Origin of the sequence: Hyphomonas sp. (genome assembly GCF_041689225.1) — a bacterium.
GTDB lineage: Bacteria > Pseudomonadota > Alphaproteobacteria > Caulobacterales > Hyphomonadaceae > Hyphomonas.
Map to the genome: position 1 here is coordinate 1 of NZ_JBDNGN010000028.1, position 42730 is coordinate 42730.

The following is a 42730-nucleotide window of genomic DNA, read 5'->3' on the forward strand; positions in this document are numbered from 1 at the left end:
AAAACTGAAACGCTCTAGCGCGGCGGGCCGAAAAGTGACCCGAGGTTTTCGGGGACACGCCGCGACCCATAAATATCTGCGACCTCAGTCGCCAAGCACGCGATCGACGTCATAGGCCGCAATCGTCGCGAGGTTGACGATGTCGCCAACCGTGGCACCGAGCGATGCGATCTGGACCGGTTTCTCGAGACCCAGCAGCATCGGCCCGATCACGGTTGCCCGGCTCATCGATTCCAGCAGCTTGGTCGAGATCGACGCCGCGTGGATGGCGGGCATGACCAGCACGTTGGCCGGGCCCTTGAGGCGCGAGAACGGATAGAGCAGGGAATGGTTCGGGTTGAGCGCGATGTCTGCATTCATGTCGCCTTCGTACTCGAAGTCGACACCCGGCATCTGGTCAAGAATCGTGACCGCCTCGCGCACTTTCTCGCCGCGTTCGCCCATCGGATTGCCGAAGGTCGAATAAGAGAGGAATGCGACGCGAGGAACAAAGCCCATGGTGCGTACGGCTCCGGCGGCCTCGAGGGCGATGTTCGCCAGGTCTTCGCCTTGCGGCAATTCGGTCACGCTTGTGTCGGCGATGAACACGGTCCTACCGCGGTTGATCACCATGGACATGCCCATCAGGGCCTTGCCCGGCAGGGCGTCCAGCACGAGTAGTGCGTCGTTCAGCGCCACGTCATAATTGCGGGTCACGCCCGTTACCATGCCGTCCGCGTCACCATTCTTTAGCATGCAACAGCCAAAGATGTTGCGGTCCTGGTTCACCAGACGCTGGACATCTCGCTTCAGGTAGCCATCGCGCTGCAGGCGGGAATACAGGAGATCGGTATAGATCGGATTGTTGTCAGACAGGCGTGCATTGATGATTTCCAGCGTACCGGCCGGCACACCCATTTGCTCCATCATCCGTTCAACCTGGGCTTCGCGGCCGATCAGGATCGGATGGCCGAGTCCCTGGTTCTTGAAGCTGAAGGCGGCGCGCACGACGGCGGGTTCTTCGCCCTCGGCGAATACGATGCGACGCTGGACATCCTTGGCGCGGGCCTGAACGCCCTGAAGGAAAGCCGCAGCCGGATCGGCCCGTCGCACCAGTGAGGCGCGATAGGCATCCATGTCAGCGATTGGAATGCGCGCGACGCCCGTATCCATCGCGGCCTGTGCCACGAAAGGCGGAATGAAGCTGATGAGGCGCGGGTCAAATGGGCTGGGAATGATATAGTCGCGGCCGAAGCTGGGGCGCGCGCCGTGATAGGCAGCGGCCACTTCGTCCGGCACGTCCTCGCGGGCAAGTTCCGCCAGCGCCTGGGCCGCAGCCACCTTCATTTCCTCATTGATGCCCCGTGCGCGCACGTCCAGCGCACCGCGGAAGATATAGGGGAAGCCCAACACATTATTGACCTGGTTGGGATAGTCCGAACGGCCCGTCGCGATGATCGCATCGTCACGCACAGACTTGATGTCTTCCGGCGTGATTTCCGGGTCCGGGTTTGCCATGGCGAAGATGATCGGGTTCTTGGCCATGGATTTGACCATGGCTTTCGAAATGGCGCCCTTGGCCGAGAGACCGAGGACACAGTCGACGCCCTCCATGGCTTCGCTCAGTGTACGCTTAGACGTCTTGACGGCGAAGGCGGACTTGAACTGGTCCATACGCTCGGTGCGGCCTTCATAGACAACGCCGATAGAGTCACACATCAGGATGTTCTCTGCCTTGACGCCGAGATGGCAGATCAGGCCCGCCACGGACAGGCCCGCCGCGCCGGCGCCCGAGACGGCCACGGTTAGGTCTTTCAGCTCGCGCCCGGTGATGTGGCAGGCATTGATAATGCCTGCGGCAGCGATGATTGCGGTGCCGTGCTGGTCATCATGGAACACCGGAATGTCGAGTTCTTCGCGCAGGCGGCTTTCGATAATGAAGCAGTCTGGCGAACCAATATCCTCGAGGTTGATGCCACCCCAGGTGTCGCCGATATTGCGGACAGTGCGGATGAAATCCTCCACGTCTGTCGTATTCACTTCGATATCGACACTGTCGATGTCGGCAAAACGCTTGAACAGGACGCACTTGCCTTCCATCACCGGCTTGGACGCCATCGGGCCGAGATTTCCGAGCCCGAGAATCGCCGTACCGTTCGTAATCACTGCAACCATGTTGCCCTTCGACGTGTAATCATACGCCTTGTCCGCATCCTCGGCGATGGCCAGGACAGGAATTGCGACGCCCGGGCTGTAGGCCAGTGACAGATCACGCTGCGTGCCCATGGGCTTTGTCGGCGCCATGGAAATCTTGCCCGGAGTCGGCTTTGAATGGAAATCGAGCGCTTCCTGGTCAGTGAAGCTTGGGCGCTTGGTTGTCATGGGAAAGGGTGGTCCGATGCTAACGAGTGAAAGGGTGGCTAGCGGTTGACCCTATGCCTCGCCGCCGAGCGTGCCAACCGCAAATATGGTCCATGTCGTCGCTGTTTCTGGCTATTTTATGGCGAGCGACAGCGTGAACGCTTTGCGAATCTGCAGCCGAGGCGCTAGCGTCCGCCTCCATGGCCGATACTGCGATTCCCTCGAAAAAGGTTGCCGTGAAAGGCAACGAGCCGACGCCGTTCATGGTGCAATATCTCGGCATCAAGGCGCGCCACCCCGACGCGCTGCTTTTCTTCAGGATGGGAGACTTTTACGAGCTCTTCTTCGACGATGCCGTCGAAGCGTCCCGAATCCTCGACATTACGCTGACGTCGCGCGGCGAGCATGATGGCAAGCCCATCCCGATGGCCGGTGTTCCCTATCACGCGGCTGAAGGCTACCTCGCCCGCCTTATCAAATCCGGTGCGCGCGTAGCGGTATGCGAGCAGACGGAGAGCCCGGCCGAAGCGAAGAAGCGCGGGTCGAAATCCATCGTCAATCGCGACATCGTCCGGATCGTCACGCCGGGCACATTGACCGAGGATTCCCTGTTGCCAGCGCGGCAGGGCCAGGCCCTCGCTGCGGTCGCGCTGGCCAATGGCGGCGCCGATGCAGCGATTGCGGTGTGCGACGTGTCGACGGGGCGCTTCGATGTCGCGCCGGTCGCCCCGGGCGCATTGGCTGATGCCTTGCTTGGCTGGCCGCTTCGCGAACTGCTTGTCAGCGCGACAGATATGGACCGTCCGGCAATCGCTGCGGTCGTATCCGCCGCGAGTGCGCCAGTGACCGAACGGCCGGCCCGGGCCGCGACACCGAAAACAGGCGAAGCCCTGCTCAAGCAGACATTCGAGGTCGCGGCGCTCGAGGCCTTCGGGGATTTCTCCAAGGCTGAGCTCTCGGCCATCGGCCTGCTGCTCGACTATGTGCTGCTCACACAGGCCGGCGCCGATATCCGCCTCGACCCACCCCAGCGCCCGCCCGCCAGCGGGCATCTCGCGATTGACCCGGCGACCCGCGCCAGCCTCGAAATCGACCGCGCGATGAACGGCGCGCGCGACGGTTCGCTCCTTGCCACCATCGACCGCACCGTTACCGCCCCCGGGGCCCGCCTGTTGGCCACCCACCTGTCACGCCCGTCGCTCGACCGCAGCGAAATCGAGTCCCGACTCGAAGCTGTGGCCTGGCTCGTTGAGGATAAGGATGTTCTGGACGCGCTTCGCCGTCGTCTGAAGGCGGCACCTGACCTCGAACGCGCCCGCACGCGGCTTCGGCTCGGACGGGGCGGGCCGCGTGACCTGCAGGCCATCGGGCGCGCCTTGTCGGCGGGCGATGCCGCCGCACGCGAACTTGCCACTGTTGAGGGCGGCGTCCCGGCGCGCCTGGAGGCGGCCATAAGGGTGCTTTTGCTGGCGAATACGCCTGACCTCAAGGCATTCGCCTCGGACCTGGCGCAGGCCCTGAATGACAGCCTTCCCATGCTGGCCCGCGACGGCGGGTTCATCGCGCCCGGATGGGACAGTGCGCTCGATGATGCGCGCGGCTTGCGGGATGACAGTCGCCGCATAATCGCCGAATTGCAGGCGCGCTACGCGAGTGAGACCGGCATCTCCGCGTTGAAGATCAAGTTCAACAATGTGCTCGGCTATTTCATCGACGTCCCGGCCCGGCATGGCGATGCCCTGATGGCGCCGCCGCTGTCGGAGACGTTCATCCACCGTCAGACCCTGGCCGGGAATGTCCGCTTTTCGACGCGTGAACTGTCCGACCTTGCGGGCCGCATTTCGCGTGCCGAACAAGAAGCAAAGGCGCGTGAAGGTGAATTGTTCAACGGGTTCTGCGCTGGCGTTGACGCGCTCAATGAAACACTCGCGACATCTGCCCACGCGATTGCCGACCTTGATGTCGCCGGGGCCAATGCTGCCTGGGCGATCGAAATTGACGCTGTCAGGCCCGAGCTTGCCGACACGCCTGTATTCGAGGCCAGAGGCCTTTGCCATCCGGTCGTCGAAGCGGCGCTGAAACGCGATGGCAAAGGCTTCACCGCGAACGACTTGAACCTTGATGCGGGTGGGGAAGGGCGCGCGCGGCTCCTGCTCGTTACCGGTCCGAACATGGCGGGCAAATCGACCTATTTGCGGCAGGCCGCCCTGGCAGTCATCATGGCACAGGCGGGCTGCTTCGTGCCGGCCAAGTCGATCCGGCTCGGCCTGGCTGACCGGGTATTTTCACGCGTCGGCGCCTCGGACGATCTTGCCCGGGGGCGGTCGACCTTCATGGTCGAGATGGTCGAGACGGCCGCGATCCTGACGCAGGCGACGCCCGCGAGTTTCGTCATCCTTGATGAAGTGGGACGTGGAACGTCTACGTACGATGGCCTTGCGATCGCTTGGGCCGCCGTTGAACACCTGCACGGCGTCAATGCCTGCCGCGCCCTGTTTGCCACCCATTATCATGAGCTCACGCAGCTGGCAGAAGACTTGCCGGGCGCAGCCAATGCGTCCCTGCGTGCCCGTGAATGGAAGAACGATCTCGTTTTCCTGCACGAGATGCAGCTCGGCCCGGCCGACCGGTCTTACGGCGTTCAGGTCGCGCGTCTTGCCGGCTTGCCGAAGCGTGCTGTGGCGCGCGCAGCGCAGATTCTCAAGCGGCTCGAGGCCGATCCGAAAACGGCCGACAACCTTCCTCTGTTCGCGGCAGTGTTGGGGTCGGCACAGGAATCTGGCACCGACGACGCGCCCTCAGTTTCCTCCCGGCTTGATCAAATACTCGACGATGTCGACCCCGACGCCCTGACGCCGCGCGAAGCACTGGATATTGTTTATCGCCTGAAAGCGGAATCAAAAAAATCCTGATTCATTCGCAAATTTGTTGGACGCCTATGATGATGAGATTAGTGTCATCGTCAGGTCGCTGGCTCCAGGCCGTCGGCTGACAATCCGGGATGAAGCGCATCCAAGAAAAGCGCTCACCCCTCGTGGACGTCAAAAACCGGAGGCACAACCATGATTGGCAAGGCAGGAAATATCACCGAAGTCACGCTTTCCCGCGCACAGATCCGCCTTGAATTGGAGAGCGCTCGAAAGACCGTCGATCGCCTCGCCCGCACAATTCAGCTGGTCGGTGATGCAGGCGTGGCTGATTCGGAAACGTCCAACGAGTTGGACGTCCATCTTGGCGCCGCCTATGCCGCTGCCCATCGGTGGCTGCTGGAATCGCGTCTGCAGGCGGCCGGGACCGGCATCGGCGTCGTGCCCTGAGCGCCCTTCAGGACGACTGGTTCAATTCGAGCGCTTGCAGCACGCGGACAGCGGTCTGCAGGTCGTCGGCGTCGCCGAGCTGGTCGATGAGCTTTTTCGCATCGCGCCTAAGGTCTTTGATCCGGAGACGCGTCTCGGCCACAGGCGATTTCTTGCCGAACGGCTCGAACGGTTCGTAGAAAAAGTTGATTGGTTTTTTCAGCGCGATGGCCACTTCGCGAAGCCGTCCGGCCGACATGCGGCTGTGACCGGCTTCGTATTTCTGGATTTGCTGGAATGTTACGCCGAGGAGTTGGGCGAGCCCATCCTGCGTGAGCCCCATTTCGCGACGCCCTTGGCGAAGCTGCTGACCAACGAAACGATCTGCATCGGTTGGCTTTCTGGCATCGTGGCCAGCATGTTTGGCTGCTTTCAACATAATAAATCCAACTACTCTGTATATGCTATCCAAAACAAGCAGATTGCGCAGGTGTTTGGACGGATTCAGTATGTATCACTGCAAAAAGATCGAAAACTCCCTCCTGACAAGGAGGGTTCCGCTAGGGAAGAGCAGCTATTCTGCTGCGTCGATTGCCCCGCCAAGGGCGAGATAGAGCGCGATTCGCGATTCGGTTTCGGCGCGCCGTAGTGCGAGAAGTGTGCGGTCCGCCTGAAAACTACGTTGCCGGAATGTCAGCACATCGAGCAGATCGATAGCGCCTTCCTTGTATTGGATTTCAGCGAGTTGCAGCGTTTCGCGCGCATTTCTGGCGGCCGTCTCCACAAAGCCCGCACGGTTTCGCAAGGTTGCGACATCGTCCAGGCGGCCTTCGACATCTGCATAAGCGTCCAGGACGCTTGCGCCATAATTGGCCAGCGCGATTTTGCCGCCGGCCTCTGCGGCGTCGATCCGCGCGTCCGTCAGGCCGCCGTCAAACAGCGTGTCGGCCAGCCGGATTCCAAGCGAGAGGGCAAGCGCCGCCGGGTCCAGCGCATCGCCCAGAGTGTCTGTTGCACTCGAGACGCCGCCTGATAGCGACAGGCTGGGCCAGCGCCCGCCGCGGACGGCGTCTGTACTGGCAAAGGCAGACCGTACGCCGGCTTCAGCGGACAGCACATCCGGGCGTCGGCGAAGCAGGTCGGCAGGGCGTCCCGCAAGAATGATATCCTCGATTTCGGGCAGTGTATCCGGCACGGTCATCGTGCCTGATGGATAGCGACCGAGCAGGACTTCCAACCCGCGGATCGCACTGCGCTGTAAAGCAAGCGCCAGTTCCAGTGAATCGCGTGCACTGGCCACGTCTGACTCGGCGAGCACCTGCTCGCGGCGGTCGGCCGCGCCGAGATCGTAGCGCACATTCACGATCCGCACGGTCTCCACCTGAGCGGCAAGCGTGGCGCGCGACAGTTCAACCTGATGGCCCGCATCGATCGCAACCGCATAGGCGCGCGCGACACTGGCAGCGATGGACTCTCGGCTGGCACGATAAACGGCCCGGGCGCTTTGGAGGTCGAATTCCGACGCCAGGATATCCGACCGGATCGCGCCCCACAGGTCGGCTTCCCAACTCGCATCGAGACTCGCGCTATAGCGCTCTGCGAGGTCGAAATCCTCGAAGTCGGACGATCCGCTGGCGCCTGCGCCCGCACTGATGCTTGGCAACAGGCCTGACCGGGACTGGCGCAGGAAGGCTTCGGAGCGCCGCACGCTTTCCGCGCTCGCTCGCAGGCTCGGATTGGCGGCGAGCGCTTCACTCATCAACGCGAGCAATGTTTCGTCATGAATGATACCGGCCCAATTTGCGGCGATTTCGCTGTCCGTTTCAGGACCGAATGCCCAGGCATCCGGCGCACTCAGTGCACCCTGCTCCTGCGTGATCAAAGCCTGTGGCGACTGCCGGGCAATCGTTGACGCGCAGGCCGGTACAATCGTCGCCAACAGGACCAGTGCGAGGGCAGGGGTTGTCTTATTCATGTCTGAGAGCCTCGATGGGGTTGAGTCGCGCCGCCTGCCGGGCGGGAAAGAATCCGAAGAACAGGCCGATCAGTGCCGACGCGCCAATGGCTATGATTGCAATGCGCGGGGAAATCTCAACAGGAAACTCCCCGAGTTTGGCTGCAAGGTTCGCGGCGCCCACGCCGAGGGCAGACCCGATCAGCCCGCCAAGCAGGCACAGGGCGAGCGCTTCGGCGAGAAATTGCCCGAGAATGTCGATTCCGCGTGCACCGACGGCCATCCGCAATCCGATCTCCCGTGTGCGCTCTGTCACCGATACGAGCATGATATTCATCACGCCCACGCCGCCTACGATCAGCGAGACCGCCGCAGTGAAAGCGAGCAGCACGCCGAACGTTGCCTGCGTGCTCGAGCGGGCGCGAATGAAGTCGGCAATATTGAACACGCGGAAATCGTCGGCGCCACCGGGCGGAATGCGCCGGATTTCGCGGAGGCGATCTTCCAGCTGTTCCTGCGCGCGCGTCATGTCATAGCCGTCTGCGATGCCGACTTCCATGCCGGTCACGTATTTGGCCACGGTCGGGTTGCCCCCGGTGATCCGGTTGCGGGCGGTGTTGATGGGAACGATGATCACGTCGTCCCGGTCGCCGCCGGGGCCGGCGGATGCGCCGCGGGACTCCAACACGCCGATGATTTCCAGCGGCACATTGTTCGCCCGGATCGTCTGGCCGACGGGATTGGTGCCTTCAAACAGGTTGTCGGCCACCGTCTTTCCGATAATCGCGACCGCTGCGCCGGAACTCACTTCGCGGTCATCGAAAAACCGCCCTTCAGCTGCGCTCAGCGACTGGGTGATGAAATAGTCCGTATTGGTCCCGTACAGACTGGTCGACCAGTTGTCCTGGCCGGAGATGACGGTGACAGAGCCTGAATTGCGGGCCGCGACGGCCGTGACGAACGGTTCCTGCCGGATCAGTTCGATGTCGGCATCCGTGAAGGGCTGGTCCGACGACGCGCCGCCCGAGCGTGGCCCGCGCCGGGATGCTCCGGGATAGATGGTCAGGTTGCTCGCGCCCAGGCTGGCGATCTGTTCGTCCACCTGCTTGGCCGCCCCTTCGCTGATCGCCATCATGGCCATCACCGAAGCAACGCCGATCATGATGCCCAGCATCGTGAGGAAACTGCGCAAGGGATTGGAAATCAGGGCCTCGATTGCCGATTGCAGGGCGACACGGATTTTCATGCGCTTTTCCTTTCATCGCGTTCGACTTCACCGTCGCGGAAACGGATCTGGCGCGACGCATAGGCAGCGACTTCCGGTTCATGCGTCACCAGGATCACCGTGATGCCCTCTGACGAGAGCCCTGTTAGCAGGTCCATGATTCCTTCTGATGTCTTTGTATCCAGCGCACCGGTCGGCTCGTCCGCCAGCAGGATTGACGGTCGCCCCGCCAGGGCCCGGGCAATCGCCACGCGCTGTTGCTGGCCGCCCGACAATTGCATCGGCCGGTGATCCATCCGGTCTCCCAATCCCACCATTTCCAGGCATTCACGGGCCCGCGCGGCCGGGTCTTCGATCGGTTTCCGGGAATAGAGCAGGGGCAGTTTTACATTGGCGAGCGCGGTAGCCCTGTGCAGCAGGTTGAACTGCTGGAAGACAAAACCGATTGTCTCATTCCTGAGGTCGGCCAGTTCGTCACGGTTCAATTGCGATAGAGGCCTGCCCTTGATCGTCAGTTCGCCACTGGTTGGCACGTCCAGTGCGCCGATCAGGTTCATCAAGGTCGATTTGCCCGAACCGGACGGCCCCATGATGGCGGTCATTTCGCCGTCGAGGAAATCGAGGTTCACGCCGCGCAAGGCAAAAACATCCTGCGTGCCCATCCGGTACACCTTGGTCAGTTCCCGGCAGGTTATGATGGGTGTTGCCGCGCTCGGCATGTCTATTTGTCCGTCGCGGCGAGTGTCAGTCGCGTGACAAATACGTCGCCTTCGTCGGCGCCGTGCAGGATTTCGATGTTTTGTCCATCAGTCAGTCCAACCGATATCGAGACCGTTTTCAGTGTGCCGTCGCCAACAGGTTGGTATAGCTCGATCCGGCGTTGGGATTCGCGTTCATTGATCGTCTTCTGTACAACGGCGAGTTCCTCCCGGGTGAGATTGTCGCGCAGCACCTTGTCCATGCGGGACTGGATTCGTGCGCGCATGACAGACCGTTCGAACGTCGCGCCAGCCTCTCCCATGCTCTCGCGGACCTTTTCCATTTCAGCTGTCATTTCAGCCAGGATCTTCTCCTTGCGGGCCGCGTCCATATCGAGCCCGACGAGCAGGGCTTCACCAGGATTGCCCCCCGCACCCGCTGGTCGCGCGTTGCGCCGCTCCTGTGTGTTGTCGCCCGCTTCGCCCGACACAACGGTAATGCCCTCGCTCGGCGGCCGGAACCGCACCGCCGATTCCACCAGGCGCAGCACGCCCTCGCGCTTCTCGGCGGTTATTTCTACATTGGCCGTCATACCCGGAAGCAGGCGGCCCGACCGGTTTTCCGCCGCGATCACGACCGTGTAGGTCACGACATTCGACAGGGTTTCGGATGCCAATCGCACCTGTTCCACGGTGCCCTGGAAGGTCTCATTCGGATAGGCGTCCACCTTGAACGTGGCCGGGTCGCCGGCATCGATCCTGCCAATGTCGGATTCAACCACGGCGGCATCGATGCGGATGTCCTCGAGGTTTTGCGCGATCTGGAACAGGATCGGCGCGGAGAAGGACGCGGCAACCGTCTGGCCGACATCGACCGAGCGTTCGATCACGACGCCGTCGATGGGAGAGCGAATGATGGTACGATCAAGATCAAGTTGCGCCGTTTGCAGCGAGGCCTGACGCTGATTCAATGTCGCCTGCGACGAGCGAAGCTGGGCGCGCGAAACATCCAGAGTCGCCTTGGCCACGGCAAGGGCCCGCTCGGCATCTTCCAGCGAAAACTGCGCGATGGCGTCCTGTTCATACAGCGCCTTCACACGGTTGAAGTCCTTCTCGGTCTGGGCGAAGCTCGCCTCGGCCGATGCGATATTGGCCCGCTGGACGTCCAGGCTCGCCCGCGCGCTGGCAATATCCGCCTGCGCTGAAGCCACCCGACTCTCGAACGTTTGCGGGTCGATCCGCGCGATGATATCGCCTTCCTTCACCTCGGAATTATAGTCGGCGTTCAGTTCCACGATCTGGCCGGAAACCTGCGAGCCGACTTCGACCGTCGTCAGCGCCCGAACAGCGCCTGAGGCCGTGACCAGCCGGGCCACATCACCGCGTTCAACCGCCGCTGTCTCCAGCGTGAAATCCCCCGGCCTCGTATCGCCGGAACCGCGCAGGAACAGGGCCCAGAAGACAATCAGCACCACCAGGCCACCAAGGCCGTAGATGAGTCGTCGGTCAATTTTGCGGATCAAGGTAAAGCACTCGCTCTTGCGTTTGGGTCGAAGCCTCACCCGACCGGCGCGCATATCAGCGGCAGGACGAGTACGAAATCAATGTGGAGCGTTGCAACGCGCCTGCCAGATCAAACGTCCGTGGCGTGCAATTCCGTCATCTCCAGCTGCAAATACAGGCACAGGGCACGGAAAATCAGTTTGAAAGAGCCTGTTGGCCTATTTTTTGGGGTCGAGGCGGATGATGTCGTCATCCGCTGCGCCAGCCTCGGCGGCGGGAAGTCCATCAAGCACTGCGGTGTCTTCCGCAAGATCGAGATTGAACGCCGGATCTCCGCCGAAATCGCCGCCACCAAGCGCGCCGGACCCTATCAGCCGCGACTCGCCCGTATCGCCGCCCAGGTTCAGGTTGAAGCTGCCGGTCGACGCCCCCGTGTCAGCCGTCGGGCTCGGTAGCGAGAGGTTGAGCGTGCCCACTGTCGTATTGTCGGCTGAAACCGTCTGGATATCCGCCGCGTCGGTATCCGCAGCCTGTGAACAGGCGACGCCGGCAAAGGCAAGCGAGGCGAGGGCGAAAGCAGTGATCGATTTCATGTTCATGCACCTGATCTTGCAGCGGCCATCAGCGGTCCGCAAGCTTCTGTTGCACAACGTCCCAGAAAATGGCGGCGGTATCAATGCCGGACAGGGCCTTGATGGCCTGGACGCCGGTTGGAGACGTGACGTTGACCTCGGTCAGGCGCCCGCCGATCACGTCGATTCCGGTCAGGACCAGCCCGCGGCGCTTCAGTTCCGGGCCGATAATATCGCAGATCCTGCGGTCAGCATCGCTGAGGGCCGACTTTTCCGCCGTTCCGCCGACCACGAGGTTTGACCGCACCTGGCCAGCCTGGGGCCGCCGGTTGATGGCGCCAACAGGCTCACCATCGACCAGCATGATTCGCTTGTCGCCTTCGCTGACCGCCGGAAGGAAGGCCTGAACCATGACGGGTTCGCGCGACCGAGTGAAGAAGACTTCCAGCAGCGAGTCCATATTGGAATCGTCTGGCTTCAGCCGGAACACGCCGGCGCCGCCATGACCGTACAGCGGCTTGATAATGATATCCTTGTGCGTCGCGCGGAACGCCAGGATGTCCCGCACGTCACGCGACACGAGCGTTGGCGGCATGATCTCGGGATAGAGCAGGGGGAAGATCTTTTCCGGGCTGGACCGGACGCCTTCCGGATCGTTGACCACAAGGGTCTCGCCGGAAATCAGTTCCAGCAGGTGGCAAGCAGTGATGTAGCTCATGTCGAAGGGCGGATCCTGCCGCATCAGGATCACATCGAGGTCCTTGGCCAGGTCGAGTTTCACCGTCTCACCGAACAGGCCGGGCGTTCCCTGAACCCGCTGGACCTTTGCCGGTCGGGCCCAGGCCGTCACCCGGCCTTGTTCATAGGACATGTGATCGGGACCATAGACAAACAGTTCGGCGCCGCGTGCCTGCGCCACTTCAGCCAGCGCAAAGGTCGTATCGCCGTTAATCTTGACGTCTTCCAGCGGATCCATCTGGATCCCAACTCGCAATGTCATGAAATGCCCCCTCCCGTTTGATGCGGGCTGGGCAGTTACAGCTGCGCCGGACCGGTCAGTAGTTTACACCGAGCAGTTCCGCATCGGTCTCGGTTCCATATGTAGGGTTGGGCGTGGGATTGTAAGAGGGGGCGGCCTGCGTTGTCGGCTCGGCTGGCCGTTCGATGGGCTCCCGGATGCGGACATAGGATACGACCTGCTTCACACCACCGACAACGCTCGCTTCATGCGCGGCGCGTTTCAGTTCATCAGCGGTGCGCGCGGTCCCCATCAGGTAAACGACGCGGTCATAGGTCTCGATATTGTAGTTCAGGCTCTTCACCGTGCTCGAACCGATCAGGCGTGCGCGCACGCGACCTGAAATGACTTCGTCCGACACATTTGCGATGAAGCCACCGGCCGGTTCGATCTTGATCTCGTTGGCGACATCATGCGCGCGCGTTGACGTCCAGGCGATTCCCTCCGCCTCGACCCGGTCTGTGGGGTCATCGACGCGTCCGGACAACAGGACGAGCCCGCCATTCACTTCGACATCCACTTGGCCAAAACGGTTGATGCTCTCAGACAGCAGCTTCGCCTTGATTTCGCCCGACGTTGTCGTGTCATCGACCGCTTCGCCCAGTGTCTTGTCTTGCGCGGCGGCCAGGCCCACGGCTCCCAACGCGCCGACAGCTGCGACGGCGCATCCCCCCAGTGGCATTGCAAGCAGGAGGGCGGCGGCGGCGAGTCGCAGGGTCATAATGTACACTCCAATGGCAGGCGGACCGGTAATCCGTAGGATCAGACTGTTCCAGACTTAAGGCGAAATTCTGGCAGGGGGCAAGAAAAACACCGCCAGGACTGCAATTGTAACGACGTGTGCGCTCATGCGGGTTTGGGCTGGTTGTGCCACCCCATGCATGATAATGAGTAGCAGCCAATAATAGAAGGAACTGAGACCCTGACTTCCAGCGCCCCGCGGACACTGCCCGCAAAGAGTGCCACACTTGAAGACATCCGTACCGTCGCCGAGGCTCTTGCCAAGGCGCTTGAGGATGACAAGGCTGAAGACCTCCTGTTCATTGACCTGGACGGAAAATCTTCCCTCGCCGATTTCATGATCATTGCGTCAGGCCGTTCCGGCCGGCATGTCGCAGCGCTTGCAGACCATCTTTCCCACCAGGTGAAGAAGCTCACTGGCCGCCCGGCCAATGTGGAAGGCATGCCGAATGCCGACTGGGTCCTCATCGATACGGGCGACGTCATTGTCCACCTGTTCCGTCCGGAAGTGCGCGAATTCTACAATCTTGAAAAGATATGGGCTTCGGACACGAGTGCCCACCTCGCCACCCAGCACTAAGTACCGATGCGGCTGACAATTCTGTCTGTCGGTCGCCTGAAGTCGGGCGCCGAGCGCGAGCTCTTTGACGAATATGTCAAACGGGCCCTGCCGGTTGCACGCAGTCTTGGTTTTCGGGGCATCGAGGAGATTGAAGTCGCCAGCGGCGGCGGAATCGATGCGGAAGCCGAGCGGATTCTCGCGAAAATCCCGGCGGGCGCCAATGTCATTCGCCTTGATGAATTCGGTCGCAACACGCCATCAGCCGATTTTGCAGGCCAGCTCGCCCGGCTGCGTGACCAGGGCGTGCCCGATCTCGTATTCCTGATCGGGGGCGCGGAAGGGTATGGCGAATCTGTCCGTCGTGCGGCGCCCGATACGACGGCGTTCGGCGCACAGACCTGGCCACATCGCCTTGTCCGGGCGATGCTGGCCGAACAGGTCTACCGTGCCATGTCGATCCTGGCGGGCATGCCCTATCACAAGGCCTGACCGTTCGAGGTGGGAAAAAAGTAAAGAGGCTCCGAAGCGTAACGTGGGGGGACGCAGCTTCGAAGCCTCTTCGTAGACGGCCAGCGCTTGGGAGGGTTCGGTCGGGAGGGACCTGCCAGCCATCTAAGACAATATACGCATCAGGGGCGCGTTCGGTTCCAAACCGACCCATAAAAAGTTCAGCCGGCAAAAAGCGAAGGTGATGGTGCCAGGGCGAGCATCAGCAGGGCGGCCGTAAACAAGCCAAGCGTCGTAACAGATGCGATTTTCGTGATTGCGTTTGAATGGCTCATGTCAATCTCTTGTTCCGTCTATCTGCCCCCTAGATGGGGCGACCTGTCCGTGATGAACACTTTCTGAATGGAATAGGTTCCATGCAAGGCGCGTATGGGGCAATTTGGGGGCATGCGACGGCATGTGATTGATCCTGTAGCCGTGTCAGCCTAGACCGTCACCCGGGACGCAACTGACAAAAGGTGGGACGCCGCATGGTCACGGCCGCGAAGGATTTCCTGAAAATCTACTGGCCGCTTGTCCTCGTGGCATTTGCGGGCCTCGTGTTGACGCTTATGTTGATGGATCCGGCGCCGCCCAAGACCATCAGGTTTGCGGCGGGCCCTCTGGGAGGGGCTTATTATGCCTATGCCGAGCGGTACCAGCGCCTCCTCGGCGAACAGGACGTCAAGGTCACCCTGATCCAGACGGCGGGCTCCGTCGAAAACCTGCGCCTTCTGGACGAAGGCGGTGTCGATGTGGCGCTGGTCCAGGGCGGCCTGGCCACACCCGGCGATGCCGAAACACTGCGATCCCTCGGCGGTCTCTTTCATGAACCGTTCTGGGTGTTCGTGCGCGACGAGGCGGGCGTCAAGGATTTCGGCCAGTTGCGTGACCTGCGGATGGCCATCGGACCGGACGGTTCAGGAACGCGTCTCCTGGCCCTCGACCTGCAAGGTGAGTTTGATGGCGTCTGGCCTGCGGCCTCCCGCAACAGCCTGACGGGAACTGCAGCGGCCGGAGCCCTCATCGAAGGCAAACTCGACGCCGCCGCCTTCGCGGCCTCGCCGGACGCCGTCTACGTCCAGGCATTGCTGCGCGCGCCGGGCATTTCGCTCTTGCCGTTTGAACGCGCCGAGGCGCTGTCGCGGCGCCAGCCGGCGCTTGCCGCCGTGGTCCTGCTCCGCGGCGTGGTCGATATCGGCGCCGACCTGCCAGCCCATGATGTGTCCCTCGTTGCGCCTGTGGCGCAGCTCGTCGTCAAGAAGTCGCTGCATCCCGCGATCGAGGCGCTGCTGGTCGATTCCGCGTCCGCCATTCACCAGGATGGCAGCCTGTTTGCGCGGGCCGGGGCATTTCCCGATCCGGATTCCACCGACTTGCCAGTCAGCCGTCAGGTCCAGCGCTATTATGCGAACGGCCCATCCTTCCTGCGCCGGTATTTCTCGTTCGACCTGGCCAATTTCCTCGACCGGGCATGGATCCTCGCCATCCCGCTCCTGACGCTACTCTTCCCGCTGGTTCGGGTTGCGCCGCCGATCTATCGCTGGCGGGTGCGCCGCAAGATCTACATCTGGTACAAGGATTTGCGCGATCTTGAGGCGCGCGGCCGGGACATGCCGACAAAAGAGGAGCGCGCCGTCATCACCGACGAGTTGGAAGACCTGCAGGTCGAGATCGGCGAACTCGATGTGCCGCTGTCCTATACTGACGACCTCTACCGCCTCCGCAACCATGTCGAATTCGTCAAGCATCTCCTGATGAACACACGCCCGACACCGGGCCTCGGCGCCTAACCCAGCCCGGCCTGCTTCACGGCTGACGCATAGGTGCGCGACACCGGCGCGGCCTTGCCGGATTGCAGGACGAGCAAGAGTTTCCCGCCCTCACGCCGCGTATCGGCTACCCCATCCTTGGCCACCCACCACGACCGGTGCGTCTGTAGCCCGTCGGTTCCGCCGAGATCAGCCATCGCGTCGGCAAGGCGCATCAGGATCAGTTCTTCGCCAAGGCTCGTATGGACGCGCAGGTAGTGATCCTCCGACGACACGGCCCACAGGTTGGCCGAGCGGTATTTGACCGGAAGCTGCTGCATGAACCGCGCGACGACGTCTTGCGCCTCGGCAGCTTTCAGCAGGGGAGCCGCCGCCTGGGCCCGCGAGACGATGACGCCGCCCGTCACCATCACCGCGCACACCGCATAGACATACAGGTACTGCATGGGCAGCGCGCCAAGCGACACGCGGGCGCCAAGCACGAGGAAAAAGGCGATCAGCGAGGCGGTGACGGGCAGGGCGATCAGCGCCGCCGCCAGCGCCACCCGGACAATGAAATTCTGCTGCGCAAACCGCCAATCGAAGACGGCAGGAATGATCCATATCGCCGACACGCCACCGACGCTCATCGTCACGAGCCACATCACAAACCGCAAGACGGGATGCGAGCTGACATCATACACGCCGAACCAAGTGAATAGCGCTGCAAGCCCAACCAGGACAGCGGCAGGCCGCACAAACTGCTTCAGTCGCTCTGTCATTTCCGCAAAGCCCCCTGCATTTCGCGCTTCGTGAACCGTTCTGGCCGCATTTCGCGAAGGATTCCAGTCACTCCATGCAAACCCGGTGACGAGGGGAGGCGACAGGCGGCATGTTGGGGTCAACAGGAGTTCCCGATGACCGACCTCGCCCTTGCCACCCCCTCACCCCGCCCGCTGCGTACCCGTCTCAAGGCCCGCAAACATACCGTCATCTTTGCAATCGCGCTCACGGTCTATGCCGCGCTCAGCTATACGATCCTCGCATCGCCGGGACATCCGCCCCTGCAGTTCCGCCTTGATATCTCCCCGCTTCTTCGCTCGCCCTGGGTCCTCAAAGCCCACGTCACCGGTGCCCTCGCCTCCTTTGCGATCGGGTCGTTCCTATTATTGGGCGTCAAAGGCCGCCGCATGCACCGCATACTCGGCTACGGCTGGGTCGCGACGATGAGCGTCACGGCAATCAGTTCCTTCTTCCTCGTCGGCCTGAACGGCAATAATTTCAGCTTCATTCACGCCATATCGGCCTGGGCCGTTATCGTCCTGCCCATGGGCGTCGCCGCCGCGCGCCGCCACGATATCAAGGCCCATCGCAAACACATGACGGGCATGTTCGTTGGCGGCATGGCCATTGCCGGCCTGTTCAGCTTCCTGCCCGGCCGGATGATGTGGTCAATTTTCTTCGGCGTTTGACCCATTCCCGCCTTACCGCCGCAGCAGAACCCCGTTACACATGCAATATGAGGCAGTGAACGGGAGCAGGGACATGAAGCGCGCAATCCTACTGGTCGGCCTGATGGGGCTTGCAGCATGCCAGGTTTCCCGGCCCATCTCCATTCCAGGCATCACCCGTGCGCCCGACAGCGCCGAAGAGGCGCTCGAAGCCTATTACAAGACCCTCCCTGATGACTTTTATCCGCGCGCGCCCGAAGGATTGCCCTTGCCGGACACCGATCAGCCGCTCTCCCGCATTCTGGTCGCCTCGTGCCTGGACGAGGAAAAGCCAGTCGCGCCCGCGCTTGAGGAAATCGCTCGCGAAAAGGCCGACTTGCTCCTGATGATCGGCGACAATGTCTACGGCGATCGTGATGGGAGGAACTATACCGTCAATCAGGCAGAGCTCGACGAATTGCGCGAAAGCTTCAGCGATCTTGCCGCCCGGCCGGACTTTCAGGCCGTCCGCGCCGCCCATCCGATGATGGTCGCATGGGACGACCACGACATGGGGGCCAATGATGGCGGCAAGGATTTTCCCTTCCGGCGTCTGGCGGAACGCATCCACGAGCGCTTCTGGGGGCTCGAGAAGCAGGATGTCGGCGCCTGGCCGGGCACATACTATGCGCGCACGTTCGGTCCTGAAGGCCAGCGGACCCAGATCATCATGCTCGACACGCGCTTTTTCCGCACGCCGCTGATGGTGACAAACGAATGGGGCGTGAAAGGCAAGGAACGCTACATTCCCTCGACAGACGCGCATCAGGACATGCTCGGCGCAGACCAGTGGACCTGGCTTGAAAACCAGCTCCAGAAGCCGGCCGACCTGCGCCTGATCGTCTCCTCGGTCCAGGTCATGGCAACTGACGGGCATGGCTGGGAAGCCTGGTCGCGCCTGCCCAAGGAGCAGGAGCGGCTCTACGACCTGATCAATCAGACCGGCGCGAATGGCGTCGTGTTCGTCTCGGGCGACCGCCACACGGCCTTTCTTTACCGTCAGGACGCTGTGCTGCCTTATCCGGCCTATGAACTGACGGCCTCGTCGCTGAACGGCTCCTTCGCCGAAACCACCGAAGAAATGGACAGCGCCCAGATCGGCGCGGGCTACCCGCCCGAAAATTTCGGGGCCATCGATATTGATTGGTCTACTGGTACAGCGGCCTTGTCGATCAAGGCCAATGATGGTGCAACCGTTCGCGAGACTTCGGTCAAGTTCAAGTAATCAACGTGCGCCGGGTTGCCCGGCTTCGCACGTTTCCAGGTAGTTGATGTCCGACACGCGCAACGTCTTTGTCCTGATACTTTCCGTCATGATCGTCCAGATCGCTGGCGGATTGCTCAGCATGCTCACTCCGCTTGGCCTCGAGGCCATGGGGTCGGGGCCGCAGACAATCGGCGTCATCGCCGGTTTCAATGCGGCCGGCTACATGATCGGGGCCTGGTCGGCACCGCGCATGCTGGGCCAGTTCGGCAATATTCGCCTGTTCGCGGCCGCTTCAGCAATGAACGCGGTGGCTGTCCTGGCCCTGTCACTCTGGCACGATGCGGCATTCTGGGCGCTCCTTCGCGTCGCGCAGGGCATCGCCTTTGCCTACATGTTCACCAGTATCGAAAGCTGGATGGGCGAGGCCGTCCCCGACAAGTCGCGCGGCAACGTGATGGGCATCTACCATACCGGCGCCAAGCTCTCGCTGATGATCGGGCCTTTCTTCGTGGCCGGCATGTCGCCGCTCGATGGCCGGGCATACGCCTGGGCCGGCTTGTTCCTCGCCCTCGCCCTGGTCCCGGTCTGCCTGACCCGCCAGAAAGAGCCCACCCCGCCGGACCGCAAGTCCATGCCGGTCGCCGAACTCTTCCGCATCGCTCCAGCCGCCGTGATCGGCGTGCTCCTGGCCGGTGTCATCAATACGGGTACGCTGGCGCTTCTGCCCGTCTACTTTGAACGCTTTGAACTCGCGGGCGGCGGCACCGCAGCTGTCGCCATCGCGGTCGCAGCTGCCTGGCTTGGCGGCCTCGTCCTGCAATGGCCGGCCGGGGTTTTATCAGACCGGATCGAGCGCCGCCTCGTGATCGCGGGCATGTGCACCATGTCCGGCATCGCGTCGCTCCTGATCGCGGTCTTTGGCGTCGCGCTGGGCGAGATTGGTGTGATTGCGGTCCTCACAATATGGGGGGCAGGGGCCCTGTCCTTTTATGGGCTCTGTGTCGCCCATGCGATCGACCGCACACCGCGCGGCCGCGTACCGCAGGTCATGTCGGGTCTTCTGTTCGTTTGGGCCGCCGGGTCGATTGTTGGCCCGCTCATGTCGGGCTTTGCCATGCGCGTGGCCGACCGGGCTGGCCTGTTTGGCCTTGCCGGTGTCCTGTTGTTCGTCCTCGCGATTCTGATGGTTGTCAGGGTACGCCAGCGGGCCGCGCCGACCGAGGCCCAGCAGGAGGAATGGAAGCCGGTCACGCCGACCTCTCTGGCCGGCGTTGAACTCGATCCGCGCAATCCGGACGTAGAGTCCTGAGGCTGCATCCAGTATCGCGTACTCAGCCAGTTGTCGGCACGAAGAACCCTGTTATACAGCCCGCATTGTTAGCGGGGCGGCGCGCGGCCCTCCTGCACACGACACAACCATCAAGGCATTCCATATGAACATTCACGAATACCAGGCAAAAGCGGTGCTGAAATCCTTTGGCGCCCCCGTCGCTGAAGGCGTACCGGTTCTCTCCCTCGCCGACGTCCAGAAGGCGGTCGACTCGCTGCCAGGACCGCTTTGGGTCGTGAAAAGCCAGATTCACGCCGGTGGGCGCGGCAAGGGCAAATTCACTGAGGCCGAAGCGGGCGAAAAGGGCGGTGTCCGCCTTGCCTTCTCCAAGGACGACGTCCTCGCCAACGCCAAGCAGATGCTGGGTCATCATCTTGTGACCGCGCAGACCGGCGCCGCCGGCAAGCAAGTCAACCGCCTCTATATCGAAGACGGCGCGGACATTGACCGCGAACTCTATCTCTCCATCCTGGTTGATCGCGAAACCGGCAAAGTGGCTTTCGTCGTTTCGACCGAAGGCGGAATGGACATCGAGGCGGTTGCCCACGACACGCCGGAGAAGATTATGACCCTGCCGGTCGACGGCAGTGTCACTGATGCTGATTCTTCGAAACTCTGCGACGCTCTCAAGCTCGAAGGTGCCGCGCGCGCCGACGGCATGAAACTCTTCCCGATCCTCTATAAGGCCTTCACAGAGAAGGACATGGCGATGCTGGAAGTGAACCCGCTGATCGTCATGGAAGACGGCCACCTGCGCGTCCTCGACGCCAAGGTAAGCTTCGATGGCAACGCCCTGTTCCGTCACCCGGACATCATGGAACTGCGCGACAAGACCGAGGAAGACGAAAAGGAAATCGAGGCCTCTGAATGGGACCTCGCCTATATCGCCCTCGAAGGCACGATTGGCTGCATGGTCAACGGCGCCGGCCTAGCCATGGCGACCATGGACATCATCAAGCTCTACGGCGAAGAGCCGGCCAACTTCTGCGATGTCGGCGGCGGCGCCGGCAAGGAGAAGGTGGCAGCCGCCTTCAAGATCATCATGAAGGACCCCAACGTGAAGGGCATCCTGGTCAACATCTTCGGCGGCATCATGAAATGTGACGTCATTGCCGAAGGCGTGATCGCGGCGGTCAAGGAAACCAATCTCTCCGTGCCGCTGGTCGTCCGCCTCGAAGGCACCAATGTCGACCTCGGCAAGAAGATCATTGCCGACTCCGGTCTCAACGTCATCTCCGCCGACGATCTCGACGACGCGGCCCAGAAAATTGTCAACGCGGTTCGCGGCTAAGGAATATTCATGTCCATTCTTATCGATAACAACACCAAGATCATCACCCAGGGCATGACCGGCAATACCGGTTCGTTCCACACCAACCAGGCGCTGGCCTATTACGGCACCAAGATGGTCGGCGGTATCCACCCCAAGAAGGGCGGAACCATGTGGGCGGCCGATAACGGCACCGAACTGCCGATCTTCTCGACCGTCGCTGAAGGCAAGGCCAAGACCGGCGCCACCGCGTCCGTCGTCTACGTCCCGCCAGCCGGTGCAGCGGCTGCCATCGAGGAAGCCATGGACGCGGAAATCCCGCTCATCGTCTGCATCACCGAAGGCGTTCCCGTGCTCGACATGGTCCGCGTCAAGGCCAAGCTCGACAAGTCCAAGTCACGCCTGATCGGGCCGAACTGCCCGGGCGTCATCACGGCGAACGAGTGCAAGATCGGCATCATGCCGGGCTCCATCTTCAAGAAGGGCAATGTCGGCATCGTCTCGCGCTCCGGCACGCTGACCTATGAAGCCGTGTTCCAGACCACGCAGGCGGGTCTCGGCCAGACAACGGCTGTCGGCATCGGCGGCGATCCGGTCAAAGGCACCGAATTCATCGACATGCTGGAAATGTTCCTTGCCGATGACGAAACAAAGTCCATCATCATGATCGGTGAGATCGGCGGCGGCGCAGAAGAAGAGGCCGCCCAGTTCCTCATCGACGAGGCCAAGAAAGGCCGCAAGAAACCGATGGTCGGCTTTATCGCCGGTCGCACGGCACCCAAGGGCCGCACAATGGGCCATGCCGGTGCCATCGTGTCCGGTGGCAAGGGCGATGCAGAAAGCAAGATTGCTGCGATGGAGGCCGCGGGTATCCGCGTGTCGCCATCACCCGCTCGCCTGGGGACGACCCTGGTCGAGTTGCTGAAGGGCTAAGTCGCCCGACATCGAGAAAGCCAGGGCGGCCGCAAGGCCCGTCTGGCGAGGCCAGAGTCTGTCCGCGTCGGCCGTCCTGCAAAAAGTTCCTGACGATAGGAACTAGGCAATATATCGTTCCTATATATCGGGGAGCGATTTGGTCCAGAGGACGGATGATACATGGCAGACGATGGCAGCCCGGTGAATGGCGCACGCAGCAAGGGCAATGCCGCGATGCTCGACACGGCATTCCTTTATGGCGGTTCGGCCCAGTGGCTCGAGCAGATGCAGGCGACCTATGCCCGCGACCCGTCGCTCGTGCCGGAAAGCTGGCGCGAATTTTTTGCCGAGCTGGATGAAGAGTCTGGCAGCGCTGCGGCCAATGCGGCCGGTGCCAGCTGGAAGCGCGGCGACTGGCCGCTGCAGAAAAAGGGCGACGACGTCGCGGCCTTCGACGGCAACTGGGCCGCCGTCGATCCGAAGCTCGAAAAGAAGATCAAGTCCGACAAGTCGGGCGCCACGGAAGCCGACCTCGCTCAGGCGGTGAAGGATTCCATCCGCGCGATCATGATGATCCGCGCCTTCCGGATGCGCGGCCACCTAGCGGCCAAGCTTGATCCGCTGGGCATCGAGGATTTTGGCGACCAGCCCGAACTCAACCCGGGCACCTACGGCTTTGAATCTGCCGACATGGACCGGCGCATCTTCATCGACGGTTATCTCGGCCTCGACTATGCCAATGTCACCGAAATGCTGGATATCCTCCGGCGCACCTATTGCTCGACCATCGGCATCGAGTTCATGCACATTTCCGATCCACTCGAGAAAGCCTGGCTGCAGGAGCGCATCGAAGGCCCGGACAAGGGCATCGCCTTCACTACGGCCGGCAAGAAAGCGATCCTCGCCAAGCTGATCGAGGCAGAAACGTTTGAGCGCTTCCTGCACAAGCGCTATCCCGGCACCAAGCGCTTCGGCCTTGATGGCGGCGAGGCGGCCGTGCCGGCGCTGGAACAGATCATCAAGCGCGGCGGCGCACTCGGCGTCGAGGAAATCGTCGTCGGCATGTCCCACCGAGGGCGCCTCAACATGCTCGCAGCGGTCATGGGCAAGCCTTATGAGCAGATCTTCTTCGAATTCCAGGGCGGCAATACGCAAGGCGCCGAACAGTTCGGCTCCGGTGATGTGAAATATCACCTTGGCGCCTCGTCCGACCGCGTATTTGACGGCAATGAAGTTCACCTCTCGATGAACGCTAACCCGTCACACCTTGAAGCCGTTGACCCGGTCGTGCTCGGCAAGTCGCGCTCGAAGCAGGAAATGCTGCACCGGGAAACCGGCACGCTCAATCGCACAAAAGTGTTGCCGTTGCTGCTGCACGGCGACGCTGCCTTTGCGGGGCAGGGGGTCGTGGCCGAATGTTTCGCGCTGTCGGGCCTGTCCGGCTACCGTACCGGCGGGACGATCCACTTCATCGTCAATAACCAGATCGGCTTTACCACCAGCCCGCTATATTTGCGGTCCTCGCCCTATCCGTCGGATGTGGCACTGATGGTCCAGGCGCCGATCTTCCATGTCAACGGCGATGATCCGGAAGCGGTGACCTATGCGGCCAAGGTCGCGACAGAGTTCCGCCAGAAATTCTCGAAAGATGTCGTCATCGACATGTTCTGCTACCGCCGCTTCGGGCACAATGAGGGCGACGAGCCCATGTTCACGCAGCCGGTCATGTACAATGAGATCAAGGCGCACCCGTCGACGCGCGAACTCTACGGCCAGCGGCTCGTCGCCGAAGGCGTCCTGACGGCCGAAGATGTCGAAAAGCAGGTCACGGATTTCGAGACTTATCTCGACAAGGAATTCGAGGCGAGCAAGAAATTCAAGGCCAAGAAAGCCGACTGGCTGGACGGAGAATGGAAAGGCCTCGGCCTGCCCGAAGACGACGAGCGTCGCGGCAAGACGGGCGTCGCCAAGAAGCGGCTGCAACAGCTTGGCCAGTCGATCACGACCGTTCCGGACAATATCGAGATTCACAAGACGCTCGCCCGCGTCATCGATGGCCGCGCCACCGCCATTTCCAAGGGTGAGGGCCTCGACTGGGCCACCGCAGAGCATCTCGCCTTCGGCACATTGCTGGAAGAGGGCTTCCCGGTCCGTCTGTCCGGTCAGGATGTCGGCCGGGGCACGTTCTCACAGCGTCACAGCCATTTCATCGACCAGACGTCGGGTGAACGTTACACGCCGCTCAACCATATCAACGACAAGCAGGCGAATTACGAAGTCATCGACTCTCTGCTCTCGGAAGAAGCCGTGCTTGGCTATGAGTACGGCTATTCGCTCGCCGACCCGAACACGCTGACCCTGTGGGAAGCCCAGTTCGGCGACTTCGCCAACGGCGCGCAGGTCTTCTTCGACCAGTTCATTTCCTCGGCCGAGCGCAAATGGCTGCGCATGAGCGGTCTCGTCTGCCTGCTGCCGCATGGCTATGAGGGACAGGGGCCGGAACACTCCTCCGCCCGCCTCGAACGTTTCCTGCAGATGTGTGCCGAAGACAATATGCAGGTCTGCAACCTGACGACCCCGGCAAACTACTTCCACGCCATCCGCCGCCAGATCCACCGCGACTTCCGCAAGCCGCTGATCATCATGACACCGAAATCACTGCTGCGTCACAAGCTGGCGACCTCCTCGCTCGACGACATGACGACCAAGTCCTCGTTTCACCGTATCCTGTGGGACGATGCTGAGACGCCGGGCCGCGAAGGCAAGATCAAGCTGGTGAATGACAACAAGATCCGCCGCGTCGTGATGTGTTCGGGCAAGGTCTATTACGACCTGCTGGAAGCGCGCGAAGAGGCCGGCATCGACGATGTCTACCTGATGCGGTTCGAGCAGTTCTATCCCGTACCGCGCCGCTCGATCATGACCGAGCTGAAGCGCTTCAAGGGCGCGGAACTGGTCTGGTGCCAGGAAGAGCCTCGCAACATGGGTGGCTGGACCTTCATCCGTGACGAGATCGAATGGTGCGCGACGCAGATCGACGCGAAATCGCCACGCCCGCGCTATGCTGGCCGTCCGCCGTCTGCCGCAACAGCGACTGGCCTGATGTCCAAGCACAAGGCCGAAATGGCCGCCTTCCTCAACGCCGCCCTCGGGCCGGACCCGGTCGACGACAAGATTGTCGCGGTCTGATCCTTCTTTTCCGGAATTTGCCAATATGGACCTTGCATCATGACCGATATCTCAGTTCCCACACTTGGCGAAAGCGTCACCGAAGCTACCGTCGGACAATGGATGAAAGCCGCCGGCGACAGCGTCAAACGCGACGACGTGCTCGTTGAACTCGAGACCGACAAGGTCTCGGTCGAAGTCTCAGCATCGGAAGACGGTGTCCTCTCTGAAATCATCGCCAATGTCGGCGATACAGTGGAAATCGGCGCGCTGCTCGGTCGCCTCAATGCCGGTAACGGCGCAGCCAAGGCAGCACCTGCCAAGGCCGAAGCCGCGCCTGCCAAGGAAACCAGGGCCGCTCCGGCGCCTGCAGCGTCCGGCGGCAAGCTCACAGACGTTGCCGCGCCGACCATGGGCGAAAGCGTCGCCGAGGGCACGCTCTCGACCTTCCTCAAAAAGGTCGGCGACAGCGTCAAGAAAGACGAGACTATTGCCGAGATCGAAACCGACAAGGTAGCCCTTGAGGTGCCTGCGCCGACCGACGGCGTGATCGCGGAACTGGTTGTGTCCGAAGGCGACAGCGTCACACCGGGCGCCGTTATTGCCCGCATCAGTGCCGGTGGCGCTGCATCCGCTCCCGCAGCCACCCCGGCGTCTCCCGCGCCTGCCGCCGCCGCCGCTTCCAGCAGCGCCGTCGCGCCTTCGGTACGTCGCATCTCGACCGAAGCCGGTGTCGACCCCGCGAACATCCCCGGTACGGGCCGAGATGGCCGTGCGACCAAAGGCGACGCGCTCGCTTATGTGAATTCTGCGCCGAAAGCCCCGGCCTCCACAGCCGTTGCCGAAGCGCGCCCGCCGCGCGATCTTGGCCCCCGCGAGGAACGCGTGCGCATGACGCGCCTGCGCCAGACCATCGCTCGCCGCCTGAAAGAGGCTCAGGACAGCGCCGCTATGCTGACCACGTTCAATGACGTGGACATGGGCGCCATCATGGATCTGCGCAAAAAGCACCAGGACAGTTTCGTCGTCAAGCACGGCATCAAGCTCGGCTTCATGAGCTTCTTCGTGAAGGCCTGCGTCAACGCGCTAAAAGAGGTCCCCTCGGTCAATGCCGAGATTGATGGCACCGACATCATCTACAAGAATTACTACGACATGGGCGTCGCCGTCGGCACCGATAAGGGCCTCGTTGTCCCGGTCGTGCGCGACTGTGACGAGCTGTCTCTCGCCGGTATCGAGAAGGGCATTGCCGACCTCGGCAGGCGCGCCCGCGACGGCGATCTAACGATCGGCGACATGCAGGGCGGCACCTTCACTATCTCCAATGGCGGTATTTATGGATCGCTGATGTCGACGCCGATCCTGAACCCTCCGCAGTCCGGCGTGCTTGGCATGCACCGGATCGAACAGCGCCCGGTCGCCATCAATGGCCAGGTCGTCATCCGTCCGATGATGTATCTCGCGCTCAGCTATGATCACCGCATCGTTGACGGCAAGGAAGCGGTCACATTCCTCGTCCGGGTCAAGGAAGCGCTGGAAGATCCCGAACGCATGCTGCTCGAAGTCTAGCAAAGCGCCATGGTCAGCCTGTTCGACGCCATTGGCATCCTTGGCGTCGGGCTGACCCTGATCGCCTATCTCCTGCTGCAGGCAGAGCGGCTCGAATCGCGGTCCAGGGCCTATTCGGCGCTGAACCTTTTCGGTTCGGTGGCGATCCTTGTCTCGCTGGCCTTTGACTTCAACCTGTCAGCGGTCCTCATGGAGGGCTGCTGGGCTGTCATCAGCCTTTACGGGCTGGTCAAGGCCTTTCGCGCCCGGCAGCAGCCAGGCATCTGATCAAAAGGGCAGGGGCTCGAGGTCAGGCTCCACCCAGCCTCGTTTCGGCGTGCACAAGCTCGCTCCCCCCGGTCATCGGGGATTGCTGCGTCTGGAGGGCGGCTGGCCTGTACATGTGGCTTCCACACTCGCGGCTTCGGGAATTTCAAGCGCCATGTTGCCGCGTCTGGTTGTGGTTAACAAAGCGCTCGCCAGCGGGAGGCATCCGTGCAAATCTTGCTATGGCTTTGGCCAATGTCGTGGGGGCGCGAAAAAAATACCGTGAAGAAACAACGGTGTCGTCAGATCTTGGATGGCCCGACTTTCAGTTCACGCACGATTCGATCCTTTAACAATGTCTCCCCGGAAGTTGCCGATGCCGCCGCAGGCAAAGGGCCCTTCCGGCCGTGCGACCGTGGCGTGTTGAGCACCAGATCGAACAGGGACGATATTATGACCCGGAAATTTCGCCTTCTGGCAGGCGCCAGTATCCTGTGCAGCGCAGTTCTCGCCGCGCCCCTCGGACAAGCCTTTGCAGAAACGGCCCATTCAGAGCCTGCCGACGGCCATGCCACATCGGCCCTCCACTGGAGTTATGACGGCGAGGCAGACGGTCCGGCCGCATGGGGCATCATCCCGGCCCCCGAGGGCGACGGGATGGCCTATCCGGTCTGCGGGACGGGCGACGGGCAATCTCCCATCGACCTGTTTGCCACGAATGCCGTCGGGCAGATCTCGCTTGAGACCGATTACGTGGCAGGCGCTCTGGTCCTGAAGCCCAACAGCCACACGATCGAGGTTACGGCGCCGGCCGGATCCAGCCTCACGATAGGCGCCGTGAAGTATAACCTGTTCCAAGTTCATTTCCATACGCCCTCCGAGCACGTGTTCAATGGCGAGGCCTATCCCATGGAGGCGCACTTCGTTCACCAGAACCCGGCAACCAAGCAGCTCGCGGTACTCGGCGTCCTGTTCAAGACGGGCGACAGCAACGACCAGCTCGAGAAAATCCTCCGCAAGAAGGGGGCCGATGATTATGACGGCCAGATCGGCCACATGACCTTCGACCCGAACGCGCTGCTGCCAAAAGAAATCAGGGTTCTCCGCTATGACGGGTCGCTGACCACGCCGCCGTGTTCGGAAGGGGTCAACTGGAATGTTGCTGTCGACCCCATTGAGGCCAGTGAGGACGAGATCATCGTGTTCAAGCAATACATGGGTGCCAATGCTCGCCCGGCTCAGGTCCTGAACGCCAGGCCCCTCGTCAAGCCGGAATAGACGGCTCCCTCGCGTGCAGCGCGGCCTGCTTCATGGTGGCAGGCCGCGCTTCCGCGTCGCACCTCCCTCACTTGCCGCTGGTGCCATCCCCATGTAACGGGCTGCAACAGCCAAAGCGGGGCCCAAGCCCATGACCACTTATACATCCGACCAGCGCCACCATACGCCCGAGACGAGCGAGACAATGGCGCAGGTGCGCTATGAGATCGACCGGATCGACCGCCTGCTCGTGGAAATCCTTGCTGAGCGACAATCCTTTATGGATGCCGCCGCGCGCATCAAGGGTGACCGCGCCATCGTGCACGACCGGGCGCGTATCGAGGACGTGATCACGAAGGTGAAGGCCGCCTGCGCCGACGCAGGCCTGTCACCGGCCATTGCCGAGCCTGTCTGGCGCACCCTGATTGACCGATGCATCGCCTATGAATTTGGCAGCTATGACGCCTTGATGGCAACGGAAGCGGCCAACTCGTAGGCCAGCTTGGCGACTGCTTCGAGCGTGTCGCCCAGCGCATCCTTGACATCTCCCAGAATCACGGCCGCCGCCGTCACGCTCGGCGCCGTGTCAGCGCGTCCCAGGCTTTCCGCACGGCCACAAATGGCTGCCAGCCTGAGGGCGCCGATGCCGAGGCTCGCGCCTTTCAGCGTGTGGGCCGCGTCGGCCCACTGGCTTGGGTCAGCGCGCGGGTCGAGGAGCCGTGACCAGATCTCTGCCTGGTGCTTGAAAATCTCCAGTACTTCCATGGCCAATGCCTGGTCCCCGCCGGTCATGGCTTGCAAATGGTCGAGGTCCAGCAATACGAGCGGGGCAGGGGCGGCGTCGGTCATGGTCGGCACTCCGGTGGCGTACGACACTGTCTCATGGCGACCTTTCCCCGAAGGTTAACGCCACGCGCCGCTCCGTTCACCAAGCCTTGCAAAATTTTATCGATTGGCGAAAAGGCCCAAAAGAAGTAGAAGGCAGCCTTGTTTGGGGCTTGAAACGTGCCCTTTGTTGAATTGGGGACTCTCATGGTCGCAATCTTCGTGCTTATCCGAAACCTTGTCCTTGCTGGGATTCTTGCCTGGCTCGGCGTTGAATTCGCACCTGCAGACCAGGATGATACAGCTGACAACCGGCCGACAGAGAACGTGCTTGTCCGTATCCTGGGTTAGGCGACGCGCCTGCTGAGCCTTGAAAAAAGCCTGTTTTCCGGCCTCGCCGCGGGCTTATTGTCGCGGTATAGTCGCGCAATGACGGTTACGCCTTCAACTCGCCCGTCTGGCCGGGATCTTCTGGTCAGGCAAGAGGCGTCTGAAAACGTCGAGTACGCCCGGCATGGTGGCGGCTGGATGGTTGCCACCGGATTCGTCATCGCATTGCTCTGGTTTACCGCCGTCGGTGCAGGTGTGCTCGGGCTTCTGGGCATCGACGCGCTGCTCGCTCTTTCACCCGCCATACTGCTTGCCGGCGGCGTCGCCGCAATCATCCCGGGCCTGATCATCATCATGGCAGGCTACATGGCGCGCACGAACCGTCGTGCAGCGGCCTCCAATGCACTTGTCATGGAAGCCGCCATACGCCTTCTGGCACCCGCCCGGGAAGCCGGCACCGAAGGCATCAGCATCGCCGAGCAGATGAAACAGTCCGCCGCCGAGGTCGACCACGCCATGGCGCATGCAATCTCTGCCATGAAGGCCATGTCAGGTGAGATTGGCGACGAGCGCATGCGACTGGAATCGGTTGCCTATGCCAGCGCTGACAATGCCCGCGATCTTGCCCAGCGTCTCGCCGCCGAGCGCACCGCGCTTGAAAGCCTTGCCCGGGACTTGCGAACCCAGGTCAACGAGATGAGCGAAGCGATCCCTCGTCAGGCCCAGCAGATGGTCAGCGCTGCCCGCCAGGCCGGCGAGGAGGTCGCCCGCGCCGACGATGCGCTCGAAGCCCGCCTGAATGGCATGCGCGCTGCTGGCGAGTCGCTGGCAGCCAAGCTCGTGGATCTCGACGGGCTCGCCCGCGAAGCCTCGTCGCGCACTGAAACACTCACTTTCGCCGTCAGCCGCGTCGAAGAGAAGCTCGAACAGTCACGCAAGCTTGTCGACGCCGCCGTCAGGGCAGGGGAGATCGCTGCAGCGGCTGCCTTGACCACCGGCGAGGCGCTCAAGGATGCCGTCTCCTCTGCGCTCGATGGCGCCCGCCTTGCCAATCGCGAGATCAACCAGACGGCACGTACTGCCGCCGAAGAGGCCGCCAGTTCTCTCGCGCGCCTGCGCGAAGCGGGCGATCATGCGACCGCCTCCGTGCGCGCTGCAGGCAACGCCGCGCGCGCCGAGACGGATATTCTCAATCGCCGGCTCGGGGTCCAGTCGCCCGCCCCGGCAAAGGTTTCGGCACCTGTTCAGAACGCCATCGCACCACCCGCTCCCACCCCCATGCCACCCCCGGAGCCCACCCCTGCCGCACCGCCCCCACCGCCGTCCACCACCTACGCAAATGGCCATGCCAACGGGTCTCTGAACGGTCGAACCAATGGTCACGACACACCCGCGGCTGACCTCTCCGGCACCCCTGCCACACCGCCCGCACGCCCTCAGCCTTCCCGTCCGACCCCGCGTCCGAGCATCGAAGACGAACTGTTCGATGCCGCCGCCGACCTGCTGGCATCGGCCAGCCTCGGCAAGGATGCCGATACGAACAAGACCACGGACACGCCGCTGGAATTGGGTCGTGAGGTCGATCCCAAGGATCCGAATCCGCTGACCCTGCGCCGCCGCTTCGGCGATGCCGACGAGACAAAGCCAGTCATCCCTGCCAGGCGTGCAACGGATTCCGCGCCGATTCCAAGTACTGGAAGCGCGCTCGTCCCCTCTTCGGCCAGGCCCCTCTCATCCAGTAACGACATGGGCTGGCGCGATATCATTTCCGACATGAGCCGCGACGAATCCGGCGCCAAGCCGGACCGCGAAGACATTGCCGACGAGTTGATACAGCGCCTGCAGACGTCCGGCATTCTCCTGCCCGAAGCGTTCCGGCCGAAAGCCAAGCGCAAGATTGCCGAAGCTGCCCGCAACGGCGAACGCGAGCGGCGCGCCGCGATCATGGACAATGCCGGCCGCCAGGTCGAACGCGTCACCCAGCGCCTGCGCAGTGATCGCGATTTGCGGGCCCTGGCCCGCGAATTCATTACTCTGGAAGAGGAAGACGCGCTCAACGCGCTCGAACAGACCCAGAAGACCAGCCGCAATGCCAGCCCGCGCCTTGCCGCTTATCTGCTGCTGGATGCTGCTGCCGGGGCCAGCAACTAGACTCCGACAATCTCGCCCTTGGTGGCTTCGGTCTTCACCCATTTCATGAACGCACGAACGTCCGGTGACAGGTGGCGGCCCTTTGGCCAGACCAGCCAGTAACCGAAATCGATCAGCGTCGAGCCGTCGGCAAAGGGTGCGACCAGCCGGCCCGATGCGAGATCGGCTGCGGCAATCGCCTGTTTGGCCAGCGCCACACCGCGCCCCGCTGCGGCAGATTCGATAACGAGGATCGCCTGGTTGAAGCGAGGCCCCCGGTTTCCGTCGACGCCTTCGACCGCCCGCGCGCGCAGCCAGCTTGCCCAGTCCGGGCAGGATGGGTCATTCTCGCCGCTCTCATCATGCAGCAATGTATGGTGTCGCAGGTCTTCGGGCTTTTTGATCGCGTCCGCGCCCTCAAGCAGGGCAGGGGAGCAGACCGGCAGGACGGTTTCGTCGAGCAGTTTCTCCGACTTCAGCCCCTCATAAACGCCCCGGCCGTAGCGGATCGCGAAATCGGCGTCGGCCATCGTGAAATCGGTCAGGCCCATATCCGCCGAAATCCAGGCTTCCACGCCGTCATGCGTGCGATGGAATTCGCCGAGCTTGGGCGCCAGCCATTTGGCCGCGAAACTCGGCGCGCACGACACCATGACCCGGCCCTTGCGTGCGGGCGCCTGCATGATCCGCCCGGCCTCGGAAATCCGCTCGAACGCTTCTCGCACCAGCGGCAGGCTGGCCTGCGCCGCATCGGTCAGCAGCACGGAACGACCCGTTCTCTTGAACAGGGGCGTCCCGGCATAGTCTTCCAGTTGGCGGATTTGTTGCGAAATCGCACCCGGCGTAACATTGAGTTCGTCCGCCGCTTGTGTGAAAGACAAGCGTCTTGCGGCGGCTTCAAAGGCGCGCAGGGCGTTCAGGGGCGGCAGGCGGTCGTTCGGATCTGACATGAAATAGTATCTCTAAAGGCTCGCTGTAGGGGTTCACGGTTGCGCCTTAGCCGTCAAGAGCCATCTTGGCCTCTGATCGATCAGCAATACTAAACAGGAGCGGCCTCCAATGCGCCAATTTCCGGCCTTCTTCAACATGGACGACGCGTCTGTCGTGGTTTTCGGCGGCGGAGAAGAGGCGCGCCGCAAGGTTCGCCTGCTGGCTGCAACGCCCGCTCACATCACCGTGATCGTCAACCAGATCGATCCGGGCTTCGCCGAAGAGTTCGCCGGGCGCATCACGATTGCCCCATTGGACCACGCGGGTCCGGCGCTGGATGTCGCCCGTTTTGCCATCGTCGCCAACCGTCTCGACCAGAATGCCGAGCGTGCCATCAACATGGCGCGCCAGTATGGCGTGCCGCTGAACGTCGTCGACCATCCCGAATTATGTGACTTCACCGTCCCCTCGATCATCGACCGGGGCGATGTCGTCGCCGCCATCGGCACCAATGGCACCGCTCCCGTGCTCGCTAAGTCGATCCGGGAAAAGCTCGAAGCCCTGCTGCCGCAACGCATCGGCGACCTCGCCGCGCTGGCCAGCCGACTACGCCCCGACGTGAAGGCCGCCATTCCTGACAGCAAGGCCCGCCGCCGGTTCTGGGAAAGCGCGCTCACCGGCCCCACCGCCGATCTCGCCTTCGCAGGCGATCTGGGCGGCGCCGAAGCGGCCATGCGCCAGCAGATGCAAACTGGCGCGGCTGCCGAAGGCATCGTTCACATCGTCGGCGCCGGTCCAGGCGACCCTGAACTCCTCACGCTGAAAGCCCTCCGCCTGATCCAGGAAGCCGACGTGGTCTACTATGACCGTCTCGTCAGCGACGACATCCTCTCCCTGATCCGCCGCGACGCAGACCGCGTGCCGGTCGGCAAGTCCAAGGGCGAACATTCTGTGCCGCAGGAAACGATCCACGAGCTGCTCATCGCCTCTGCGCGCGAAGGCAAGCGAGTCGTTCGCCTGAAGGGCGGCGACCCGTTCATCTTCGGCCGGGGCGGGGAAGAGCTCGAAGCTGTCCGCGCTGCCGGTGTTACCGCGACGGTCGTGCCCGGCATTTCCTCCGCGCTCGGCTGCGCTGCCGCTGCCGGCCTGCCGCTCACCCACCGCGACCATGCCCAGAGCCTGACCTTCGTCACCGGCCATGCGAAGGAAGGCGGCGTGCCGGATCTCGACTGGGTATCGCTCGCCCGCCCGGCGCAGACCGTGGTCGTGTTCATGGGCGTCGGTACAGCCGCAACCATCGCCGAGAAGATCATCCATGCCGGCCGTGCGCCGTCGACGCCTGTCGCAGTTATCGAGAATGGTACGCGCGACAATGAAATCCGCGTCTTCGGCACGCTGTCAGAACTGCCCCATCTTATCCAACGGGCCGGTATCAAGGGGCCTGCCCTACTCGTCATTGGCGAAGTGGCTGCGCTGCCCGAAGAGGCCATCGCCCGCGCTTTCAAGGAACATGTTGCATGAGCTCCGTCCGCCCCAAACTGAAACCCGAAACGCCGAAATCCGTCACCGCCTGGGAAACCGCCTCCGGCCGCACGGTCTGGATGGCCGCCGGCGGCAACTGGACCACGGATGCCGCGCATATCGCCGCCTTTACCGGCGACGAGGCTGACGCGCATCTGGCGCGCGCCCTCAAGCAGGAAGGTGTCGTCACCGACCCCTACTTCATGGAGGTCACCGACACCGGCGCCATTGCGGGCCGCGAAACCTTGCGCGAAACCATCCGGGTCAACGGGCCGACCGTGGCCTATGGAGAAGACGCATGATCCGCATCTTCGGCGACTCCATTTCAGGCAATTGCCAGAAGGTAAAATGGGTGGTGACGCGCCTGTCCCGTCCGCACGAGTGGATCGAGATAGATGTCCTGAAGGGCGAGACGCGCACGGATGAATTCCTCGCGCTCAACCCGTTCGGCCAAGTGCCGGTCATCCAGTTCGACGATGGCCACACGCTGGCCCAGTCCAATGCGATCATCCTGCACTTCGCCGAAGGCTCCGACTTGATCCCGGGCGATGCGTTCGAACGTGCCAAGATGCTGGAATGGATGTTCTGGGAGCAATATTCCCACGAGCCGGTCATCGCCGTGCGCCGGTTCCAGAAACTTTACCTGAACACGCCTGATGACGAGATCGATCCGGACCTGCTCGCGAAGGGCCGCCGTGCCCTCGGCCGCATGGAAATGGCGCTTATTTCCAGCGACTGGATTGCCGGCGGCGAAGCCATCACGCTCGCCGACATTTCGCTGCTGGCCTATACACGCCTGTCGCACGAAGGCGGGTTCGGCCTGAACGATTTTCCTGCCGTGCAGGCATGGGTCGCCCGCTGCGAGCTCGAGCTCGGCCTGCCACACCTTCACGAGGTTACTCATGTATAGATACGATGAATTCGACGAGCAGATCGTCCGTGAACGGGTCGCCCAGTTCGGTGGACAAGTGGCGCGGCGCCTGTCCGGCGAGCTGCTGGAAGACGATTTCAAGCCGCTGCGCCTGCAGAACGGCGTCTACCTGCAAATGCATTCCTACATGCTGCGCATCGCCATTCCCTATGGCCAGCTCAGCCCGCGCCAGATGCGCCAGCTGGCTCGCATCGCACGTGACTTCGACAAGGGCTATGGCCACTTCACGACCCGCCAGAACATCCAGTTCCACTGGATCGCGCTGAAGGACGTGCCGGAAGTTCTCGGCCTTCTGGCCGATGTCGAGATGCATGCCATCCAGACCAGCGGCAACTGTATCCGCAATACGACATCGGATCATTTCGCTGGCGCCGCGCAGGACGAAATCAAGGACCCGCGCCCCTGGTGCGAGATCATCCGTCAGTGGAGTACGTTCCACCCGGAATTCGCCTTCCTGCCACGCAAGTTCAAGATCGCCGTCACGGCCGCTGAAACCGACCGCGCCGCCATCCGCGTGCACGATATCGGCCTTCACATGCGCCAGCGCGGCGATACTGTCGGCTTCGAGGTCCATGTTGGCGGCGGGCAGGGGCGCACGCCCGTGATCGCTTCGCTGGTCAATGAGTTTGTCCCGGAAGACCGCCTGCTCGATTATCTCGAAGCCATCATGCGCGTCTACAACCTGCACGGACGCCGCGACAACAAGTACAAGGCGCGTATCAAGATCCTCGTCACCGAACTTGGCGAAGACGAATTCACGCGCCAGGTCGAAGCCGAGTTTGCGTCGCAGAAACCGCACGAGAAGATCGACCTGCCGCGCGAAGAGATCGACCGCATCCACGCCTATTTCGCGCGGCCAGACTTTCCGGCCAAGCCTGAGGGCTCCGACGCTTTCGAGGCGGCCAAGGCCAGTGATGCCGGCTTTGCCCGCTGGGTGAAGAATAATCTCCACCCACATGTCGTGCCCGGCTACACATCGGTCACGATCAGCCTGAAACCTGTCGGCGGCACGACGGGCGACGCGACGGCGGCCCAGATGGAAACCGTGGCCGACCTTGCCGAGACCTATGGCTTCGGCGACGTCCGCGTCACCCATACGCAGAACCTGATCCTGCCGCATGTCGCGCTGGACGACCTGCCGGCGATCTATGCGGCCCTGGTCGCGGCCGGTATCGCCACGCCGAACGAGGGCCTGATCACCGACATGATTGTCTGCCCCGGTCTCGATTTCTGTACGCTGGCCAATGCGCGCTCCATCCCGGTCGGCCAGGCTGTCCAGCAGGTCTTTGCCGATCCGGATTACCAGGAAGACATTGGCCGCCTGCACCTCAACATCTCCGGCTGCATCAACGCCTGCGGCCACCACCATATCGGCCATATCGGTATTCTCGGCGTCGACAAGAAAGGCGAGGAATTCTACCAGATCAGCTTTGGTGGCCGCGCCGACGAGAAAGCCGCCATCGGCGACATTACCGGTCCGGGCCTGAAATCCGAGGAAGTCCCCGGCGCCCTCAAACGCGTCATCGACACCTATCGCAGCCTGCGCACCAGCAAGGATGAGATCTTCATCGACACGCTCACACGCCTCGGCCACGATCCATTCAAGGAGGCGCTCTATGCCGCTGATTAAGCACGGGGCCGAATCCGACGATCCCTGGGACTATGTCGAGGATGAAGTCGAACTATCCGATGGCGGATATTTTACCGTCCGGCTGAGCCGTTTCTTGGCTGAAGCGCCGACCTTGTCCGACCGCAATACGCGCGTCGGGGTGCGTCTCGCATCGGATGACGACGTCGAGGAATTGGTGCCGTACCTCCAGCATATACAGCTGATCGAGATCGATTTCCCGAAATATACCGATGGCCGGGGCTACTCGCAGGCCCAGCTCCTGCGCCGTCGTTATGGCTATACCGGAGAGCTGCGCGCGGTCGGCCACGTCCTGCGGGATCAGATATTCTATATGAACCGTTCAGGCATCGACGCTTACGATACGGTCCGTGCCGACCTAACTTCAGTGATGGAAGCATTGAAGGAATATTCCGAAGTCTACCAACCGGGTGCCGGTGGTCAGGTGCCGGTGTTCCGCAAGAGACACGGAAGTTAGAACCTGATGCCTTATGGTGACGTTATTGCCCGGAACGCTGAAGCGCCGGAACTCCGTCTCGCACGCCTGAATGGCGAACTGCGCGACGCGTCCGCCCAGACGATCCTGCGTGTCTCGATGATCCGCGAATGGCCGGAGCGCATGACTTACGTCTCCAGCTTCGGTGCCGAAAGCGTCGCCATGCTCGCCCTCATCGCGGACGTCGATCCGTCGCTGCCGATTGTCTTCCTCGATACCGGCATGCATTTCCCGCAGACGCTGGACCATCGCGACGAAGTTATCGACCGCCTCGGCCTCACCGGCGTCCGGTCGATCCCGCCGTCGGAAACGGAGCGCAAGATCCTCGATCCGAAGAATGATCTCTGGAAAACCGATACCGATGCCTGCTGCGCCCTGCGCAAGGTCCGTCCGCTCGAGCCTGCCCTTGAAGGCTTCTCGGCCTGGATCACGGGTCGCAAGCGGTTCCATGGTGGCGCGCGCATGTCGCTGCCTGTCTTCGAATTTGCCAATGGCCGCTACAAGATCAATCCGCTGGCCAACTGGACGCCGGAAGATGTCGACCTGATGATCAAGCAGCGCAACATGCCGCGTCACCCGCTAGTCGAGCAAGGCTATCCGTCCATCGGCTGCTGGCCGTGCACCAAGCCGGTCGCTGAAGGTGAAGACGTGCGCGCCGGCCGCTGGGCCGGTCAAAACAAGACCGAGTGCGGCCTGCACGTCGACAAGAACGAACGCCCGCGGGTGTTCTAGACCTTACTCCGGGTGGGGCGTCACACCACGCATTCCCGCAGCGCCCTCTCCAGTCTGGGGGGGGTATAGTGATGTCCGATAAAAAATAATCTCGTTTGAACATACTTTGATATAACGTGGGGATTGATCGGAGATTCGGCAGCAACCCGACCGGAAAGGGTATAATGACTTTTGTAGACGCGCTAGTTCTAGCGTTGGTCGGTCCCATTTTTTTGAGTATCTTCTACGCAATGGGTGCAACCTTCGATAAAAACTATCAGGTCAGAAGCTACAGTTTCAAAAAGTCCGCTTTCAAACTGCTGAGTTTCTTAATTGTTATCCCGCTACTCACGTTGCCGGGGCTCATCATAGTTTGGTTGTTCGGGTGAACGGCGCTTCAGGGCGCTGACATTTGACCTTATAGCCGCTAAACTGGGCCCCTGCCGCCCCACTACTTGTTTCGACATATTGACGCTTTTTGGAAATACACCGCCATGCAGCTGAACTGGTTCTCGCGCCTCACAAAGCGGTCTAAGAAGATCGACTTGGGTCGGGCCCGCTCCAATCATACGGTCGAGAAACCGGTAACTGACAATCGCGCTTCGCGGGACAATGTATTTCGGGAAGCCACAATTACTTCGCAAGATGGTCACAGGTTGAGAGCCGTGGTGACGGACCTGAGTGCATCCGGACTACGTATTCGCTTCTATGCGAAGCAAACGCTTTCTGAAATTGTCCAAGTCAGGTTGCAAGGTAATTCTTCAAAGCGTTTTGCGCGTGTCGTTTGGCAAAGAGGAATGGATTTTGGATTGCAGTTCCTTCCTGAAGATAGGCCTTGACTATTGTCGCTTCTATTGGCGGATTCTCCGCATCAAGCGTCGAAGCCGCTACGCCTCCTGAAATCTCGAAGCCATTGGTTCGTCTCTTCTGAGCAATCTTCGGTAACTCGGCACTCCGGATATGCTGAACACCCCCAGAAGTATCTTCCTGCCTTTGAGCCCCGTCTTGCTAATTTCGTCGTCATCCTGCATTGGCAGCTTGGGCATCGCTTCGGAGGCTTCAAACCATATTTTTCATGGAGCTCTGGATAAACGCTTTCGGCTAGGGCTCTTACTTTGTCCCGATCATCCTTTGTTCGAAACATAAGACTTCCGTTTACGGTGACGCAGTCGGACTTCAGTTCGTCCAAAGCCTTATTAACGGCCATGGGCCAAGCGGGATCAAGGCGCTTCTTGCCTTCAATCTTGGAGAACCGACGCCATCCCAGGCGCTCTGTGTAAGGTGCCAAGAACGCACTGACCTCCTTTCGATATGTTTGCCTGACTTTCTCGTAGGCTGGGTCGTTCTCAATCCAAACTCGCTTGGTAATACTCATTCCGCAACTCCTTCATTGTGCGTGTTAAACGTAGCCGTGGCCGCTATTGTGGGATCTGGCTCACCGCTCGGCCCCACTCGATTGGCTTCCTTCCCGATCAATTGAATTCCCGACACAACGATGTGCCGTCGCTGAGTTCTCCCAACGTCCCACGGCCCGCCATTTTCAAACTTGTCTTCCGGACTCAGATGAAACAGTGCCAAAGCCTCAGCGTAGGTCTTCAAAGCTTCGGGCTCGACAGGTTCACCCGACACACGGTCGAAGGCCATCGCGCCCGCGAGCGCTCCATCCCGTTCGAATGATGAAATAGGCTTCGGACGCACAGTCTTGCGAGGTCTGCCCCGCTTCGATGGGTCCACAAATTCCGGAGTTGGCATCTCGGCCATCGCTCCCGTCCGTGCGATGGGGGCAACCATAAACCCGAACGGCTTCACTTGGTCTGGGTAGGCTTTCCCAGCGTTGAAGCACTTCATCCATCGCAGCAAAGCCGGACTGGTCGCGCCGTATCGCCTCAGTGCTGGGTTGCTCAGACCTGCGTGATAGTCGAGCGGCACCTTGTTAGGCGATCCATTCAAAGCCGCTTCGATAAGCTTATACCAATAGTCATACTGCCAACGGCTAATCCCCATCGTCCCCAGTGGACCAACGGGTTCGGGTACGCCTTTAGCCGGGTTATCAGCCCCATAAGGTGCCATGAATGCGCCAAGCCCATGCGCAGAGGCTTTTCGGATAACCGGCTTTCCGTCCTTATCGATATTGAACAGCGCATAGCGCTTAGCCGATATGGCAAAACAATAGAGCGGCGTAAGTTCTTTGGATGTTGCGCTGTAATTCACATCCTCAATCTTCAGGATCGATCCTGGCTTCCGATAAGGGTTGAGCGGCTCGAACCAATCAATCACCGCTTGGCATCGCGCATTGAATGCATCGTTCGACAAGCCATCGGGTTTGGCCATCGCGATGCTGTCAGTGTCGCAGAAAGTCCAATCCATACCCTGATCGGCAGCAAGCCGCTCCGACAAGGCCAGCATCAAACGGGCCGCGCCCGTAATCAGCGTCGCAAGCAATGGATGGAAGTAACGCCCCGGCTCTTCGAGCGCAGCCGACGTGACAGACGATTTCTCGCCATTCGCGGTGAACAGGTCCAACGGTCTGGGCTTTGATGCATCGTCCCGGTTGATCTCAACGAAGATCCCGTAGCAGGTCGAGTTCGCGATGATCTTGATCTGCTGTTGAAGCGGGTCGTGCCGCGCTTTCGCTTCGTCCCGCATATCGACCAGCCGCGTGAACATGTCTTCGGTGTTTGGATCGATGCGATAGTCTTCAAGTCCGAAGAGATTGATGGGTTTCAGGTCTGATTGACGGGGGCCGGGTTCAAACGTGATCGCTTCTAGAATACGCGGCGTCTTGCCGGTGAGCATCTTCGACGCGAGCACATCGGCGAGCGTGTACCAAAGCGGCGTCTCAGATGTCAGGTGATTGAGCCCAATCGTCAGATTGTCCCGGCCTTCAGAATAACGCGTCCGCACTGGCAACACGTCGTCATCAGGACATAGACTCACAAGCGTATGCAGCTTTCTCCACGCGGTCGGACCTTGGAGGTCTGCCAGCGTGGTGTCGTCTAGAAACGCTTGTGTCTCTTCAGTCGTTGATCGCTCACTGTAGCCATCGGCTATCACGAAGCTGTTCAGCCCCATCAGCGCGTTGACGGTTGGGTACATGGATTTGAAGTCGCAATAGAGCCCCTGGCTCACTTGACGGCGAATGCGTACTTCAGCCCGTCCGCCAAAGTAGGCAGACATGATCCGCCCGAAGCCTTCGCGCGGAGTGTCAGGCTGGCACCCCAGCAAAGGAACAACGCCCATCTGCTTCAGGTAGGCTTTGCCGATACTGGCTTCGCTCAGGATGTGCTGGAGCGGTGTTTTAAGCCCGTGCGACGCATACTTAGCTGACAGCGCGTCATAGCACTCCCACGTCGCTTGCACGTCTGCGCGAGCATAGTCGAGATATTGATCGGTGATCGGTCCGCCATGCTCTTCGGTCTCGAGCTTCTGAGTGGGAACGTTCAGGAATGCAGACAGGCTTTTGAGCGAATGCTTCCGGCTGGTGAGCGCCATCGCAATCGTCTTCACGTCAATGAAGTAGCCGCGATTGTGCGGGGTCTCTAACTCGCGATTTCGCATGCCCTTGCCGGTGTGTTGTTTACCCGGCTTCGCGAAGTCCATGAGAGCTGCAGACGCGCTCAGATGTTTGACGCGAATGTTGGGTTCCGATTTCCAAGGCGACAGGCCGAAAGTAAACCCCCCGCGCATGTTGCCACGAGCTTGGCCTTGCTCACTCGCAATACGGGACAAGTCGAAGGGCAAATTAAACCCGACGATGGTGCCGTTGCCGAGATACCCGATCTCCAAGAATATATCGCACCGAAACTTATCGACAGCGACGAGCGTCAATCCATTCGCTTCGGCGTATGCCATGACGGCACGCATGTCATACTTGGATAGATGCGGATCATGAAACAGGATCTCGCTGACCAGCTTCCCGTGTTCGCGCACCTGACAAAATCCGATGCGGAGGCCTTGCGCCGCATCGGTTGTTGTCTCGGTGTCGAAAATGATCGTCCAGGGGGATGGCTCATCCAATGTCTTGCGCGCGGGTTTGGCCGCAAGAGGGGTTGAGCCAGGCTTTTCTGTATAGGCCCTTACGTAGAGATCGGTGTTGAACGGAGCGCTCATGCGATGGCCTCCGGCTTATAGGGCAGGACATGCTCGGACTGATCGACCAGCCAAGCCCCGAACGCGGCGATGGTCTCAGCGATGCGGCGGAACCATTCAGCGAGCGCAAGCAGGTAACGCCCGATGATCTCCATCTGCGGATTGATCGATTGTGGCGCGTAGGAAAAGTCCTTTTCGGTATCGCTCATTTCACGATGGCAATTGCTGCAAAGCACGCCGCCATCGTCGTGGAACTGACGCGGCGCGATATGGGCAAGCTCCATTGCCGCTGGATGGTTCGAGTATCCGCACGACAGGCAAACCGGGGTGCGGGTCCTCAGTCGTCTGTAGTCGTTCTCGCGGCGTTTTTCCTCTGCAGTAATGAGATCATTCATGGGAAAGTCCTTTCATGTTTGAATGATTTGATAGATTTCGTGGAATTCGGGTTCGTCCTTCATCGCGTAGCGAAGCAGCGCGTTGGGATCGGTTTCGAAGGGATGGAACTTGCCGGAAATGTCGGTGACACCTTCGCCGACAAATGG

38 protein-coding genes are annotated in these 42730 nt (G+C 61.4%); 24 read left to right on the top strand and 14 right to left on the bottom strand.

Annotated elements, in window-relative coordinates; all coding sequences use genetic code 11:
• Window positions 1-84 precede the first annotated feature (84 nt).
• Window positions 85-2361, bottom strand: coding sequence for an NADP-dependent malic enzyme (locus ACESNB_RS02425; RefSeq protein ID WP_373003281.1), 2277 nt, complete (start codon window positions 2359-2361; stop codon window positions 85-87).
• Between the two features lie 179 nt (window positions 2362-2540).
• Between ACESNB_RS02425 and mutS the strand changes: the two genes are divergently transcribed.
• Window positions 2541-5252: a DNA mismatch repair protein MutS gene (mutS, locus tag ACESNB_RS02430; RefSeq protein ID WP_373003284.1), complete on the top strand. Its 2712-nt coding sequence runs from the start codon at window positions 2541-2543 to the stop codon at window positions 5250-5252.
• A gap of 150 nt (window positions 5253-5402) precedes the next feature.
• A complete protein-coding gene (locus tag ACESNB_RS02435) occupies window positions 5403-5657 on the top strand; it encodes a hypothetical protein (RefSeq protein WP_373003287.1) in 255 nt (84 codons plus the stop codon).
• A gap of 7 nt (window positions 5658-5664) precedes the next feature.
• On the opposite strand, the gene ACESNB_RS02440 is transcribed toward ACESNB_RS02435, so the two are convergent.
• The 8 genes from ACESNB_RS02440 to ACESNB_RS02475 all read right to left on the bottom strand — a co-directional run bounded on the left by ACESNB_RS02440 (window position 5665) and on the right by ACESNB_RS02475 (window position 13327).
• Window positions 5665-6075, bottom strand: a complete 411-nt coding sequence (locus tag ACESNB_RS02440; protein WP_373003290.1) for a helix-turn-helix domain-containing protein — start codon at window positions 6073-6075, stop codon at window positions 5665-5667.
• A 135-nt stretch (window positions 6076-6210) separates the two neighbouring features.
• Complete coding sequence (locus ACESNB_RS02445) at window positions 6211-7611, bottom strand: efflux transporter outer membrane subunit (RefSeq protein WP_373003293.1); 1401 nt, start codon at window positions 7609-7611, stop codon at window positions 6211-6213.
• Window positions 7604-8836: an ABC transporter permease gene (locus ACESNB_RS02450; RefSeq protein ID WP_373003296.1), complete on the bottom strand. Its 1233-nt coding sequence runs from the start codon at window positions 8834-8836 to the stop codon at window positions 7604-7606. The genes ACESNB_RS02445 and ACESNB_RS02450 overlap by 8 nt, the downstream gene beginning before the upstream one ends.
• Window positions 8833-9534, bottom strand: a complete 702-nt coding sequence (locus ACESNB_RS02455; protein WP_373003299.1) for an ABC transporter ATP-binding protein — start codon at window positions 9532-9534, stop codon at window positions 8833-8835. Before ACESNB_RS02455 ends, ACESNB_RS02450 begins: the two co-directional genes overlap by 4 nt.
• Before the next feature lie 2 nt (window positions 9535-9536).
• Window positions 9537-11036, bottom strand: coding sequence for an efflux RND transporter periplasmic adaptor subunit (locus tag ACESNB_RS02460; protein WP_373003302.1), 1500 nt, complete (start codon window positions 11034-11036; stop codon window positions 9537-9539).
• 198 nt (window positions 11037-11234) lie between these two features.
• Window positions 11235-11609 carry a hypothetical protein gene (locus tag ACESNB_RS02465; protein ID WP_373003305.1) on the bottom strand — a complete coding sequence of 125 codons (375 nt, stop codon included), beginning with the start codon at window positions 11607-11609 and terminating at the stop codon, window positions 11235-11237.
• A gap of 28 nt (window positions 11610-11637) precedes the next feature.
• The gene (gene gshB / locus ACESNB_RS02470; protein ID WP_373003308.1) at window positions 11638-12588 is read right to left on the bottom strand and encodes a glutathione synthase; all 951 of its coding nucleotides are present in this window, start codon (window positions 12586-12588) and stop codon (window positions 11638-11640) included.
• 55 nt (window positions 12589-12643) lie between these two features.
• Window positions 12644-13327, bottom strand: coding sequence for a BON domain-containing protein (locus ACESNB_RS02475; protein ID WP_373003311.1), 684 nt, complete (start codon window positions 13325-13327; stop codon window positions 12644-12646).
• Window positions 13328-13528: 201 nt separating this feature from the next.
• Here ACESNB_RS02475 and rsfS point away from each other — a divergent pair, with 201 nt between their 5' ends.
• The 3 genes from rsfS to ACESNB_RS02490 all read left to right on the top strand — a co-directional run bounded on the left by rsfS (window position 13529) and on the right by ACESNB_RS02490 (window position 16188).
• On the top strand, window positions 13529-13927 hold the full coding sequence (gene rsfS, locus ACESNB_RS02480) for a ribosome silencing factor (protein ID WP_373003391.1): 399 nt from the start codon (window positions 13529-13531) through the stop codon (window positions 13925-13927).
• A 6-nt stretch (window positions 13928-13933) separates the two neighbouring features.
• Window positions 13934-14398 carry a 23S rRNA (pseudouridine(1915)-N(3))-methyltransferase RlmH gene (locus tag ACESNB_RS02485; RefSeq protein ID WP_373003314.1) on the top strand — a complete coding sequence of 155 codons (465 nt, stop codon included), beginning with the start codon at window positions 13934-13936 and terminating at the stop codon, window positions 14396-14398.
• A 488-nt stretch (window positions 14399-14886) separates the two neighbouring features.
• Entirely contained in the window at window positions 14887-16188 is a 1302-nt protein-coding gene (locus ACESNB_RS02490) for a TAXI family TRAP transporter solute-binding subunit (protein ID WP_373003317.1), read from the top strand.
• On the opposite strand, the gene ACESNB_RS02495 is transcribed toward ACESNB_RS02490, so the two are convergent.
• The gene (locus ACESNB_RS02495) at window positions 16185-16928 is read right to left on the bottom strand and encodes a LytTR family DNA-binding domain-containing protein (protein ID WP_373003320.1); all 744 of its coding nucleotides are present in this window, start codon (window positions 16926-16928) and stop codon (window positions 16185-16187) included. The two genes, ACESNB_RS02490 and ACESNB_RS02495, sit on opposite strands and share 4 nt — an antisense overlap.
• Window positions 16929-17063: 135 nt before the next feature.
• On the opposite strand from ACESNB_RS02495, the gene ACESNB_RS02500 reads away from it, so the two are divergent.
• The 10 genes from ACESNB_RS02500 to ACESNB_RS02545 all read left to right on the top strand — a co-directional run bounded on the left by ACESNB_RS02500 (window position 17064) and on the right by ACESNB_RS02545 (window position 29094).
• Window positions 17064-17618 carry a DUF2306 domain-containing protein gene (locus ACESNB_RS02500; protein ID WP_373003323.1) on the top strand — a complete coding sequence of 185 codons (555 nt, stop codon included), beginning with the start codon at window positions 17064-17066 and terminating at the stop codon, window positions 17616-17618.
• Window positions 17619-17691: 73 nt separating this feature from the next.
• Window positions 17692-18861: an alkaline phosphatase D family protein gene (locus tag ACESNB_RS02505; RefSeq protein WP_373003326.1), complete on the top strand. Its 1170-nt coding sequence runs from the start codon at window positions 17692-17694 to the stop codon at window positions 18859-18861.
• Between the two features lie 46 nt (window positions 18862-18907).
• Window positions 18908-20152 (top strand): MFS transporter, encoded by a 1245-nt coding sequence (locus ACESNB_RS02510; protein WP_373003328.1) that lies wholly within the window; start codon window positions 18908-18910, stop codon window positions 20150-20152.
• 124 nt (window positions 20153-20276) lie between these two features.
• Window positions 20277-21464, top strand: coding sequence for an ADP-forming succinate--CoA ligase subunit beta (gene sucC, locus ACESNB_RS02515; protein WP_373003331.1), 1188 nt, complete (start codon window positions 20277-20279; stop codon window positions 21462-21464).
• Between the two features lie 9 nt (window positions 21465-21473).
• Complete coding sequence (sucD, locus tag ACESNB_RS02520) at window positions 21474-22376, top strand: succinate--CoA ligase subunit alpha (protein ID WP_373003334.1); 903 nt, start codon at window positions 21474-21476, stop codon at window positions 22374-22376.
• Between the two features lie 162 nt (window positions 22377-22538).
• Window positions 22539-25547, top strand: a complete 3009-nt coding sequence (locus tag ACESNB_RS02525) for a 2-oxoglutarate dehydrogenase E1 component (RefSeq protein ID WP_373003337.1) — start codon at window positions 22539-22541, stop codon at window positions 25545-25547.
• Window positions 25548-25586: 39 nt separating this feature from the next.
• Window positions 25587-27095, top strand: coding sequence for a 2-oxoglutarate dehydrogenase complex dihydrolipoyllysine-residue succinyltransferase (gene odhB / locus ACESNB_RS02530; protein ID WP_373003340.1), 1509 nt, complete (start codon window positions 25587-25589; stop codon window positions 27093-27095).
• 9 nt (window positions 27096-27104) lie between these two features.
• Window positions 27105-27362 carry a hypothetical protein gene (locus ACESNB_RS02535; protein ID WP_373003343.1) on the top strand — a complete coding sequence of 86 codons (258 nt, stop codon included), beginning with the start codon at window positions 27105-27107 and terminating at the stop codon, window positions 27360-27362.
• Between the two features lie 432 nt (window positions 27363-27794).
• Window positions 27795-28619: a carbonic anhydrase gene (locus ACESNB_RS02540; protein WP_373003346.1), complete on the top strand. Its 825-nt coding sequence runs from the start codon at window positions 27795-27797 to the stop codon at window positions 28617-28619.
• Window positions 28620-28749: 130 nt separating this feature from the next.
• Window positions 28750-29094 (top strand): chorismate mutase, encoded by a 345-nt coding sequence (locus ACESNB_RS02545; RefSeq protein ID WP_373003349.1) that lies wholly within the window; start codon window positions 28750-28752, stop codon window positions 29092-29094.
• On the opposite strand, the gene ACESNB_RS02550 is transcribed toward ACESNB_RS02545, so the two are convergent.
• Complete coding sequence (locus tag ACESNB_RS02550) at window positions 29055-29447, bottom strand: Hpt domain-containing protein (RefSeq protein WP_373003352.1); 393 nt, start codon at window positions 29445-29447, stop codon at window positions 29055-29057. The two genes, ACESNB_RS02545 and ACESNB_RS02550, sit on opposite strands and share 40 nt — an antisense overlap.
• 183 nt (window positions 29448-29630) lie before the next feature.
• Here ACESNB_RS02550 and ACESNB_RS02555 point away from each other — a divergent pair, with 183 nt between their 5' ends.
• Together ACESNB_RS02555 and ACESNB_RS02560 are read left to right on the top strand one after the other, a co-directional pair.
• On the top strand, window positions 29631-29774 hold the full coding sequence (locus ACESNB_RS02555; RefSeq protein WP_373003355.1) for a hypothetical protein: 144 nt from the start codon (window positions 29631-29633) through the stop codon (window positions 29772-29774).
• A 78-nt stretch (window positions 29775-29852) separates the two neighbouring features.
• Window positions 29853-31904 carry a hypothetical protein gene (locus ACESNB_RS02560; RefSeq protein WP_373003358.1) on the top strand — a complete coding sequence of 684 codons (2052 nt, stop codon included), beginning with the start codon at window positions 29853-29855 and terminating at the stop codon, window positions 31902-31904.
• On the opposite strand, the gene gcvA is transcribed toward ACESNB_RS02560, so the two are convergent.
• Complete coding sequence (gene gcvA / locus ACESNB_RS02565; protein ID WP_373003361.1) at window positions 31901-32833, bottom strand: transcriptional regulator GcvA; 933 nt, start codon at window positions 32831-32833, stop codon at window positions 31901-31903. The two genes, ACESNB_RS02560 and gcvA, sit on opposite strands and share 4 nt — an antisense overlap.
• 109 nt (window positions 32834-32942) lie before the next feature.
• Here gcvA and cysG point away from each other — a divergent pair, with 109 nt between their 5' ends.
• The 7 genes from cysG (at window position 32943) to ACESNB_RS02600 (ending at window position 38938) form a co-directional block, all read left to right on the top strand.
• Window positions 32943-34334 carry a siroheme synthase CysG gene (gene cysG / locus ACESNB_RS02570; RefSeq protein ID WP_373003364.1) on the top strand — a complete coding sequence of 464 codons (1392 nt, stop codon included), beginning with the start codon at window positions 32943-32945 and terminating at the stop codon, window positions 34332-34334.
• The gene (locus tag ACESNB_RS02575; RefSeq protein WP_373003367.1) at window positions 34331-34636 is read left to right on the top strand and encodes a DUF2849 domain-containing protein; all 306 of its coding nucleotides are present in this window, start codon (window positions 34331-34333) and stop codon (window positions 34634-34636) included. Before cysG ends, ACESNB_RS02575 begins: the two co-directional genes overlap by 4 nt.
• Entirely contained in the window at window positions 34633-35244 is a 612-nt protein-coding gene (locus ACESNB_RS02580) for a glutathione S-transferase family protein (protein ID WP_373003370.1), read from the top strand. The genes ACESNB_RS02575 and ACESNB_RS02580 overlap by 4 nt, the downstream gene beginning before the upstream one ends.
• Window positions 35237-36895, top strand: coding sequence for a nitrite/sulfite reductase (locus tag ACESNB_RS02585; protein WP_373003373.1), 1659 nt, complete (start codon window positions 35237-35239; stop codon window positions 36893-36895). The genes ACESNB_RS02580 and ACESNB_RS02585 overlap by 8 nt, the downstream gene beginning before the upstream one ends.
• Window positions 36882-37370, top strand: coding sequence for a DUF934 domain-containing protein (locus ACESNB_RS02590; RefSeq protein WP_373003376.1), 489 nt, complete (start codon window positions 36882-36884; stop codon window positions 37368-37370). The genes ACESNB_RS02585 and ACESNB_RS02590 overlap by 14 nt, the downstream gene beginning before the upstream one ends.
• Before the next feature lie 6 nt (window positions 37371-37376).
• Window positions 37377-38120 carry a phosphoadenylyl-sulfate reductase gene (locus tag ACESNB_RS02595; protein ID WP_373003379.1) on the top strand — a complete coding sequence of 248 codons (744 nt, stop codon included), beginning with the start codon at window positions 37377-37379 and terminating at the stop codon, window positions 38118-38120.
• A gap of 473 nt (window positions 38121-38593) precedes the next feature.
• A complete protein-coding gene (locus ACESNB_RS02600; RefSeq protein ID WP_373003382.1) occupies window positions 38594-38938 on the top strand; it encodes a PilZ domain-containing protein in 345 nt (114 codons plus the stop codon).
• Between the two features lie 532 nt (window positions 38939-39470).
• Here ACESNB_RS02600 and ACESNB_RS02605 read toward each other — a convergent pair.
• Window positions 39471-42209 carry a hypothetical protein gene (locus tag ACESNB_RS02605; protein WP_373003385.1) on the bottom strand — a complete coding sequence of 913 codons (2739 nt, stop codon included), beginning with the start codon at window positions 42207-42209 and terminating at the stop codon, window positions 39471-39473.
• On the bottom strand, window positions 42206-42583 hold the full coding sequence (locus tag ACESNB_RS02610) for a hypothetical protein (protein WP_373003388.1): 378 nt from the start codon (window positions 42581-42583) through the stop codon (window positions 42206-42208). Before ACESNB_RS02610 ends, ACESNB_RS02605 begins: the two co-directional genes overlap by 4 nt.
• Window positions 42584-42730 lie beyond the last annotated feature (147 nt).

Coding starts and splice junctions, on each gene's coding strand:
- ACESNB_RS02425 (WP_373003281.1), bottom strand. CDS start 2,361: ATGACAACCAAGCGCCCAAGCTTCACTGACCAGGAAGCGCTCGATTTC.
- mutS (WP_373003284.1), top strand. CDS start 2,541: ATGGCCGATACTGCGATTCCCTCGAAAAAGGTTGCCGTGAAAGGCAAC.
- ACESNB_RS02435 (WP_373003287.1), top strand. CDS start 5,403: ATGATTGGCAAGGCAGGAAATATCACCGAAGTCACGCTTTCCCGCGCA.
- ACESNB_RS02440 (WP_373003290.1), bottom strand. CDS start 6,075: ATGTTGAAAGCAGCCAAACATGCTGGCCACGATGCCAGAAAGCCAACC.
- ACESNB_RS02445 (WP_373003293.1), bottom strand. CDS start 7,611: ATGAATAAGACAACCCCTGCCCTCGCACTGGTCCTGTTGGCGACGATT.
- ACESNB_RS02450 (WP_373003296.1), bottom strand. CDS start 8,836: ATGAAAATCCGTGTCGCCCTGCAATCGGCAATCGAGGCCCTGATTTCC.
- ACESNB_RS02455 (WP_373003299.1), bottom strand. CDS start 9,534: ATGCCGAGCGCGGCAACACCCATCATAACCTGCCGGGAACTGACCAAG.
- ACESNB_RS02465 (WP_373003305.1), bottom strand. CDS start 11,609: ATGAAATCGATCACTGCTTTCGCCCTCGCCTCGCTTGCCTTTGCCGGC.
- gshB (WP_373003308.1), bottom strand. CDS start 12,588: ATGACATTGCGAGTTGGGATCCAGATGGATCCGCTGGAAGACGTCAAG.
- ACESNB_RS02475 (WP_373003311.1), bottom strand. CDS start 13,327: ATGACCCTGCGACTCGCCGCCGCCGCCCTCCTGCTTGCAATGCCACTG.
- ACESNB_RS02485 (WP_373003314.1), top strand. CDS start 13,934: ATGCGGCTGACAATTCTGTCTGTCGGTCGCCTGAAGTCGGGCGCCGAG.
- ACESNB_RS02490 (WP_373003317.1), top strand. CDS start 14,887: ATGGTCACGGCCGCGAAGGATTTCCTGAAAATCTACTGGCCGCTTGTC.
- ACESNB_RS02495 (WP_373003320.1), bottom strand. CDS start 16,928: ATGACAGAGCGACTGAAGCAGTTTGTGCGGCCTGCCGCTGTCCTGGTT.
- ACESNB_RS02500 (WP_373003323.1), top strand. CDS start 17,064: ATGACCGACCTCGCCCTTGCCACCCCCTCACCCCGCCCGCTGCGTACC.
- ACESNB_RS02505 (WP_373003326.1), top strand. CDS start 17,692: ATGAAGCGCGCAATCCTACTGGTCGGCCTGATGGGGCTTGCAGCATGC.
- ACESNB_RS02510 (WP_373003328.1), top strand. CDS start 18,908: ATGTCCGACACGCGCAACGTCTTTGTCCTGATACTTTCCGTCATGATC.
- sucC (WP_373003331.1), top strand. CDS start 20,277: ATGAACATTCACGAATACCAGGCAAAAGCGGTGCTGAAATCCTTTGGC.
- sucD (WP_373003334.1), top strand. CDS start 21,474: ATGTCCATTCTTATCGATAACAACACCAAGATCATCACCCAGGGCATG.
- ACESNB_RS02525 (WP_373003337.1), top strand. CDS start 22,539: ATGGCAGACGATGGCAGCCCGGTGAATGGCGCACGCAGCAAGGGCAAT.
- odhB (WP_373003340.1), top strand. CDS start 25,587: ATGACCGATATCTCAGTTCCCACACTTGGCGAAAGCGTCACCGAAGCT.
- ACESNB_RS02535 (WP_373003343.1), top strand. CDS start 27,105: ATGGTCAGCCTGTTCGACGCCATTGGCATCCTTGGCGTCGGGCTGACC.
- ACESNB_RS02540 (WP_373003346.1), top strand. CDS start 27,795: ATGACCCGGAAATTTCGCCTTCTGGCAGGCGCCAGTATCCTGTGCAGC.
- ACESNB_RS02545 (WP_373003349.1), top strand. CDS start 28,750: ATGACCACTTATACATCCGACCAGCGCCACCATACGCCCGAGACGAGC.
- ACESNB_RS02550 (WP_373003352.1), bottom strand. CDS start 29,447: ATGACCGACGCCGCCCCTGCCCCGCTCGTATTGCTGGACCTCGACCAT.
- ACESNB_RS02555 (WP_373003355.1), top strand. CDS start 29,631: ATGGTCGCAATCTTCGTGCTTATCCGAAACCTTGTCCTTGCTGGGATT.
- ACESNB_RS02560 (WP_373003358.1), top strand. CDS start 29,853: ATGACGGTTACGCCTTCAACTCGCCCGTCTGGCCGGGATCTTCTGGTC.
- gcvA (WP_373003361.1), bottom strand. CDS start 32,833: ATGTCAGATCCGAACGACCGCCTGCCGCCCCTGAACGCCCTGCGCGCC.
- cysG (WP_373003364.1), top strand. CDS start 32,943: ATGCGCCAATTTCCGGCCTTCTTCAACATGGACGACGCGTCTGTCGTG.
- ACESNB_RS02575 (WP_373003367.1), top strand. CDS start 34,331: ATGAGCTCCGTCCGCCCCAAACTGAAACCCGAAACGCCGAAATCCGTC.
- ACESNB_RS02580 (WP_373003370.1), top strand. CDS start 34,633: ATGATCCGCATCTTCGGCGACTCCATTTCAGGCAATTGCCAGAAGGTA.
- ACESNB_RS02585 (WP_373003373.1), top strand. CDS start 35,237: ATGTATAGATACGATGAATTCGACGAGCAGATCGTCCGTGAACGGGTC.
- ACESNB_RS02590 (WP_373003376.1), top strand. CDS start 36,882: ATGCCGCTGATTAAGCACGGGGCCGAATCCGACGATCCCTGGGACTAT.
- ACESNB_RS02595 (WP_373003379.1), top strand. CDS start 37,377: ATGCCTTATGGTGACGTTATTGCCCGGAACGCTGAAGCGCCGGAACTC.
- ACESNB_RS02600 (WP_373003382.1), top strand. CDS start 38,594: ATGCAGCTGAACTGGTTCTCGCGCCTCACAAAGCGGTCTAAGAAGATC.
- ACESNB_RS02605 (WP_373003385.1), bottom strand. CDS start 42,209: ATGAGCGCTCCGTTCAACACCGATCTCTACGTAAGGGCCTATACAGAA.
- ACESNB_RS02610 (WP_373003388.1), bottom strand. CDS start 42,583: ATGAATGATCTCATTACTGCAGAGGAAAAACGCCGCGAGAACGACTAC.